The following is a 57,314-nucleotide window of genomic DNA, read 5'->3' as shown; positions in this document are numbered from 1 at the left end:
GTCGACGACGAGGCGCGCTCGTTGATCGGCGAGTCCGACGACCTCGCCGCGCCCGAGCCCAGTTTCCCGTTCGTGCCGCGCATCGCCCGGCTGCCGCGGGACCGCCCCGGCGACCGCGAGCGGACGAGCCTGCCCGCGCAGGCGTCCGAGCCCGACGAGGAGTCCCTGACGGCCACGGCATCGGGTGAACGGGACTCGCTCACCAGCCTGCTGGAGGCGGTGCCGAGCTTCCGGGGCGACCTGGTGGTGCCGGAGCGCGCGCCCGAGACCGCCCCCGAGGAGCCGGACCCCGAGCCCGAGGCGGAGGAGCCACCGGCCCCCGCGGCCTCGGCCGGGGCCGCGTACGCGGACGTCCTCATGCCGCGTTCCGTCAGCAGCCACCGGGACCGGCTCATCGGCTCGACCGACCGTCAGGCCGAGGCGGACGGCGTCCGCCCGGGCCGCCGCGCGGCGGTGCCGAGCTGGGACGAGATCGTGTTCGGGACGCGGCGGAAGAAGCAGGAGTAGCCCCTTCGGGCGGTCCGCGTCCGCGACCGGTTGACGTGACGTGAGGGGCGCCCGCCGTGCGGCGGGCGCCCCTTCGTGCGCTTCGGAGCCGGCCTACCGCGGGTCCGGACCCACCGCGACCGGCCGCCCGGGGTCGGACGACCACTCCGACCAGGAACCGACGTACAGCGCCGCCGGGATGCCCGCGACCGCCAGCGCCAGCACCTCGTGCGCGGCGGAGACACCCGAGCCGCAGTACACGCCGACCGGTGAACCCTGCGACACGCCCAGCTCCTTGAAGCGGGCGCCCAGTTCCCCGGCGGACAGGAAACGGCCGTCGGCGCCGACGTTCTCCGTCGTGGGCGCCGAGACCGCGCCGGGGATGTGCCCGCCCACCCGGTCGATCGGCTCCACCTCACCCCGGTACCGCTCCCCCGCGCGGGCGTCCAGCAGCACCCCCGAACGCGCCAGCGCCGCCGCGCCGTCGGCGTCGAGCAGCCCGGCAGCCCCCGGCACCGGCACGAAGTCCCCCTCGGCCGGCTGCGGCACCGACGTCTCCAACGGGCCCTCCCAGGACGGCAACCCGCCGTCCAGGACCCGCACGTCCGGGTGACCCGTCCAGCGCAGCAGCCACCACGCGCGGGCGGCGCCCCAGCCCAGGCCCCCGTCGTACACGACCACCGGCGCGGCGGACGACACGCCCGCCCGCCGCATCGCGGCGCCGAACACCTCCAGGTCCGGCAGCGGATGGCGGCCGTGCCCGCCCGGCGCGGACGCCAACTCCTCGTCGAGGTCGACGAAGACGGCCCCCGGAAGGTGCCCGGCCCGGTACGCGGCCCGTCCGTCGAACGGCGGCGCGCCGGCCGCCGCGGCCAGGCTGAGCTGCCAGCGCACGTCGAGCAGCACCGGCGGGTGGGGGCCCGCCAGCGCGCTCACGAGTTCGGATGCGGAGATGATGGCGTTCATGGCCACCATCCTCGCGTACGGAGTGGCCGATCCGTCCCCGTCCGGCTACTCTGCTCGGCCGGACGACCCCGATCACCGGTTGTATCGACTCGATCACACAATGCACAACCGATCGACACCCGCCGGCGAGCGCGCCGAAACGGACGAGGACCCACGTATCGGGCATCCTCCGGGAGCGAGGCCCGCGCGGGGCGTGCGCCGGCGCGGACCGCGGCCGGCCCCCGGCCGGCCCGGGGATCACCCGCGGATCGCACGCGATGCGGCCCCACCGGGTCGAGGAGAGCACGGCCACCGCGCGGCGGCCGAGGAGAGAGTGACGATGACCGACGCACGGGGGAACGCCCACCCGAACGGCGGGACGCCCGCTCGGCACACACCCGGCACACCCTGCTGGGTGAGCCTGATGGTGCACGGCCTGGACGCGACCGAGGAGTTCTACGGAGAGCTGTTCGGCTGGGAGTTCCGGCCCGGCCCCCGGCAGCTCGGCCCGTACGTGCGCGCCCTGCTCGACGGACGTGAGGTGGCCGGCATCGGCGTGCTGCCGCCGGACCGTGATCTGCCGGTCGCCTGGACGCCCTACTTCGCCTCGGACGACGCGGACCTGACGGCGGACGTGGTGCGGTCGTGCGGCGGCACCGTCGGGGTGGGCCCGCTGGACGCCGCCGACACCGGCCGGCTGGCGATCGGCTCCGACCCGAGCGGCGCCGTCTTCGGCGTCTGGCAGGCGGCCGCGAGCCCGGGCACCGCCGTCACCGGTGTGCCCGGCGCACCGGCCTGGAACGAACTGACGACCTTCGAGGCGGCCGGCGCCGCCAAGTTCTACACGACCGTGTTCGGTTACGACGAGGAGCCGGCGGCCTCCGCCGACCCCGACCGCGTCACCCTGCGCCTGGACGGCCGCCCGGTGGCCGGCGTCCACGGCGTGGGCAGGGCCCCCCTCCGGGACCGGGGCCCGCACTGGACGACGTACTTCACGGTGACCGACACCGACGACGCGGTGGGCCGGGTCCTCCGCCTGGGCGGCCGGGTCCTGGCGCCGGCCCGCGACGGGGACCACGGCCGCGTCACCCTGGTGGCGGACCCGGAGGGGGCACGGCTGGCACTGCTGCAGGGTCCGCGCTGACGCGCGGACTCCCGCCTGCAGTCGGCGGCTTCCGCGCGACCTACTTGACGACGTAGAGCGTCTTCGGCCAGCCGTAGCGCTTGGCCTTGGCGAAGAGGTCCTTGATGTCGGCCGGCTTCAGCTTGACGCAGCCGTTGGAGTAGTAGTCGCGCGTGCCGTCCCAGCGCTCGGGCTCGATGGTGCCCTGCTTGCCGTTCGGCTTCATCTCGCTGTGCACGAACAGCTCCGTGCGCTTGGTGCCCTTGCTGCACTTCTTGTCGGACAGCTTGATGACGTAGCCGTTGATGACGCCGTCGAAGTCGGTGCGGTGGAACTCGATGGTGTACTTGCCGTTCTTCGTGGTGGTCCCGGGCAGCCACCCCTTGCTGACGGCGCACTCGTTCTGGCTGCCGTTGCCGGAGCCGGCGCGGTACTTGGCGACGACCTTGTCCTTGGCGTTGGCGACGCTCTTCATCAGGTAGAGCTTGGAGTTGATCGGATCGGACGTGTTCTTCTTGAAGTACAGGTAGTAGCTGCCGCTCGCCGCACGGGCGTCCGGGGCGGTCGCGGTCGTGGTGACGGCGAGGCCGCCGACCAGGGCGGTGGTGAGGGCGAGCGGGGCGATGCGGGTGCGCAGACGGCGCGTGAGCATGGGACGACTCCTTCTGTCGTGAACGGGTCCGGTGTCGGCGCCGCGTCCGGTCCACCCCCGTGGGTCCGGAACGCGGCGACAGCACCGGAGTCTTGGCGGGCGGATCCTGTCCGGCAACGGTTTGGGGCGTCCGGGACAGGAGAGGGCCGTCCGGCCTGGTCAACGGCTCCTCCGGACCGTGCGATCAGGTTGTCCGATACACGCCGGACAGGAGTTGCCTCCCGTGTCGGGGGTGTCGAGAATGACGCCATGGTGGTCTCGGAGGGCGTGAATCCCGCGGACGCACGAACCGCACGCGAGTACGTCGCCCTGCTGCGGGAGCTCAAGGAGCGCAGTGGACTGACCTACCGTCAGTTGGAGCAACGGGCCGCCGAGCGCCACGAGGTGCTGGCGCGCAGCACCCTGGCCGACGTCCTGCGGCGGGACGCGCTGCCGCGCGCGGAGGTGGTCGCGGCGCTGGTCCGGGCGTGCGGCGCCGAGCGGGACGTGCCGGAGTGGCTGGCGGCCAGGGAACGGCTGGCGGCCGGGGACGTTCCCGGGGCCGAGGGGACGGATCAGGAACCGGAACCCCCGGTCCGGCCGCCGGAGCCGGCGGGCGCCGGCCGCGGCAGGACCGCCCTGACCGTCGCGGTCGCCTCCCTCGGCACGGTGGCACTGCTCGCCGTCGGCGCGGTCCTGCTGACGCAGGACGAAGGGAGACCCACCGACGGCGCGGCGCACGGGGATTCGGCCACGAGTCCGTCGGCCGCCCCCGGCCCGGCCGCCGGCTTCTCACGCGTCCGCCCGGCGCGCGCACCCGAGTTGTGCCTGACCGACGGGGACGTCCGCGCGGACGGTTCCGGGGAGTCCAAGCTGCTCGCGGTGCAGCGGCCCTGCACGGAGGCCGTTCCTCCGCGCGTGTCCCTCCGGCGGGCGGACGACGGCCTGTACCAGATCCTGTTCGACCACCCGGTGCACGGCCCCGGCTGCCTCACCGTCCTGGGCGACGGCGCGTTCCGGGGCACCCTCGAACCCTGGACCGACTGCCGGGCGGGCGGCGACTCCCAGTGGTTCCGCATCGAGCGGGCCGACGGCACGGACCGGTGGCGGCTGCGGTCGGCGCGGGACGGCGGGCTGTGCGTGGGCATCCGCGGGAGTGCAAAGGAGGCGGGCGCGGCGGCCGTGGCGGAACGCTGCGCGGAACGCGACGGCGACGACCAGGTGTTCCTGATCGGGCGGGAGTGAGGACCAACCGTGTGAACGGCGCCCACCGGCCGCGGCGGCCGGAGCTCCGGCACAGCACGGAGCCGGCCGAACCCGTGGGCTACATCCCCATGACCGCCACCACCGCCGCCGTCCTGCGCCCCGGGGCCGAGCCGGTCCCCGACCCGCGCTCCTCACGTCGTGTCAGGCGCCTTCGGGCGGACGCCACCGCCCCGACGTGAGATCGTCGAGGAGGCGCCGGCCGGCGACGGTGAACGGGTGGTCGGCCCCCAGGCCGCGTTCCCGCCTGGCGACGACGTCCGTCATGACGCCGGCCGCCGTCTCCACGTCGCCCTGCGCGGCCCGGGTCCGGGACAGCAGCTGCCGCGCCGAGAGCACGAGCGGGTGGTCGGGTCCGAAGCGCCGCCGGTACGCCTCGGTGACGAGCCGGACCTCCTGGTCGGCCTCGTCGAAGCGGCCCAGCAGGTACAGCGCCCAGGCGTGGTTGTGGTGGGCGCCCAGCGTCACCGTGTGGTCGGGGCCGAGGCGCCGTACGCACTCCGCGGGCAGGGAGAGCAGCTCGCCGTCCTCTTCGGCGGCCAGCTCGGGCGCGGACAGCAGGACCAGCAGGCTGGAACGGGAACGCAACGTCAGCGGGTGGGCGGGGCCCAGTGTCCTTCGCCTGCCGGCGACCGTGGAACGGAGGAGCGAGACGGCCTCGTCACGGTGTCCGAGGTTTCCGAGGACGAGCTGGAGGCCGTGGCGGGTGTCCAGCGTGTCGGGGTCGTCGGACCCGAACAACCGTTCCTGAGCCGTGTGGACGCGTCGGAGCAGCCGTTCGGCCTCGGCGTACCCGCCCAGCCGGAAGAGCGCCCGTCCGACGCGGGAACGGGCGGCCAGGACGAGACGGTGCTCCTCGCCGAGCCGCCGTTCACCGAGGTCCGCGGCGGCCCGGGCGGTCTCCCGGGCGGACAGGTAGTCCCCCGTGCGGTGCAGGGCGGTGGACAGCCTGATCACCGCGGCCAGGGCGTCGGCCGATGCCGACGGGTCGCCGGCGCGCCGCAGCAGGGCGAGTCCGTGCGGCACCAGCAGCCGAAGCCGTGGATCGTACGGACCGGCGTCGGGCACACCCGGCACGGCCGCGTCGAGCAGTCGGACCGCCGTGGCGTGGAGCGCCGGGACCATGTCCGCCGGGGTCGCCGCGACGACGCTGTCGAGCAGCACCGCATGGCTCTGCACGCACCGCTCACCGACGTCGACCAGTTCGGTCAGCGACTGGTCGAGCAGTGCCCTCAGGGCCGTCTCGCAACGGGCAGGCGGCAGGGCGCCGCCGATCTCGGCGCGGTTGAGCAGGGACAGCGGCAACGGCTCGGGCGCGAAACGCGACAGGAGCCTCAGCAGCGCGGTCGCCTCGGACAGGCCGCGGGCCTCGAACGCGTCGAGCGTCAGCTGCCACGTCAGGCCCACCAGGTGCCGGGGGTCCTCCTCGGACAGGGCGTCGGCCCCCCGGTCGATGAGCTCGACGCCTTCTCCTTCCTCCAGGCGGCGCCCGTAGGTCTCCATCGTCCAGGGGTCGAGCACTTGCCGGGAGAGGAAGCCGCCCGCCAGCGTGAGGGCGAGCGGCAGCCGGCCGAGCCGGTCCGCGATCCGGGCCGCCTCCTGCTGTGTGCCGCTGTGCGGGGCGAGGTCCCGTAACACCCGCGCGGCGTCCTCCCGCGGCAGTACGCCGATGTGCTGCAGCTCCGCCCCCGGCCACCAGCGGGCGGCCGGCCTGCGGGTGGTCACCACGACCGTGCCCCGTGGGCTGGTGCGCAGCCAGCTGCCGTCCCGGAGGATCTCGGGGTGGTCGGCGTTGTCGAGCACCAGCAGCCAGGGCTCGGCGGAGCGGTCGAGGCGCTGCCAGACCAGGTCGGCGGCGGGGCGGAGCCCGTTGCGGGCCGCCAGCAACTCGGCGTCGCCCGCCCCTCGGTCGGCGGCCACGGCGAGCATGCCCGCACGCAGGCTCGCGCGGTCGAAGGCGCTGACCCACAGTCCCACCCTGCCGTGTTCACCGGTGGCCAGCTGGAAGAACGTGTAGGCGACCGCGGTCTTGCCGCAGCCGCCCATGCCGTACAGCACGTAGACCTCGCCACCGCGCTCTTCCCGTACGCTCGCCCGCAGCCGGTCCAGCACCTCGGTGCGGTCGCGCAGCACGACCGGGGGCCGGCCGACCGCCGGGCGGCGAACCGAGTCGGGGCCCTGGGGCGCGGCCGTCCCGTCACCGGGCCCGCCGTGTCCGCCGTAGTGGTGGTGTTCGCTGATGTGCTGGTCGCCCGAGGTCTGGTAGACCCGGCCACGGTCCTCGGCGTGGCCGTCCATCCCGGCCGTCATCGCCGGGCGTGGTGCTGGTCTCGTCCGGCCTGACGGATGCGGGCGTGGCCGGACACGCCGGCGGGCCGGGGGACGCTCTCCCGAGCGCGCTCCCGGGCGTCGGTCGTCGTCGGCGTGACCGGTGTGACTCCCGCGCTCCGCGCGAGTAATGCCGTCTCCGGGTCCACAGTTCCCCCTGCCCGATACACTCGAATTTTCAGATTATACGCTAATTGGCACGCATCTGCCGTGATTCGACAAGGCGCCCTTTCATGAATGTCCATCGTCGCACCCCCGCGCCGGACGGGACAACGAGGGCACGGTCGCGGATTTCTCAGCGTGTCCACTTTTCGCGCGGTCAAGTCGTTATGTTCACTGCTAAAGTAGCGGGAATCCGATCCATCCGAGGGGGCGATGGCCATGAGCAGACCATGGGAAGCGGATCCCGCCACGACATTCAAGCGGCGCCTGGGGAAATCGCCGCAGGAACTGGGGCACACGACCGACAACCCCGACTGCCCCGACATCTGGGAGCTCGAGAACGGCGACATCGCCGTCATAGGCCGTGATCTCACGGAACCGCTCGGCGGGAAACTGCCCGCCGGGGTCTCCGTCGGAGCGGACGAGCGGATCGTGGTCGTCCCCAGGAACATGTTGATCGCAGCGAAACCGGATATCCCGAATGTTTGACTCCTTCCCGCACGGACCTTCGGAACGCGCGGAACGCATGGATCGCCCCACATACCATGCGGACTTCCGTCGCGTCTACGAGAGCGGAATTCGCCACCTGAACAAGCTCGAACGGGGGCAGAATTTCAAGGAACGCGGGTTCGCCAGCTGGGAGGCCTTCGCCGCCGGGGAATGGGACCGCGCACTCTCCCTCATCCAGGAGAAACGCGACGTCTACGCCCGGCAGTTCCGCACCGCCGCACGGCTGGGAATTCTGGAGCGCCGCCTTCGCGTCGTGGAGTTCCCGGTGACCCCGTACGTGCAGTGGGAGCTCTTCGTCCTGCGCCTGCGCGTGGAACTGGGCGACCACATCAGGGTGCTCGACGCCCGCGACATCGCGGACATCGAGCAGAGCCGTCCGGTCCCCGAAGTGGTGATCCTCGGGGACGACGCCCTGTACGAGGTGCTCTACGACGAGGACGGGAACGCGGCGGGAGCCAACCGCTTCACCGACCGGGCGCTGATCCGGGAGACCTCGGCCGGCTTCGACGCGCTGTACGAGCGGGGGGACGACTTCCACGCCTTCTTCGACCGGGAGATCGCCCCGCTCGCCCCGCCCGTGGTGGTCCACTGAGGGCCGGCCGGCTCCGTCCTCAGCCCGTCCCCAGGGCCGTACCGACTGCGCCGCCCTCCCAGCCGTCGGTGGTGCGCCAGATGACCTCGACCGTGAAGACGTCGCGGAGGGAGCCGGTGGACCACGGCTCGGCGGGCGGTTCGGAGAGGACGAGGTAGAGACGGTCGGCCTTGCCCGGCAGGGCGTGGTCCACTTCCAGGAGCCGGGCCGCCCCCGCACGGAGGTCGGCGTGGGACGTCCGGCCGGCGCCAAGGACCTCGTAGAGGTTCAGACCCGTGTCGGTGACACAACTGACGTCGACGACCGCGGAGTGCTCGGGCTGCCGGTCCGCGCGCAGGAGCGCCGCCATCAGTTCGAACCGCACGGCTTCGTGCGTCTTGCAGGTACGGTCGGCGGCGACAGCCGCTTCCAGGTGCCGGAGCAGGGCCGTGGCCGGATCGGCTGTCTGCGGGGCGGTGGTGGTCATGGTGCCGGACTCCTTCGGCGTGCTCTGCCGGGGCTGTTCGTACGGTTCGGAGGGCTCAGGGGTGTCAGTGGGGCTCCGCGGCTGAGGATCCGTGTCCTCGGCCGGGGCGGCGAGCCGCTGCCGCAGGGTCTCCCGTGCTGCGGCGAGCGCCTCCGACCAGCCGCTCTTCGCCAGCTCCGACCGGAACGCCTCGGACGTGAAGGTGTCCGACTTCAGCGCGTGGTGGGTGCTCACGCAGAGGTTCGACAACCGGTTCAGACCCGGCTTGTCGGGACGACCGAGGACACGCCACACGTCCAGCCAGTCAGGCTGGTTGAGTTTGACGCAGCGGTTGGCCATGCCTTTGAGCTCCGAGAGGCGGGAGCGGACGTCGTCCGGGATCTCGCCCGTCGTCAGTTCGTCGACGACCGCCACCGCGTCGAGGTAGCGCTCCAGCATGGTGGGCGAGATGGGCCGACGGCCGGAGTCGTCCGCCGTGACGAACGTGGCGCTTCCGGAGTGGCGCAGGACCCACGTGTCCAACTCCGTTCCGACGGCGGGCGGCGCGGCACCGTTCCGTACGGCCAGGAAGAGCGGGCGGCCCACGGTGACGTCGACGGGCTCGGCCCGGTACATGCCGCCGCTGAGGGAGACCACCCGTACGCGCAGGTCGGTTCCGACGCGCGGGACCTCCTCCCCTTCCGTCTCCGTGCCGGGGTGGGGTCCGGTCTCGGCCGGCCGGTGGTCGTCGGCGCCCGTCAGGGCCGGCGGAAGAGGAGCGGAGTGCAGGATCGTCAGGCTCTGGGTGCTCCGGGTCAGGGCGATGTAGAGCAGGCGCAGCCCGACCGGGTCACGGCCGGCGACCGCGGACGGTTCGACGACGAGGACGTGATCGAACTCCATCCCCTTGGCCTGCGAGGCGGGGAGCACGGAGACGGCTCCGCGTTCCTCGGCGGCGATGCCGTCCGCCTCGGCCAGCTTGTGCTCGATCTCGGCGGCCCACGCGGAGTCGTCGGGGACGACGACCGCCACGGAGCGCAGGCTGCGGCCGTCGGTGGTGCCGAGCAGGCGGCGGACGTGCGCCAGCGTCTCGGCGACGAGCGTGTCCGCTCCGGCCTCGACCACGCGGACGGCGTCGGGCCCGGCGTCGCGCACGGCCCGGGGATAGGGCAGCCCGGGCGCGATCGCGCGGGCCAGCGGGGCGGCGAAGTCCATGATCTCGGCCGGCACGCGGTAACTCGTGTTCAGTTCGGCCAGCATGCAGTCCCCGTGGTCGGACAGCAGCGTGCCGAGGCGGTCCCAGTCGGCGTAGGCATGGGGGCCGGTGGCCTGGGCCAGGTCGCCGAGCACGGTCATGGAACCGTTGACCGCGAGGCGGCGGCGCAGCGAACGGGCCTGCATGGGCGTCAGGTCCTGGGCTTCGTCGATGATGACGTGCCCGTAGTGGCGCGGGGTCTCGCCGGTGATGAGGTGGCGGAGCTCCTCGAGGCAGACCCGGTCGTCCAGCGTCCACGGTTCCTCGTCGGCCCTGGCCTCGCGGGGGCGGTGCAGGGCCTCCTGCTCGGCCTCGTCGAGGATGCCCTCGGCGCAGGCCCGGAGCAGTGCGGGCGAGTCGTAGAGGGTGCGGAGGGCCTCCGCCGGGCCCGGAGACGGCCAGACGCGTTCGACGAGGCGCTCGACCTGCCGGTTGCGCTCCAGGTCACGGCGGATCGTGGGGTCACCGCTGCGACGCGGGGCGACGGCGACGAGTTCACGCAGCAGGAGGTCGACGAGCAGACCGCGGAACCGGTCGCGGCGTTCGCGGTAGGAGCCGCCGCCCGGCTGCACCGCGTCCAGGGCGGCGAGGATGTCCGAGCGGGCCACGCGCAGGGTCGTGCTGCCCACGGTGACGACGAACGCGGGTTCGTCCCCTTCGTAGGAGGGCGCTGTGACGAGGTCGTCCAGGGCCGCCGGACGGTACTCGTCCTCGACGCGCCTCCGGAGCACGGCGGCCATGCGCTCGTCGGACTTCACCAGCCGGGTACGTGCGCTGTCGGTGCCGCGGATGTCGCCGTCCCACAGGCGGGACAGCTGCACGGCGTTGACGTCGCGGGTGCCGAGGGTGGGCAGGACCTGTCCGACGTAGTCGAGGAACCGCTGGTGGGGGCCGATGACCAGGATGTCCCGCGCCTTGAAGTGGTCGTTGTTCACCAGCCACGTCACACGGTGCAGGCCGACCGCCGACTTTCCGGTTCCCGGACCGCCCTGGACGACCAGGATCTCGGAGGGCGTCCCGGTGACGAGTGCCATCTGGTCGCGCCGGATGGTCTCGACGATGTCCCGCATGCGGCCGCTGCGCGAGCGCTGCAGGTCACGCAGGAGGAAGTCGTCGGGCTGCTGGGGCTTGCGGCGCTGGATGCGGGCGATGTCGCCGGGGGTGGGGGCTGGGCGTCCCGGGGTGTCCCGTCCGGTTTCCTCGCCCCGGGCGGCCGGCCGTCGGGGGGTCGACGGCTGCTCTGCCGTCTCCGGTGCGGTGCGCGGCCGGGGAACGCCACCGGTCGGAGCGGGCGCGACGGGGGCGGCCGGGGCGATGTCGTCGGCGTAGTCCTCGACGACCCGCTGGGAGCAGATGAGGCGCCGTCGCAGCACCACCTCCCCCGGCGATTCCGGTGACGCGTCGAACCACTTCTTCGCCAGGCCGTTGGTCCAGTCCACCACCACCTGGTTGTGGTCGTCGTCCCAGACGACCCGCCGCCCGATGTACCAGGTGGTGGTGCCTTCGGCCGGGTCACTGGCGTCGACGCGGCCGATGACCAGGCTCTCGCCGCTCAGTCCTCCGTAGGCCTCGGCCTGTTTCTCGGTCTCCTGCCTGTTGGCTATGCCGTCCTTCCCGGTGGCCGACGCCTTGGCGACGGACTCGCCGTTCATCCGGGCCAGCCGGGCCTCGTAGCAGTCGTAGGCGAAATCCACCTTCGTCTGCTCGAAGGCAATGACGTCCGCGTGGACGTCCGCGTGCGCGGGCACGCTCATGGTTCCCTCCCTCACGGTCCCTGGACCGCTCCGGGCGCACCGCGCCCGATCCCGTTCACAGAACTATCACGTCGTACGACATATCAGCAGGTCAGGACCTGTTGCCCTCGTTCCCGTGATATGCGTGTCCGCTCAGCGCGTCGTTGTCTCCCTGCGGAGCGGGCTCCCGAATCCCTTCTGCTGCGGGAACTCCACGGCCACTCCGGGCGCGGCGAGTTCCACGACGAGGGCCTCGACGGCTGCCCGCCAGGTGCGTACCTGGGCGTGGGTCGGGCCGAGTTCGTCGTGGTGGTACTTGCAGGCCGCGCTGAGCCGGTTCCAGAGGGCGTGGGCGCGGCGGGCCCGGGCGGGGCCGGCGTAGTGGTGCAGGCAGAGCAGCTTCGCGCGCATGCTGCGGAGGTCGCCGAGTCCCGTCTCCTCGGCAGCGAGGGCCGCGTCGACGGCTGCCTCCAGGGCGATGCGGAGGGCGTAGGCCGCGCCGCGGTCGCGGCCCGCGGGGGTCAGCGGGCCGCCGTCACCCGGGGCTTCGGTGAGCAGGTCGTCAGCGGTCGCGAGAAGTGCGACGACGGTGGGGGTGGCGGGCATCAGGCGTTCGCCTCCGGGGTGCGGATACGGGCGGCGAGGGCCTCGACCCTCCGGACGAAGGCGACCGGGTCGTGCGGGAGGAAGCCGCCGGGGTGGGCCCCCTGCTGGCACTGGTGGATGAGGGTCGTGCACTCGTGGCCGTAGAGGGTGCGGAGGCGGTCGCGGACCTCCTCGTCGGGGTGGACGGGGCCGTCGTCGAAGAGGGCGAGGGACGCGAGCGGGAGGAGCCGTTCGGTCGTGTCGATGGCGGCCTGGAGGTCTTCGACGGGGAAGCCGGTGCGGTTGCGGCGGAGCCAGGCCGCTTCGACGAGCGCCGTCGCCAGGGCTTCCCGACACAGGGACGGCAGGACGTGGCGCAGGGCCGTCTCGGAGCAGTTCTCTGTGTGGGCGAGGGCCATGGCGTTGTCGACGGCCTCCTTGACCGGGTCGGTGTCGCAGGTGACGTGCACCTTGGACTTCTCGCCGCGCTCCACCTTGAGCACGGTCACCGGCAGGCCCTGGCCGCGAAAGGCGTGCGGGAGGCGGGTGTCGTGGGTGAAGACGACGACCTGCCGGTCACGGCCGAGTTCGTCGAGCACCTGGGCCAGGCCGTCGACCTTCGCCGGGTCCATGGACTGCACGGGGTCGTCGATGACGACGAAGCCGAAGGGGCTGTCGGCCGTGGCGGCGCGGGGCAGGAACAGGGAGAGGGCGAGCGAGTGCAGTTCGCCCTGGCTCATGACGCCGAGGGCGGAGGCCTCGGTGTCGTCGACGGTGACGTCCATGACCAGCTTGCGGACGTTGGCCCGCTCGCTGCCGTGCAGGCCGACGTGGGTCAGGTCGACGCTGCTCTGCCGGCGCAGCTTCTCCCAGATCCGCTGCGTGTGGCCGGCGAAGGCGTCGACGCGCAGGTCACGGACCTCGGTCGTGAGCTTCTTGACCCAGGTGAGGGCGGCGTTGACCTCCGTCCGGCGGGGCCCTGCCGCCTCGGCCTCCCGGGAGAGGTGCGTCCACTCGGCGAGCAGGCCAACGACCGCGTGCCAGCGTTCGTCCATGGCCGCCAGTTCCTCGCGCGCCGCCCCGGCCACGATCGCGCACGCGTCCGTCAGCGTCACCGCCGCCTTCAGCGCGCGCTCGGCGAGTTCGACGGGGTCGGTGATCCGTCGGCAGTCGCCCCAGGCCTGCCACGGTTCGGCGAGCGCGGCCGGGATCTCCCGCGGCGGGAGGACCAGGTCGTGCAGGGCGCGCGTCGCGGTCCGCAGTCGGGCCTCGGCCTCGCGTACGGCCTCGGCCTCACGGAGGAGGGCGGCGATCTGCGCCTCGGCGCGCGCGGCCCACTCCCGGTCCAGGGCCTGTTCCGTGCCGCAGACCGGGCAGGCCGTGCCGTCGGCGTGGCGGTCGCTGTGGCGGAGCGCCGCCCGGAGCAGTTCGGCCCTGCTGTGGGCGTCGGCGGCCGCGGTGCCCTTCAGGTCGTCGACGTCGGCGACGGCGCTCCGCAGCGCGTCGACGGCGGCGCCGACCCGGTCGAGGACGGGGCTCTCGGCCTCGGCGGCGGCCTCCAGCCGGGCCTCTCGCAGTCGGCCCTCGTCGGCCGTGGACGCGCCGGCGATCAGGGCGTCGAGCACGGCGTGGTCGGGCCCGCCCTTCTCCTCCATCGCCACCAGGGCCTTGAGCGCCCGGTCGTCGTGTCCGACCTCCTCCAGGGCGGCGTGCAGGAGCGGCTTCCTGTCCTTCGCGGCGTTGACGACGGCGTCGAGTTCCTTCTTCGCGGCCGTCAGCCGTCGCGCGGCGGCGTTGAGGGCGTCGAGGCCGAGAATCGCGGCGATGTTGTCGTACATCTCGGACGGCTTGCCGTTGATCAGGTCGTCCAGGTCTGCGTAGGACAGGAAGGGGCGGTGGGCACGGGTCGCCTGTTCCCAGCCGGCCTGTTCCAGCGGCACGGTGCCGTGGCCCGGCCGCCTGAGCACGGCCTCGGAGTCGGTGAAGGCGTCACCGGTCCAAGTGCGGGTGAGGGTGCTCGGCGCCGGGTCGCCCTCGACGGTCAGCCTGGCCTCGACGACGGTCCGTTCACCCTGGTGCAGATTGCGCCAGCGGACGGCGTGGCTCGGGTGCCGGCCGGTGCAGTGGGCGTTGGTGCCGGTGAACAGGGTCTCGATCGCCTCGGCGATGCTCGACTTGCCGGAGCCGTTGCGGCCGACGACGAGGGTGACTCCGGGCTTGGGCTTCAGCTTGAGCCGGGTCTCCGAGCCGACGCCACGGAAGCCGGTGACGGTGACCTTGCCCAGGTAGAGGGGGCCCGCGGAGGTGCGTGCGCCGTCTTCGGCGTTCCTGGAGTCGCCGAGTGCCTCGCGGATGAGGACCTTCGCCGGTTCGGTGAGCTTCCGGTCGCCGGCCAGCCGGGCCTCCACCAGCTCGGGCAGCGGCAGTGCGTTGTCGGGGGTCCGGTCCGTCGCGTCGTCCATGGGGTGTCTCCCGTGATTCCCGTACTGACGTGGAAGGGGCGAGCACCGACAGGCGCCGGGGCGGTGGAGCCGTTGGGGGCACCTGTCGACGAACGGAACCGTAAGCACGGAAGGGAGCGGTGTGATGTCTCCTTCCTGATAACGGCGGTTATCAGGTCGGTTGACGACAACGAAGTGATCATTCGAGGCGGGGAGAGTGCCGGTTCACCCGCCTCGATGATCAGTTGGTTCGCTCCCTCGCCTCACCGATCCGTCTGTCCAATTCGGCGTCCAACGCGGCCTGCTCGCGCACACCGGGGTCATAGCCGTTCCACTCCCGCAGAGCGGCGCGTACCTGCTCGTACTCCGCCCAGACGGTCTTGCCCGGGCCGTCCGGGCGCGGGTGCCAGTCCCAGCGGGCCGCGAGCTGCGACACGAGGAGCAGTCCACGGCCGGTCTCCTCGACGCTGGCGGTGTTCTCCGGGAGGGCGGGGCGGCAGGGGTGGCGTTCGGTGCGGGTGTCGGTGACCTCGACGCGTACGGCGCGGCCGTCGGGAGTGGCGTGGAGGCGGAGGTGGAAGTCCCGGCCGGGGACGTGGCCGTGGCTCACGGCGTTCGCGGTGAGTTCGGCGACGATCAGCACGATCGCGTCGTGCGGGTCGGTGCCGTACGGGATGCCCCACGCGTCCAGGCGGACGGCCGCGAGGCGGCGGGCGAGACGGGCGCCGCGCGGGGTGGAGGTGAAGCGCATCTCGAAGGCGGGGCCCGGTGGCGAGGACGCCTTCAAGGGGGTGCAGGGGGTGGTGGGTTGGGTGGTGTCGGTGGGATTGATGGGTTTCGTCGTCACGACTCTCACGGTCCCGTCGGTCGCGTAGCGTGACCAGTGGTGACGCAGCGACAGGGGGCGGCTGTACCCGTGTTGTACGCGCGTGTCGGCGCTGTGCGCCGTGACGGCGCCCCTTGCGGGGGCGTTGAGCGAGAGAAGGCGGTGGTGGACATGGCGGAGCGCACGGGTGCGGAGGCCGGGGCCGAGGTGGTTTCCGGGGAGCGTGAGCACGGCGACGGCGGCGGTGCGGGAGCGGCGGTCGTGAGTCTCGGGGACGGGTGGGAGAACGACGGCGGGGCCGGGCGGCGGCCGGAGGACGAGGCCGGGCGGGGTGTCGTGGTCGCGTTCGGGCAGACCATGAAGACGCTGCGGGTGCGGGAGGGGCTGGAGCGCGAGGAGTTCGGCCGGCGGCTCGGGTACTCGGCGTCCACCATCGCGTCGTTCGAGCAGGGGCGGAGGATTCCGACGCCCCGGACGATCGAGCGGGCGGATGAGGTGCTGGGGGCGGGCGGGTTGCTGTGCCTGTGGAAGGAGCAGGTGGAGCGGGCCCAGTATCCGGGGTTCTTTCAGGGGATGGCGGTGCTGGAGAAGGAGGCCGTTGAGCTGGTCTCATACGACACCCTCGTGGTCAAGGGCCTGCTTCAGACTGAGGAGTACATGAGAGCGCTGCTGGGAATGCGGCGACCGGTCCTGGACCCGGAGACCATCGAGCAGCGAGTGGCGGCACGACTGGTTCGGCAGGAAATTTTCGACCGCTGGCCTGCGCCGTTGCTGAGCTTTGTGATGGACGAGTCGGTACTGCGGCGTCCGTACGGCGGAAGAGAGGTGCTGCGCGGGCAGTTGGAGCACCTGCTCCTGATGGGCCAGAAGCCGAACGTCGTCATCCAGATCATGCCCCTCTCCTGCGAGGAAAGTGCGGGTGTGGACGGGCCGTTCACGATCGTCACACGCAAGGACGGCAAGAAGTTCGTATACGCCGAGGCCCAGGGAACCAGCGCTCTGCAGACGGACCCGGAACAGACGACTCTCACCGCCGCCCGCTATGGGATCATCCGATCACAGGCTCTCACCGCGCGAGAGTCACTGACGTTCATCGAAGGGGTGCTGGGATCGCTATGAACAACGCTGAGTCCTCGACCGCCGCGTCCGGCCTCGCCTGGTTCAAGAGCAGCTACAGCGGAGCCGAGGGCGGCGATTGCGTAGAGGTCGCGGCTGCTACGGCAGTTGTGCACGTCCGTGACTCGAAGGCTGACGCCGGTCCCGTACTCACTGTCTCCCGTGAGGCATGGGCGGGCCTCATCGGGTTGACCTCGTCGGAACGGCGCGTCTGAGGCTGGGCCGCAGCTGACGCATCCGGGGGCACGATGCCCAGGATGCGTCAGCTGAGGGCTCTCTACTTGGAGGCAGTGTCGTCCCCGTCGGACCGCTCGACGTAGTCCGTAGCGGAGGGCTCGCGCTCCAGCACAACCTCGAAGTCCTCGACCCGCGGGGCGGGTTTCGTCATGTCCAGCCCGGCGAGGTGGTTCTTCAGCTTCTTCGCCATGGGGCGGAAGGTCGCGAACGTGAGACCGCCGGAAACGACGGCGCCGACGACGGGGACCGCCTTGGAGACCGTCCTTGCGAAGGTCTGCTTCGTCATCTCCTTACCGAGGTGACCGGCGATCTTCTTCACGAGGGGGTAGATGATCCCCTTCGTGAGTGCCTTCTTGGGAAGGCTCTTGGCGACGTGCTTCGACATCTCCTCCGCGACCTTCCCGATCGCAGTGGTCGCCGTGTGGGCGCCGAACATCACGCCGACGAAGAGTGTGAGCACTCCCTCGGTCGCGTCGTCCATGTCGTCGCCGGAGAACAGGTCGGGCCAACTGTAGAGGTAGGCGAGCTTCTGCGAGATGCGCAGCATGTGACCCATGTACTGCGCCAGGTCGGCGGGGACGGTGGCGGGAAGGAAGAGCAGGCCGGGCAGGCCGGCTGCCGCGGAAGCGGCGCTGACCTTGGCGGTCTCGTACTTGATGGAGTCGTTGGCCGCCTTCTCCAGAATGTCGAGGGGGATACCCGCCGCCGCCGGGGTCTCTTCGATCGCTTGCTTGATCTGCTCTTCGGAGCAGTGGCGGGACAGCGCCTTTCGAAGGTACGTCTCCCTGTTGATACGCACACCCGGAAGTTTCGCGGCAGCGACCAGCACCGTGGAGAAATGCGACCCCGGGTCTTCCATCTCTTTACCCGCCATGAAATAAACCTGACCTTCCGGGAGGAACTACCTCCCTGTATGTCTCCAGAATTCCGGTGAGTCGGTGAGGACAGCTCAGCTGTCGATCTCTCCCTTGGTGGACCACTCGTTGGCAAAGTGCTCCATCTGACGGAGGACCAGGTCGATGGCCTCCTTCTGCTGGTCCGGCGGGTACTTGTTGCGGGCCAGGAGGCGCTTGATGGTGCTGCGCAGACGGGCGCGGACGGACTCGCGGGCGATCCAGTCGGGCTTGAGCTGGCGGCGGACCTCGGCGACGAGTTCACGGGCGATGCCCGCCAGGACCTCGTCGCCCATGAGCGAGCGGGCCGTTCCGTGGTCGGCTACGGCGTCGTAGAAGGCGAGTTCGCGCCAGTCCAGGGGCGGAGCGAACTTCTCCCCCCGGCTCGCGTCGGCCATGACGTCCTTGGCCATCTCGACGAGCTTGGCGATGAGTTCGGCGCTGGTGTACTGCTGGCGCATGTAGCGCACCATCAGGTCCTGGAGGCGCTCGGAGAACGTGGTCTGCCGGACGATGTTGTGCCGGGTGACCTCGCGCATCTTCCGCTCGACGAGCCGCCGCAGCGCCTCGGCCGCCAGGTGCGGGGTGGCGCTCTGCTGGAGCTGGGCGACGAGCGCGTCGGTGAGGTGGGTGAGGTCGGCGGTCTCCAGCCCGGCCTCGGCGAAGAGGTCCGTCACTCCGCCCGTCTCCACGACGGACGACGTGAGCTGGGAGAGGTACAGCTCGACGTCGCGGGCCACCGGGAGGCCGCGTGCCTCGCGTTCCATGGCATCCAGCTTGGCCATGTAGGCGCGGACCTCGACGAAGAACTGGATGTGCCGCTTCCAGGCCGGCGTGTCCGCGAACCGCTCCCCCACCTCCTTCGAGCTGCCCGCCAGCGCCCAGAAGCGCTCCAGCCGGTAGGCGTGGTCGCGGAAGCGGCGGCCCAGGGTCTGGCGCGGGTCGTCGAGCAGGTCGGGGTTGTTGCCCTTGGTGCGGGGGTCGCGCAGGTGGTTGGCGGTCTTCAGGGCCGCGTCGACGAAGGCGCGGGGGCCGGGGCGGTCGAGCAGGGGTTCCCACGCGAAGCCGCGCAGAATGCCGGTGAGGATGTCGTACTCGTTGCGCAGCTCGTCCAGTGCGCGCTCGACGTCCTGGCCGAGGGTGCGGTCGCGCTGGTCGGCCTCGGTGTACTCGGCGATGGCCCGCTGGAGGTTCTCCGTCAGCGGGGCGTAGCCGACGAGGAGGCCGTCCTCCTTGCCGCGGAAGCGGCGGTTGACGCGGGCCAGGGCCTGCATCAGGTTGGCGCCCTTGAGCGGCCGGTCCAGGTACATGGTGTGGATCGGCGGGGCGTCGAAGCCGGTCAGCAGCATGTTGTTGACGATGAGCAGCTCCAGCTCGTCGTCGGGGTCCTTGGCCCGGTTGATGACGGCCTTGCGGCGGCTGTCGGTCAGCGCGTGGTCGAGCAGGGCGTCCGAGTCCTTGCGGGAGTTCGAGGAGAAGACGATCTTCATCGTGCCCTTCTCGAACTCGTCGCTGTGCCACTCGGGGCGCAGCTCGCGCAGAGCGTCGTAGACGCGGACACAGATCTCGCGGGTCGCGCACACCACCATCGCCTTGCCGGGCGCCCCGCCCAACTCGGAGGCGCCGACGAACGGCTTCATCCGCTCGCGGCGGGCCTCCCAGTGCTCCACCAGGTCGGCCGCGAGATCGCGTATCCGGGCCGGCGCACCGTACATGGCGTTCATCGTCGCCACGGCCTGTTCGACGCGACGGCGCTCGGTGTCGTCGAGGCCGTCGGTGATGCGGTCGGCCTCCTCGTCGATAGTCGTCGGGTCGACGTCGCGGTCCAGGACGAGCTGGATCACACGGCTCTCGTGGTAGACCTTCACGGTCGCGCCGTCGTCGGCGGCCCGCTTGAGGTCGTAGACGTCGATGTAGTCGCCGAACACCTCGCGGGTGTTGCGGTCGGCCTCCGAGATCGGGGTGCCGGTGAAGGCGAGCAGCGTGGCGTGCGGGAGCGCGTCGCGCAGGTGGCGGGCGAGGCCGTTGAGGTCGTCGTAGTGGCTGCGGTGGGCCTCGTCGACGATCACGACGATGTTCCGGCGGTCGGAGAGCATCGGGTGGTCGGTGCCCGACTCCCGTTCCTCCTTGGTCTTGCCGAACTTCTGGAGCGTGGTGAAGAGGATCCCTCCCGTCCTCTTCGCCGCGAGCTCCTCCCGCAGTTCGGCACGGGTGACGACCTGCTTCGGCGTCTCCGGGAGGATCTCGCTCTCCTGGAACGTCGAGTAGAGCTGGTCGTCGAGGTCCGTACGGTCTGTGATGACCACGACGGTGGGGTTCAGCAGGGCCGGGTCCCTCATCACCATGGTCGTGGTGAGGACCATCTCCTCCGACTTGCCGGACCCCTGGGTGTGCCAGACGACGCCGGCCTTGCCGTCGCTCGCCGATGCGGTGCGAACGGCGTCGGCGGCGCGGGTGACCGCGTGGTACTGGTGCGGCTTCGCGATCCGCTTCATCCGCTTCGACGGGACGAAGTTGATGAAGGACTGGATCAGTTCGAGGAAGCGGGACTGGGTGAACAGGCCGTGCAGTGCCAGGTTCTGCCCCGACTCCGAGAAGCCGTCGGCGGTCAGCGGGTCGACGCGGGCGCCGAACTCGTCCGTGTTCCACGGGGCGAAGTGCTCGTACGGAGTGAACGGGGTGCCGTACTTCGCGGTGATGCCGTCGGAGAGCAGGACGACCGCGTTGTAGCGGAAGGCGGTCGGGAACTCCTGGACGTACCGTGCCACCTGGGCGTGGGCCGTCTGGAGCGTCGCGTCCTCGTCGCCGGCGCGCTTCAGCTCGATGGCGGCGAGGGGTAGGCCGTTGACGTACAGGATGACGTCGAAGCGGCGGTTCCTGTCGCCGTCGATCACCGTGACCTGGTTCAGGGCGCGGTAGGTGTTCGCGTCCGGGTCGTCCAGGTCGAGGAGGCGGATGGTGGGGTTGTGCTCGGCGCCGTGGGAGTCGGTGTAGGTGACCGAGCGTATGCCGGTGGTGAGGTGGCGGTGGGCGGCCCGGTTCTCCTCGTAGGTGTCCTGGGAGCCGGGGGTGGCGGCGGTCACCACGGCTTCGCGGACGGCGTCCGGGGGGAGGTCCGGGTTCAGGCGCTCGATCGCCTCCTGGAGGTCCGGGTAGAGGATCAGGTCGTCCCAGGACTTCCGGTGATCGGAACCGGGCGCGAACGCGTTACCGGAGGCCGGCAGCCAGGCCAGCTCGGCCAGCTCGTCGAGGGCGAGCAACTCCCAGTCGGCCTCGGTGGGGCGGCGGTGGGTTCTGCCGTCGGGCTCGTTTCCGTCATGAGGCGTCGTCATGTGGCGTCCTCGACAATCTTCTCGGCGTCCTTGACTCGGAGACGGCCAGACATGAGTTGAGGGAGGAGGGTGTCGCGGAGGGTGGCGAGGTCCAAACACTCGCGTTCCGCGAGCAAGGCTCTGTCCCAGAGAGGGCCAATCCGACTGTCCAACAAGACCATCTCCTCACTCTCAGGAATGCTGACAGGTTCCTCCAAGTGCTTGCGTTGAATGTGCCCCATTGTGGTCGCCTTACTTGCAGCGATGGCGCGAAACTCCTCGATTTTCCTATGCACCAGCTGATTTACGAGCCAACACGGAACGCCATTTTTGGGAACACACTTGAAAATATGCTGATTGACGATCGCCTCAGAGCGAAACCAACGAGCCACGGTCAAAGAACCGGACCAAGCGAAGAGAACATCACCCGGTCGCGCCAGATACTTCTCCGGCACCTCGATATCGTTGTATACAGTGGAGTTTCCCGGGCCGCTATTGATCTCCGCGATCCGAATCACCATGCGTCCAGTACCGGTGGCATCCTTAGTGAACGCACGGCCGTTAATAAATTCTGCCACGTCTGTCAGAGCACGCTCAGTAAATCGCTCAGGGCGCTCCAGCACTGCATGCCGAAAAATATCGCCAGACAGTTCGTCAGCTACGGCCACAATGCGCTCATTGATTGCGATTTTATCATCCAGCGCCCCAAGAACCGACGCGACCGCCCGCTGTTCAGAAAGCTCGAGGAAAGGGACTTCGACCTGGCGCAACTGAGTCAAGTTGAAGCCCGGGACCGAGCTACCGATCGACGCACCTTGAACTTGCGCCACACAATCAGGGGAAGAAAGAGCGTAATATAGGAACAGTGAATCAACCTTTTCCGAATCAGGCGTCATCTTCATTTGCTTATTGGAGACAATGTAACGGTCGAAGCGGGAACGCTCATCAATGAGCCCGACCTGACCGATTGTCCCCCAACAGGTGAAAACAAGGTCTCCACGACGCGCGACACTGCGTGGAAACTCCGCAGCCTTCTCCTCGTCAACGAACACAATCTCGCCGTCCATGAGTCGGACGCCGACACTCAGGCTGAGATTGCTTCCCCGGATCACGGGAACGCCGCTTTCTCGGAAAAAACGTGAGCCGATGGATGATCCGAACGGTCCGGTGGCGAGCGAGTTCTTACCGGGCTTGGCGAGAAATTCCAGCTTCACACGGTTCTCGTCAGACATAGATCTTCCCCAGCTGCTCGCGGACCAGATTTTCCAGCTTTGTCGACTTTTCGAATAGCTCGTACAACTCCTTCGTCAGCTCATTGATCCGCTTGGTAACAGATTCCGCATCCTCCTCTTCCACCTTCACAGCCCCCACGTACCGACCTGGTGTCAGTACATATCCGTGCTCCCGAACCTTCTCCAAGTTGGCCGAGTAGCAGAAACCCGACACGTTCGCATAAGTCAGCCCGGTCCTGCGCGCCGACGCCGTTCCACGCCACGCGTGATAAGTGTCCGCAATCTCCCCTAGATCGGACTCCGAGAAAATACGTTCCGTCCGGTCAACCATTTTTCCCATTGCGCGGGCGTCGATGAACAAGATTTCGCCCCGTCGGTCATCCAATCGCCGTGCGCCCTGCGGTGACTTGTCCCTGGACAGGAACCACAAACACGCCGAAATCTGCGTTGTCCGAAACAGCTGCGGGGGCAGTGCCACCATGCACGCCACCAAATCGGCCTCGATCAGGGCCTGCCTGATCTCCCCCTCCCCACTGGACTGGGAGCTCATCGACCCGTTGGCCAGGACGATGCCGGCAGTGCCCCTCTCCCCCAGCTTGGAAATCATGTGCTGGAGCCACGCATAGTTCGCGTTGTTCTTCGGCGGGACCCCGTACTTCCAGCGCGGGTCGGTCTCGTCCCTCGCCCAGTCCTTGATGTTGAAGGGCGGGTTGGCCATCACGAAGTCGGCCTTGAGGTCCGCGTGCTTATCGTCGGCGAAGGTGTCGCCCCAGCGGGCGGCGAGGTTGCCGTCGATGCCGTGGATGGCGAGGTTCATCTTGGCCAGTCGCCAAGTGCGCTCGTTGAGCTCCTGGCCGTAGACGGAGATGTCGGCCTTGTGGCCGCGCCCCCGGTGCGCCTCGATGAACTTGGCAGCCTGGACGAACATGCCGCCCGAGCCGCACGCCGGGTCGTACACCCGCCCCTCGTACGGCTCCAGGATCTCCACGATCAGCCGGACGACGGAGCTCGGCGTGTAGAACTCGCCGCCCCGCTTGCCCTCCGCCCGTGCGAAGTTGCCGAGAAAGTACTCGTACACCTCACCCAGCAGATCCTGCGCCGGCTTGTCCCCGCTGCCGCCGAAGCGGGCGTCGCTGATCAGGTCGACGAGTTCACCGAGGCGCTTCTGGTCGACGCGGTCCTGGTTGAAGATCTTGGGGAGGACACCCGTCAGGGAGGCATTCTCCCGCATGATCGCGTCCATCGCCTCGTCCAGGAGCTTGCCGACGCCCTGGGCCTTCGCATGCGTGGCGATCCAGGACCAGCGGGCGGTCTCCGGGACCCAGAAGACGTGCGCGCCCGTGTACTCGTCACGGTCCTCCAGGAAGTCGCCGATCTGCTCCTCGGAGATGCCGTCCTCGGCGAGTTCCTTGGCCAGCTCGGTGCGGCGCTCCTCGAAGGCGTCCGAGACGTACTTCAGGAAGATCAGGCCGAGGACGAACTCCTTGTACTGGGCCGCGTCGATGGAGCCGCGCAGCTTGTCGGCCGCCTTCCAGAGGATGTCCTGGATCTCCTTGGCGGTGGAGGCGCTGAACAGCTCCGCCTGGTCGGCGGGCTTGCCTTTACTTGCAGCCATCGGGTGGGCCGTCTCCTTCAGTGGACGTCGGTGTGCGGAAGTGGCTGGATGGTGAGCGTGCCGTCGGTCATGCCGGCCGCCATCACGCGGGTCAGGTCGTCGAGCGCGGCCGTCTGCTCGCGCAGCAGGGCCGCACGGCTCTCGACCTCGGCGAGGACGGCCTCGTACAAGTCGGCCTCGGCGCTGCCCAGGTCGGGGACGACCAAGTCCTCGATACGGCGGGACGCGCGCACGGCGCCGCTGGTGCGGGTGTGCTCCCCCGCCGCCGCCCGCAGCAGCGCGGCCAGCACCCGGGGTCGCACCGGCGGATCGGCGTCCGGGTGGATGCGCAGGATGCGGGCCGGGGCCGCGACCAGCGAGACGCCCTCCACGTCGACGTACACGCCGAACTGCGGGTGGGCGGTGACCACAAGATCCCCGGGCTCGGTGAACTGGGCGTGCTCGTAGGCCGTGAGCAGGATGCCCCGGTCGATGTGACGGTCGCCGATGCGGGCGGTGCCGAGGATCTCCTCGGGGGTGAGGACCGTGTAGTGGCCCTCGGAGGTGAGGTGTTCGGGGGCGAAGCGGTGGCCGGGGCGGCGGCGCAGGCGGCGGGCGCGCAGGAGGTGGCCGACGGACGTACGGCGGACCGGCTGGTTCTCCGGGCGCAGTTCCGCCCGGGCGTGCAGCCGGAGTTCGCCGGCCCGCGCACGTTCGTGGAGCTCACCCAGGCGACGCTCCAGGTCCGCGATGACCGCCGGGCGTTCCACCACCGTCCGCAGGTGCCGGGACGCGGGCGTGCGGTGCTGCGGAGTGAACGCGGCACCGGGACTGCCGTCCAGGTCGGTGCCGTGGACGACGGCGGCATGGCGCGGTTCGTGACGCCGGTCGAGGGTCCATCCCAAGGCACGCCAGATGGCGATGTCCTCGGCGAGCGCGTCGAGGACGGGCTCGGTCAGCGGCCTGGCGGAGTAGTCCGCGAGGAGAACGAGACCCGTGCGCTGCTCCTCGGGGACGCGGGCGAGGATCCAGACCGCCGTGCGGTAGCCGGGGCGGTAGGCGTAGGCGCCGTCGGGGAGGCTGATCGCCGCCTTGAGTAAACCGGGCTTCAGGAAGGAGCGGCGCAGGCGGTCGGCGTCGCCGTGCCGGGCGAGGGGGCCGGTGAGGACGTCGGCGGGTCCGAGGACGACGGCGGTGGCTCCGGTGTCGAGGTAGTCGGTGAGGGCGGCGACCTGGTCCAGGACCGCCTTCGGGTCGCGGGTCTCGGCGGCCTCGTAGGGGAGGGCGCAGACGAGGAGGTGCGGGTAGCCCCACTCGTCGGCGGTCAGTTCCTCGCCCTCGACGACGTCGAGCCGGAACTCGTATACCCCGCGCACCAGCATCCGCCGCCGGACCAGGCGCACGCGGGCCGGGTCGGGGTCGGCGGCGAGGTAGACGTGGCCGGAGTCCTCGGCGGCGCGGTCGTGGAGGGCGGCCGGGAGGTCGCCGGAGCAGGCGTGCGGGACGGCGATCACCGCACCCTCGTCGAGGGTGTCGACCCCGGAGAGGGCGGCGAGGGCGCGGACCACGGCCGGGGTGGGCCCGTCGGCGGCCGGGGTGTGGGAGCCGAGGCGGTGGCGGGCCTGGAGGATCCAGTCGAAGGCCTCGGCGGGGTTGTAGGCGGCGTCGATCAGTTCGTCGGCGAGGTGGGCGAGGGCCGGTCCGGTGCGGTCGGGGTCGGGCAGGGCCCGCAGCTCGGAGAGGAGGAAGCGGTCGTCGGGGTCGAGGTCGGCGGCCCGCTCCAGGAGCATGTGCCAGGGGCGGCCGTCGGCGACGGGGGCATCGAGCTGCTGGTGCAGGCAGACCAGGGAGGTCAGCGCGCCGAGCAGGGCGGACGCGGACAGGGCCGGGGTGCGCCAGGCGGCCAGGGTGTGCAGGGCGAGCTCGGCGCGGAGCCGACGGGGGTCGGTGTTGCCTCGGCCGGTGGAGGCGAGCCAGTCGACGACCGCGCGGGCGTCGAACAGGGGACGACCGTCCTCGTGGGCGACAGGTGCGGGGAAGTCGGGGTGGCGGCGGGCCCAGGTGGTGGGGACCGGGCGCTTGACCTGGGCGAGGGCGGCGATCTCGGCATACGTGATCCGCCAGGCCGGGGTTTCGGGCAGGATGGCGGAGGGCGTCCGCGCGGTCGTGTGCGTCGTCATCGGACGTGTCCCCCCCTCTCCCCCGGGTCACCGAGGCCGGCTTCCCCGCCTCGCGGTCCACCCCTCTTCGGTGAGGCGGACGTCAGCAATCTATAGCGAGGCCGGAATCACGGAGGGAAACTCACCTGATAATACGGGTTATCAGTGATCTCCTCACCGCATCAATGGAACGGCGGGCACCTTGTGACCAGCAAGCGCCACGACGCCGAACCGGAGGACCACCGCGATGAGCCACCCGCCCTCGACCCCGCCCAGCACCCCCGGCCCCTCCGGTTCCGGGAACGCGCCGAGCTGGGGCGCCGTACCGCCGATGCCGGTCCCGCCGGCCGGCGCCGGGCAGCCTCCGGCGGGCATGCCGGCGGAGCCGAAGCCGTCGCGCCGCAAGGCCTGGCTCACCCACGGCGCGACCGCGCTCGTCGCCCTCGTGATCGGCGCGGGCATCGGCGGCGACGGGGAGTCCGGCGACAAGGACGACTCCGCCTCTCCCGCCCCGGCCGTCACCGTCACCGAGACCGCGGCCGCGGTCACCGAGGCCGGCGAGCCGGAGCCGGCCGCCACGGTCACCGAGAAGGTCACGGTCACGCCGAAGCCGGCCAAGAAGCCCGGAGCGGCCACCACGGTCGAGGGCGACGGCCAGTACCTCGTCGGCGAGGACATGCAGGCCGGCACGTACAGGACCGCCGGGCCCGACAAGGGCGGCATCATCGAGAACTGCTACTGGGCGCGCGCCAAGAACGCCTCCGGGGAGTTCGACGCGATCATCGCCAACGCGAACCTCCAGGGTCAGGGTCGGGTGACGGTCGACAAGGGCGAGTACTTCGAGACCAACGGCTGCCAGGAGTGGACCAAGGTCGGCTGACCGGCCGCCGCACACGCCGCCGCGCTCGTGGGGGGGACGCGGCGGACCCGGGGCGGGCGGCCCGCCGAAAACGGACCGCCTGCCCTTCCCCTCCCCCTTTCCGCCACCCGTCCGACGTGAACAGGAGGGTCCGCCGATGGGCCGCCGTTCCCCGCTCGCCCACGCACCCCGCCCCACCCTCAAGGGCCGTCCGCAGGTCCACTTCGACGGCGTGGTCAAGGCCGTCTCCCGGACGCCGATCGTCCTCGCCACGGACGCCTCCGTCGCCGGCGACAAGGTCGGCACCGGCTACCTCGCCACCACCGGCGAGACCGGACTGCGCGCCCACGCCTACCCGCAGCACCTCACCGCACCCCGCGTCCGCGTCGTCGTCACCGAACTCCGGGCCGTGTACTGGGGACTGCGGCGGATCTTCGCGGCGCATCCCGGCCGGCCCGTCGAGGTGCGCGTCGACAACCTCGACGCCCTGGACCTCCTGCACGAGTGGCAGGGCGGCGGCTACCGGATGCCGGACGGGTACGAGACCCGGCTGCGTTCGCAGGGCCGCCGGCCCAGCCTCGCCAAGCTGCAGATGTACGCCGAGTACACGCCCGGCCTCACCTTCGTCCACGAGAAGGCCCACGTCGGCAACCCGCTCAACGAGGCCGCCGACTCCCTGGCCAAGCTCGGCCTGCGCTCCGTGCGCGGCAGGGTGCCGGCGATCGAGATACCCCGGCTGGTCCTGCTCTGGGCGAGCGGGGCGCTGGCCGAGTACCGGCACGGCCGGGGCTGAGCCCCGTGTCCGCTCGCCACGCCCTCCTCCCGCCACACCTCCGCGCCCTCGTGCCGAAAGGAAGTTCCGCGATGTCCTCCCCCGAGCAGCAGCCCACCCCTCCCCCGGCCCCGGCCGAGGTCTCCGAAACGAGCCGGGGAACGGCCGAGGAGCCGGCCCTCGCGCCCGCCGGGCCGCTCCCCGCACTGCCCGACCACCCGCCGACCGCGTCCGCCTCCCGCTGGTCGCGGCTGTCGCGCGGCACCGTCCTCGCGATCGGCGCCGGCCTCGGGGCCGCCGTGGTGGGAGCCTGCTGGGCGGGGGTGTCGCTGGCCGACGGCTCGGAAGAGACGTTCAGCACCGACGGGACGCTCACCGTCACCGGGATCGGCGCGGGTCTCGACTCCGGCGACCCGTGTACCGGAACGGACGGCTACTCCGACATCGACTTCGGCGCCCAGGTCAGCGTCACCGACGCCGCCGGGACCCTCGTCGCCAAGGGCGGTCTGGGCCTCGGCCGGAAGACGGAGCTGGGCTGCGAGTTCCCCTTCACGGTCGACGACATCACGCCGGGCTCGAAGTTCTACACGGTCGAGGTCTCCCACCGCGGCGGCCTCACCCAGACCGAGGACGAACTGCGCGCGGGCGCCCTCGCGTTCACCCTCGGCGACTGACCATGCCGTCAGGCGGGGACCCGTACCGTCTCCACCCAGTGCGGGGGCTGGGGCGGGTCCTCGCCGATCAGGGCCGCGATCAGGCGGCAGGACGGGGTTTCGGCGGGCCAGGGGGTGTGGCCGTCGGTGAGGACGACGACGATGGACGGGCGGTCGCGGGCCGCGAGGGCGGCGTCGATGCCGACGCGCATGTCGGTGCCGCCCCCGCCGCCGAGGGTGATCTGCTCGGTGGCCGTCACCCGGGACACGGCGTGCACGTCGGCGTCGCAGGCGAGGACGGTGACGCGGTTGCCGCGCACGCCGACCTCGCGCAGGACGCCCGTGACCTCGCCCAGGGCGGCGGCGAGTTCCTCGTCGCCCATCGAGCCCGAGGTGTCGACGACGACGGCCACCCGGGGCAGCGGGCGGCGCAGGCTGGGCAGGACGACGCCGCGCAGCGCCGGGGTGCGGCGCGAAGGGCGGCGGTAGGTGTAGTCGACGGCCCCGCCGGCCCACGCGGCGGCCTCCCGGACCGCGCCGGACAGCGCCTGCCGCCAGTCCACCGTGGGTTCCAGGACCTGCTCGGCCCAGCGCTGCCAGCCCGCGGGCAGGGTGCCGCGGGAACGGTGGTGGGCGCGCATCGCCTCGGCGGTGTGCCGGCGCAGCGCCTGGGCCTCGACGTCGCCGAGGGCGGCGGGGCCGGCGGATCCGGGGAGTTCCCAGGGCGCGGGACGGCCGTGGGCGCCCGATCCGCAGTCGTGCTCGCGTACGTGAGGGGGCAGTCCGGGCAGGTACGCCTCGAACAGCTGCCCGTCGGGCAGGCCGAAGAGGCGGGGCTCGACGCGTCCGGCGGGCAGGCGCAGGCCGTCGGCGAGGAGGTCGTCGTTGATCTCGCAGTCCTGGGCGACGTTGACGCGGTACCGGTCGCGCTGCTCGGCGGCGGGGAGCCGGCCGGCCCGGCCGTGGTGGTCGCGCAGCAGGTGCGCCGCCTCGTGGATCCACACGCCGGCGAGTTCCTCCACCGGGGTCGCGTCGACGAAGGCGGGCGACACGTAGCAGCGCCAGTGCCGGTCCACGCCCATGGTCGGCACCTCGTGGCTCGCCACGACGGTGAGGGCGTACAGGGCCGACGCCAGGTAGGGGCGGTCGTGGGCCGCGCGGTAGCGGGCGGCGAGCAGTTTGGTCCTGTCCAGGCGGCTGCCGGGTTCCGTCATGCCCGTGGGCCTCAGCGGCCGCCGGGCAGGGCCCCGGACAGCCGCAGCAGGTCCAGGAACCCGTCGATGCCGGGGGGTACGGGCCAGTCGAGCCGGCGCATCGACGCGAGGTCGGTGGCGGCCCGGGCGGCCACGTCCGGCACACCCGCGTCCACGGCCTTGGCCAGGACCGCCCAGCCGGCCTCCCAGCGGGGCCGGGTGAGGTCGCTCTGGACGGCGGCGACGATCGCGATGAGGAAGGCCAGCTGGCGGTCGCCGCGCTCGGGCAGGGCGAACGCGTCGGGGTCGGCCAGGACCCGCTCGGGGTCGGGCAGGTCGAGGTGCTCCAGGTACGACAGCAGTTCGATGCCCGCGCCGTCCCCGACGGCGCCGGTGAGCGCGGCGGCCGTCGCCTCGCGGCCGGCGCCGGTCGCGTACGCCGTGGCGAGCAGCCGCAGCGCCATCTCCCAGGTGCGCGGGGACGGCCAGGAGCGGCCCCGGCTCTCGGCGTCGGCGGGGATGTGGTGGACCAGGCCGGGGCGGGCCGTGAGGAACCCGGAGACGGCGCCGCGGGCCCGCGCGACGGCGCCGGGCGCCTTGGCCGGATCGACCGCGGGGACGGCCGCCTCCGGCCAGGTGCCGGCCATGCCGCGGGCGACCGTGGCCGGGTCGTGGGTCCAGTCGAGGTGGACGAAGCGGTTGGCGAGCGGCGGGCTGAGGTGCCAGCCGTCGGCGGCGCTGGAGGGCGGGTTGGCGGCGGCGACGATGCGCACCGCGTCGGGCAGGACGAGGCTGCCGACCCGGCGTTCGAGGACGACCCGCAGCAGCGCCGCCTGCACGGCCGGGGGCGCGGAGGACAGTTCGTCGAAGAAGAGCAGGCCCTGTCCGGCGCGGGTGAGCCGGACCGCCCAGTCGGGCGGGGCCATCGGCACACCGGTGGTGGCCGGGTCGTCCCCGACGATCGGCAGCCCCGCGAAGTCCGACGGCTCGTGCACGCTGGCGATGACCGTCTCCAGCGGGAGGCCGAGTCCGGCGGCGAGCTGCTCCAGGCCGGCCGACTTGCCGATGCCCGGCTCGCCCCACAGCAGGACCGGCTGGTTGGCCGTCACGGCCAGCGCGAGCGCCTCCAGTTGCGGGCTGGCGGCGGGTTCGGTGCGCCGGGCGCGCAGTCTGGCGACGAGGTCGTCCGCGGCGGCCAGCGGGCCTGGGCCGGTGTTCACAGGGGCACGTCCTCGCCGTCGTACTCGTCCTCGCCGTCGTACTCGTCCTCGCGGTATCTCTCGTACTGGTCCATCCAGTCCTCCCACCAGTCGCCGCCGGCGTCCGGATGTTCCTCCCGCACCCGCCGCCGCAGGAAGATCAGATCGGACCGCTTGTACCGGCGGACGAGGTGGGCCAGCGACAGCTCCGACTGGTCGGCCACGTCGGTCCGGGCGCCGGCGGCGAGGAACGCCTCCACGAGGGCCCGGGAACCGCCGTCGTTGACCGCCGTGAAAAGCGGTGTGCGCTCCCGCCGGTCCCTGGCCTCCAGGTCGAGCCCCGCCGCGAGCAGCCGGGGCAGCAGCGGTTCGTGGTCGAGGAGGTGCAGGACGTGGAGCAGCGAGCGTCCGAAGGCGTCGCGGACCCGGGGGTCCACGCCCGCGTCCAGGAGCTGGAGCACGCCGTGGGTGTCGCCGTGCTGGGCGCGCAGGAACAGGTCCCGGCGCTGGGCGCGCAGCGCCTTCGGCAGCCGGCCGTCGCCCGACGCCCAGGTCTGCTCGACGGCGAAGCACCCGGCGACCGCGCCGCCGAAGGCGCGCAGGGCCCGCTCGCGCCGCTGCTCCTCGTCGCTGTGCGGCATGCGGAGCAGACCGCCGGGGCGGAAGCCCACCTCGTGCCATGCGCCCCGGCAGCGCACCCGGACGGGTTCGGGGAGACCGGGGCCCGGCGGGCCGCCGGTCCCGTCGGCGGCCCGGAGGCCGGGGAACAGCGCCTCGCGGACCAGTGGGTGCAGGTGTTCCGGCTCGACCCCGCCGACGCGCAGCAGGTCGAGGTCGGGGAGCCTGCGCCAGAGTGCCTCGGCCAGGAAGGGCAGGTCCTTGGACTCCTCGCGGCCGGCGGCCCTCACCCCGAGACCGGCGCCCGTCGGCTCCAGCAGGACGCGGGTGCGCCAGTCGCCGACGACGAGGAAGCGGTCGCCGACGCCCTCGCCCGTCAGCCGGCGGACCTCCCGCTCCAGGCGGGTGTGGTCGAACGCGAGCCTGCCGAGGAGCGCCGCCGGATCGGCCCGGTACCAGCCGGGACCGGTCGGGGGTGTCAGGTCGAGTTCGATCCCGGAGGCGGCGAAGGCCGCCTCGACCTCGCCCTTCTGGTGCAGCAGGGTGACCCACTCGGCCCGGGCCGCCGCGTCGGCGGGGCCGGGATCGGCGGTGGGCAGTTCGTCCGTACGGCGCGGTCGGCCGTCGGCGTGGAAGAAGGGGGGCCGTTCGGCGCCGCCGCCGCACCGCTCGCGCAGTTCGGCGGTGTGCCGCGCGTCCCACAGGTGCCGGGCGTAGCGCCAGTCCTCGGTCCGGCTCCCGAAGACGCCGGCGGTCCTCTCGTCCGCGACGGTGCGGAACCGCAGGGTGATCCGCTGCGGGCCCTCTCGCATCGCGGGCGTGGTGAGGTGCAGGTACGGCGTGGAACGGGGGCCTTCGCCCGCCCGCACCGGCCGGTAGCGGGCGAGGACGACGGTCCGGTCGGTGTCGAGGGTGGTCCATCCGCCCAGCACCCGGGGCAGGTGCCAGCGCACCAGATCCGGGACCAGGTGGCGCAGGTCGTCCTCCAGCGCCGCGGCGACGTCGTCGCCGCAGTGCTCGGCGACCTCCGGCAGGTCGATGTCGACGTCCACCAGGGCCGCCGCGCACGCTCCCCGCCAGTCGCCGGCCGTACGGCGCTCGGTCGCGCGCTCGATCATCCGCCGGGGCACCGCGTAGCGGCGGACGCGTCGCCGGCTCGCCGCCTCCTCCGGGGAGAAGCAGGGCGGTTCGGGGCGGCTGTTCACCGGTAGACACTTCCTATCGCGCGCAGGTCGGGATGGGCCCCGGCCCCGGGCCGCAGGCGCTGGGTGAAGGAGCGCTTCACCTTCCGGGGCAGTCCCGGCCCCAGACCGACGTACTCCAGCGGTGAGTCGTCCGGCACCGCCGCCAGCAGGGACTTCGCGCCCCGTCCGGTGAGCCCGGTGTGGCACAGCTCCAGTCGGCGCAGCGGGCTGCCCGGGAGCGCGGCGGCCAGCGCGCGGGCGCCTTCGTCGCCGGTGGCGTTGGCGGGGGCGCCGAGGCTCCGCTCCGACATGGGCCGTCCCAGGTCGAGCGCCTCGATGGCGCCCAGGGCGTCGGCGAGGGCGCGCGCTCCGGCGGGGCCGATGCCGTTGCCGCCCAGGCCCAGGCGCACCGGCCGTCCGGAGTCGGCGGCGGCCGCCGCGAGGACGGCGGCGCCCTCGTCGCCCAGGTGGTTGGCGGGCAGGTAGAGCTCGCGCACGCCCGCCTCCCGGATCAGCGCCGCCAGCAGGCCGGCGGCGTCGGCGGTCAGGCCGTTCCCCCCGAGGAAGAGGCGTTCCACCGGGCGCGGGCGGCCGGTGAGGGCGTCGAGCAGCGCGCGCAGACTCCCGGTGGTGACACCGGTGTTGACCAGGTCGAGGGTGCGCAGCGTGGTGTTGCGGCGGAGCATCGCGGCGAGGGCCGCGGCGCCGTCGTCGCCCACCGGGTTGCGCTTGAGCCACAGGGCGCGGACGGTGTCGTCCGTGGAGAGCGCGCCGGCGAGCGCGGCGGCGCCCTCCGGGCCGATGCGGTTGCAGCCGAGGTAGAGGGTGTGCAGGCCGTGGCCGTCGGCGAGCGCGCGGGCGACCGTCGACGCCCCTTCGTCGCCGATGGCGTTGGTGCCGAGCAGGACGTGCCGGGCGTGCGGCGAGCCGGCCGCGACGGGCATCAGCCGGGCGGCGCCGGCCGCTCCGAGCCCCTGCTTGCACAGGTCGACACGGCCGTCCGCGCGCAGGGTGCCGAGCGGGAACGCCTCGTCGGCCCCGACCGCCCGGTCCGACCGCAGCCTGGCCAGCAGCGGGTCCAGGCCGGCCGGATCGCCGACCGGGATGTCCGGGTGCTCGATCGCCGGGCAGCGCACGGGTGTCGGCTGCGTCATCACCACTCCACCGGTCCATCGCCGGCGCCCGGCCCGCCGGGGGCGGCACCGCCCTCCGCCCGCCCAGGACGGACCGGCGCCAATCGACGTTCCTCCACGACAAGGGCGGCAAGGCCGGTCGGATTCGAACCGACGTCCTCCAGCTTGATGCTAGGGCGCGACGACCTCTGCGCTACAGCCTTGCCGTGGAAGATCATAGCGGGATCCGCCGCATTGTCGATCATTTGTTTGACTGGAGCCCTCTGTACGTCACCCCCGCACAGGTGACCCCTGCTGCCTCGGGCGGCGGCGCCGGCCTCGTCCACGGGCGAAGGGCGGCCTCTCGGCCCTCGAGGACGACGCGACTCGACGGAGACCAGGTCTGGATCGACCATGTGATCCACGATGCCGTCGGGCCCCACGATGTCGTTGGGCCCTCCACCTGGTGGTCACCGGCCGGCGCCGAGAACCCGCCGGCGGGAAGGCGCGCCCGCCGGCCCCGGCCCAGGTCGCGGCTCCCGCCCTGAACCGCCGGTGCGCGTGCCCCATGGCGTGCCGGACATCGGTCCGCCGACGCCCCAGGAGGTCGGCGAGCCGGCGGACGCGGTCGAGCGCGGCCGGCCTCACGTCGTCGAGCGAGTCCGTTCCTGTGGGATCCGGCCGCCAACGCGTCGTCCCGCATGGCGGGATGACCGCAGGGTGACCGACCATGCGACCGGTCCGAGGGACCCCGGGCCCCGCGACGCGGGCCGGGCGGACGCCGGAGCCGTCATGCGGTTCACAGACCGTGTTCGTCCATCAGGCGCATCAGGTTCCGCTTGCGTTTCTGTGCGGTGCGCAAGGCGGTGACGTGAGCGGCGAATTCACCTTCCGTGCCCAGGCTGCGGTGGCAGTCGCGGATGCTCAGCAACAGGCCGACGAGCCGCTCGTAGACCCTGTTGCCGGTCTCCCTGGTCAGTGGCTCCGCCAGGCGCAGGTAGACGCCGAGCGCGTCGGCGGGACGGGTGGCCCGCGCCCGGTCGGCGAGCGTGAGCCACTGCCGGTCGTGGGCGCCGGTTCGGGCAGCGGCCTGCCAGGCGGCGTCGACGTCCTTGCCGTCGAGCAGGGCGTCGATCAGGACGGGACCGTCGTACCGGCTCTGTCCCGGCCGCTCCGCGTCGGCGCGCAACAGGGCGAGGGCTCCCTCGCGCTCGGCCGGCCAGCTGTCCGCGGCCCGCGCGGCGGCGCGCAGCTGCTGGTACGCGAGCAGTGAGCGGCGGGCGCCGAAGTGGTCGCGGCGCACGGCGACGGCGTCGGCGATCCGGCCCGCCCGCGCATAGCGGTCGCAGAGGTGGTCGACGAGAGCGGTGTCCACGGCGGAGAGGTCCCGGACGTCCCGGACACCGCGTTCCGCCCAGTCCAGGGCCTCGTCGAAACGCCGGGCGGCCTCCAGCTCGCGGGCGATGACCAGATGGGTGTGGCCGCTCGGTGCGAGGTCGGCCGCGTGCACGGCGATCACCGCGTCGACGTCTCCCCCGGCCTTGGCCAGACGCTCCATCAGGTACTTCTCCGCCCAGCCGCGGCGGTTGCGCCGCCACGCCTCGACGGCCAGCTTCCGCAGGACGGCCATGCCCTCTTCGCCGAGGACATCGTCGTAGTCGAGCGGATCGATGTCGGTCAGGCCGTCGTCGACGTCGCCGAGCACATGGCCGGCCAGCCAGCGTGCGAGCTCCTGGGGGTCGGGGCGTGCCGCGCGGCACGCGTCGAGGTGGGCGTCGGCGAGATCCGCGCCGATCCGCCCGAGCCGGCCGTCGGAGTCGTCGACGCTCTCCACCGCCTCGGCCAGCAATCGCATCGCCTCCCGCGCCAGGGTGATCGCGTCGGCGGCCCGGCCCGAGCCGGTCAGCGCGCCGATCGCGGACACCGCCTGCCGGGCCTGGTCGGCGTAGGCGCGGGCGTCGGCGTACTCGACGTAGCCGTACTGCGCGAAGGGGCCGATGTCGAGCAGGTCGCGGATACGGGACCGGACCGCGGTGAGGTCCCCGCGGGCGCTCGCGGCCCGCAGTTCCAGGCGGCGCCGCAGCTGCCGGTCCTCGTCGATCTGTTCTCGCAGCAGGGCGAGCAACTCGCCCTTGGAGAGGGCGGACAGCCACCCGTCGAGGTCCTGTGCGCGCTCCCGGGCCGTCTTCCGCTGCCGCGACAGGCTCTCCGGCCGGGCGAGCACGGTCAGGCCGAGGGCGACCAGGTGCTTGCAGAAGTTGCCCTCCAGACCGTACGGGCAGTCGCACGCGCCGGACAGTCCGCCGGGCCCGTCCAGGGTCAGCTCCGCCTCGTACCGCTCCGTCCCATGGACACGCGCGGTGACCAGGCCGTCACCCACCTCGACCCCGGACACCGCGTCGAGATACCCGAGGGCGCGTTCGAAGGAACGGGCGCCGGCCAGTGTCTTGAGATTCGCCTCGGTGAGGCCGCGCATGATCCTCTTCCGCCTTGCCGTGACTGTGCAGTCGATCGCTCCTCAGCCTAGAGGGGCCGAGGCTGCGAGTCGGCCCCTCTAGGCTGAGTTCGGCCCTCGACCCGCCCAGTGCCGGCGGGTGTCCGGTCGGCCACGCGTCCCTCCCCCGGTCTCGTGGGATTCACGGCTCTCGGCCACCGCCTTGAGGCTCCGGCTCTCACCGCCCCAGGCCCCGGACCCGCGGCCGGTACGTCCGCCGCCCCCGGTCGCTCGGCCACGCCGGCGCACGACGAGAGCCCACACCCGCGGTTCCCTTGCCGTCCCTCGCACCCGGCGGTGCCCCGCGGCCGCGCGGTCAGCCCGACGTGACCGGCAGTACGTCGGGCGACAGGGCCGCCGCGTGGGCCGTCGCGGCCGTCATGCGGCGGCGGTGGTGGCGGCGGCACAGGACCTCGTAGCCGACCTCGTCCGCGGAGCCGGTGACGTCGCCGACGACCACCTGGGCACCCTCGACGACCATGACCCCGCCGACCGTGCGGGCGTTGTGCGTGGCGCGGGCGCCGCACCAGCACAGGGCCTCGACCTGGAGCACCTCGACCCGGTCGGCCAGCTCCACCAGCCGCTGGGAGCCGGGGAACAGCTTGGAGCGGAAGTCCGTCGTGATGCCGAAGGCGTAGACGTCGAGCTCCAGGTCGTCCACCACGCGCGCGAGCTGGTCGATCTGCTCCGGCGCCAGGAACTGCGCCTCGTCCGCGATCACGTAGTCCGCGCGCCGGCCCTGGGAGAGGTGGTCGACGAGGTGCGCGTACAGGTCCGCGCCGTCGCCGACCTCCACCGCGTCCGTGACCAGGCCGAGACGGGAGGAGAGCTTGCCCTCGCCGGCCCGGTCGTTGCGGGTGAAGATCATGCCGACCAGACCGCGTGCCGAACGGTTGTGCTCGATCTGGAGAGCCAGCGTCGACTTCCCGCAGTCCATCGTTCCGGAGAAGAACACCAGCTCGGGCATGGGAGGTCGGGCACCTTTCGGCAGGGGTTGCGGGCGGATCGTCAGGAGTTCAGGAGCGTACTTCGAGCAGGGGGACCAGCTGCTCGGCAGGGGTCATCGAACCGTGGTTGCCGACCATCGCCGACTCCCTGGGCTCCCGCTCGGAGGCGATCAGCAGGACGTCGTCCCGCGCGGCGGCGATCACGTCGCCGATCCGGTGGTACACGCGTGCGTCGACCGTCGGCCCGAACCAGCCCGCCTCGATCGCCTCGTCGCGCGAGGCCACCCAGAACTGCTCGCCGAGCACCTCGCGCCAGCAGGTCAGCACGTCGTCCGCGGCGCCCGGTACGGCGTAGACGTGCCGGGCGCGGCCCTCGCCGCCGAGCAGGGCGACGCCCGCCTTCAGCTCCCAGTCCTCGTCGAAGTCGATGCGGTGGTCCTCGTCGAAGGGGATGTCGATCATGCCGTGGTCGGCGGTGACGTAGAGCGCGCTGCGCGGGGGCAGTTGTTCGGCCAGGCGCTGGACCAGGCGGTCGACGTACATGAGCTGGCCGCGCCAGGTGTCGGAGTCGAGACCGTAGCGGTGGCCGGCGCCGTCGACCTCGGCGTAGTACGTGTAGACCAGGGCGCGGTCGGCGGCGGCGAGCTGCTCGGCCGCGGTGTCCACGCGCTCCTCCCCGGAGAGCCGCCCGAGGAAGGTCCCGCCGCTGAGCGCGACCTTGGTCAGCGGGGTGTTGGCGAAGGTCGGCGAGGAGACCTGGGCCGCGTGCACGCCCGCCCGGTGGGCCAGCTCGAAGACGGTGGGGTACGGCTGCCAGGGGCCGGGCGGGGCCCAGGGCTGCCAGCGCAGCTGGTTCATCAGCTCGCCGGTGTCCGGGTTGCGCACGGTGTAGCCGGGCAGGCCGTGTGCGCCCGGCGGCAGGCCGGTGCCGACGGAGGCCAGGGAGGTGGCGGTCGTGGCCGGGTAGCCGGCGGTGATCGGACGGCCGGTGCCGCCGCGCGAGGCGGCGAGCAGGGACGTCATGAAGGGGGCTTCCTCGGGGTGCGCCCTCAGCTGCTCCCAGCCCAGCCCGTCGATCAGGAACACGCAGTTCCGGTCGGCGGGGGCCAGCTCGGGGATCGCGGCGCTCGTGCCGGGGACGCCCATGCCGGCGGCGAGCGTGGGCAGCAGGTCGGCGAGCGAGCCGGTGCCGTACTCGGGCAGGGGCGCGGAGTCGAGGGCGAGGGGGCGCGGGGGCGCGTCGTCCCGGGCGGTGGGGTGCGCGGGGAGCGTGGGGGGCGCCGGCCGGGCGGTGGACGCGGACCGCGGGGCGCGGGCGGGCGGCGCGGGGCGGGAAGCCGGCGGGCGGGGCACGGGCCGCGCACCGGACGCGGGCTGGGCGCCCGGTGCGGGTCGCGCGCCGGGGGTGGGCTGTGTCATCAGCGCGTCTGGTCCGCGGTCGCCTCGGACAGGGCCTGCGCGAAGGTGAGCGCCTGGCGCACCGTCTCCGGTCCGTCGCCGGCCTCGCTGACGCGCAGGCTCAGGTCGTCGGCCGTGGAGCTGCCCGTGTAGCCGTGGTCGGCCTCGCAGTTGGGGTCGCCGCAGGCGGCCGGCTCCAGGTCGATGCGGGAGACGGCGCCCCAGCCGATGGTGAGCACGATCTCACGGGGCAGCGTGCCCGGCTTGTACGACTCCGGGTTGGCGACCACCCGGCTGACCACGATCGACGAGATCCGGCCGAGCTTGACCGACTCCGTGGACGTGGTGGCGTACGGCGTCGGGGAGGTGCCGTCCTCGGCCTGCTCGTCGGTGTGGCTGACGATGAAGCGGTTGCCGGTGAGGACGAGCACGGTGACGTGCCGCCGCACCTCGTTCTGGTCGAACGTCGTCTCCTGGTGGACCAGGTACGACCGGATGGGCTCGCCGCCCACGGCGGCCTCCACCGCCTCGGCCACGAGGGCCGGGTAGTAGCCGCTGCGCTCGATCGCCGCACGCAGCCCCTGGGTCGTCGTACTGGTCTTGGCCATGACGCCCATCCTACGGGGGACCGCTGACTGCGAGGCACCGCTCGGCGCACTCCCCCCACGGCGCCGGTCAGTACGCGGGGAGGGTCCGCGGGCCGAGGTCGTCGCGGGCGGGCGGCGGGGCGAGGCGCACGGAGGCGTCGAGGACGCTCACGCCGTGCGGGGCGACGACCACCGGTTCCAGGGTGACCGCGACGACCTCCGGATGGTCGTGGACCAGCCGCGACACCCTCAGCATCAGCTCCTCCAGCGCGGGGGTGTCGACCGGCGCCGAACCGCGCCAGCCGAACAGGAGCGGGGCGGTGCGGATCGAGCGCACCAGCGAGGTCGCGTCCCGGTCGGTGACCGGGATCAGCCGGTGCGCCATGTCCCCGAGCAGCTGCGAGGGGGGCCCGGCGAGCCCGAAGGACAGGACGGCTCCGGCTGCTGGGTCGATGACCGCGCGCACGACGGTGTCGACACCGCGCGGGGCCATCCGCTGCACCACGGGGCGCAGCTCCACCGGGGCGCCGAACAGCTCCGTCAACTCGGCGTACGCCCGGCGCAGTTGTTCCTCGTCGGCCAGGTCCAGGCGGACGCCGCCCAGGTCGGCGCGGTGCCTCAGGTGGGGGGCGGTCGCCTTGAGGGCCACGGGGTAGCCGAGGGTGCGCGCGGCCTCGGCGGCGGTGTCGGGGTCCGGGGCGGGGAGGGCGCGGTGGACGTGGACGCCGTAGGCGCCGAGCAGGTCGCAGGTCTCGGCCGCGCCGAGGGTGAGGCCCTGTCCGCGCGCGAGCAGCCCGCCGATGAGCGCCGCCGCGCCCCGCTCGTCGATGTCCTCGTGCTCGGGCACCTTCCCGGGCTCGGCGGCGTCCCGCCGCCACTGCGCGTACGCGACGGCGTGGGCGAGCGCCCGGACCGCCCGCTCGGAAGCGGGGTAGGCGGGGATGAGGTGGGCGTCCTCGAGGGGTGCGGCGGGGGCCGGCCGGCCGCCGTCGACGGCCGCGCGGGCGTGGTCCGGCGCACCCGCGCGGGTCGGCGCACCGCCGCCGGCGGGCGGCCAGGCGGCCGGGGGCGGCGTGGCGCCGGGCGGCCGGGACGCCGCGGACGTCACCGTCTGCGGCACGGCGCCGGTCGTCGGCGGGGGCGCCGTGCTCGTCGCGGCCGACAGGGCCTCCGCGAGGCCGCCGAGTTCCACGTGGACCACCAGGACGGGCTTGGACGGGGTCGCGGCGGCGGCCGAGCTCAGGGCCCGCGCCAGGTCCGCGTCGCCGACCGGGCCCTCCCCCACCGCCGGGATCGCCGTCACGACGACCGCGTCGCTCGTGTCGTCGGCCAGCGCGTGGGAGAGCGCCGCGTGGAAGTCCGCCGCCGAGGCGGCGGTGCTGAGGTCCAGCGGGCGGTGCGGGCGCAGCCCCTCGGCGAGGCAGGCGTCGTAGGTGAGCAGGCCCAGGGACTCGGAGTTGCCGAGGATCGCCACCCGGGGGCCGGCCGGCAGGGGCTGGCGGGCGAGCAGCAGGCCCGTGTCGACCAGTTCGGTGATGGTGTCCACGCGGATCACCCCGGCCTGCCGCAGCAGCGCGGACACCGTCGCGTGGGGCAGCCGGGTCGCCCGTACGGCGTGCCCCCGGGGTCCGGCTCCGTGGCGGGCGCCCTGGACCACGACCAGCGGCTTGGCCGCCGCGGTCCGGCGGGCGAGGCGGGTGAACTTGCGCGGGTTGCCGATGGACTCCAGGTACATCAGGACGACGTCGGTGTCGGGGTCCTCGTACCAGTACTGCAGGAGGTCGTTGCCGGAGACGTCGGCCCGGTTGCCGGACGACACGAAGGTGGACACGCCGGTGACGCCGGTGACGCCGCCGCCGCGCCGGTGCAGGCGGGACAGCAGGGCGACGCCGATGGCGCCGGACTGGGCGAACAGCCCGATGCGGCCCGGGCGCGGCATCCGGGGGGCGAGCGAGGCGTTCAGCCGTACGTCCGGGGAGGTGTTGATGACGCCGAAGGCGTTCGGGCCGATGATCCGCATCCCGTACGAGCGCGCCTGCCGTACGAGGGCGCGCTGGCGTTCGCGGCCGTCGGGGCCGGACTCGGCGTAGCCGGCGGAGACGACGACGAGCCCCTGCACGCCGTGCTCGCCGCACTCGGTGACGACGTCGGGGACGTGCTCGGCGGGCACCGCGACGACCGCGAGGTCGACGGGCCCGTCGATGTCCCGCACCGAGCGGAACGCGGCCACCGAGCCGAGCTCCTTCTCCCCCTCCCCCAGCGCCTTGTTCACGGCGTACAGCCGACCGGTGAACCCGGTGTCCCGGAGGTTGTCGAGGACGCTGCGGCCCACTCCGCCGGGTGTGCGGCCGGCGCCGACGACGGCCACCGAACCGGGGGCGAGCAGCCGCTGCACCGAGCGCGCCTCGGCGCGCTGTTCGCGCGCGTACTGCACGGCCATGGAGCGGTCGGTGGGCTCGAGGTCGAACTCCAGGCGGACGACCCCGTCCTCGAAGCTGCGCTTCTGGGTGTACCCGGCGTCGGTGAACACCTTGATCATCTTGTTGTTGGCGGGCAGCACCTCGGCCGCGAACCGGCGGATGCCGCGCTCCCGCGCGACGGCGCCGATGTGTTCGAGGAGGGCGGAGGCGACGCCCCGGCCCTGGTGGGCGTCCTGCACGAGGAAGGCGACCTCGGCCTCGTCGGCCGGCGCCGAGGCGGGCGTGCCGTCGGGGGCGATCCGGTCGTAGCGTACGGTGGCGATGAACTCGCCGCCGACGGTGGCCGCGAGTCCCACCCGGTCCACGAAGTCGTGGTGCGTGAAGCGGTGGACGTCCTTGGCGGACAGGCGAGGGTAGGGCGCGAAGAAGCGGTAGTACTTCGACTCGTCCGACACCTGCTCGTAGAAGCTGACCAGGCGCTCGGCGTCATCGACGGTGATGGGGCGGATGCGCGCGGTGCCGCCGTCGCGCAGCACCACGTCGGCTTCCCAGTGGGCGGGGTACTCGTGCCGGTCCGACGAGGTCTGCATGGGCCCCAGAGTACGGCTCGCGCACGACGACGGCGCGAGGCAGTCTGTGGTGGACGACAGCCGGACCGAGGCCGCGGTCCGGCCGCCACCGGGAGCGGACGCCGCTCCGGGCACGCTTCACGATGTGGGAAACTGGTCTAGACAACTCTGAAGAGTGAAGGGCAGCAACACATGGCTGAGCGCCGCGTCAACGTCGGCTGGGCCGAGGGTCTCCACGCCCGCCCCGCCTCCATCTTCGTCCGAGCCGCCACGGCCGCAGGCGTCCCGGTGACGATCGCCAAGGCCGGGGGCGACCCGGTCAACGCGGCCTCCATGCTGGCCGTTCTGAGCCTGGGCGCCCAGGGCGGCGAGGAGATCGTCCTCGCGTCCGACGCCGAGGGCGCCGACGCCGCCCTGGACCGTCTGGCGAAGCTGGTCTCCGAGGGTCTCGAGGAGCTCCCCGAGACCGTCTGAGCGCGCACGGCTGCGGGAATATTCTTTTCACCGGAGACCCGCCCGCGGCATCGAAAGGCCCGCCCGGACCGCCGGGCGGGCCTTTCACTTTCCCTTTTCCGGGCAGCACGAATAACCCCTCCGGAATTGATCCCTCTTTGTATACGGCATCCTTGTTAATGCCGGAGACCCGTCATGTTTACGGCATGTTGCGCGTTCCTCACACGGTCCGCGCGGCCGGCGCCGGAGGCGAAACGCAGGCGGTGCCCGGCGCTCGCGCGCTCGGTGTGCAGCGCCGTGAGGGACCGCGCGCGGTCGCCGTCGCCGCGCGCCACGGCGTCCGTGATCGCCCCGTGCTCCGCCCAGTACCCGACCGGGTCGGACGGCCCCTCGGCGGCGTACATCCAGGCGATCTTGTGCCGCAGCTGGGTCAGCGTCGAGGTCAGCGCCGGGCTGCCGGTGGCCTGGGCGAGCGTCTCGTGGAACCAGCCGCTCAGGGAGCGCAGGTCGTCGCTGTGGCCCTGACGGGCGCGTTCCTGCCCCAGCCGGACCAGGCCGCGCAGCACCTTCAGATGGGCCTCGGTGCGGCGCTGGGCCGCGCGGGAGGCGCCGAGCGGCTCGAGGAGCATGCGCATCTCCAGCAGGTCGGCGGCCTCCTGCTCGGTGGGTTCCGCGACGCACGCGCCCGCGTGCCGCCGGGTCACCACGAACCCCTCGGCCTCCAGCGTGCGCAGCGCCTCCCGGACGGGGACGCGGGAGACGCCGTAACGCCGGGCGAGGACCTCCTCGGTGAGCCGGCCGCCGCGCTCGTGGACACCCGCGACGATGTCGTCCCGGATCGCCGTGCACACCGAGTGCGCGGGAATACGCATGACCGACCTCCGCTTAATCCCCGTGAAACGCCGACGATTGACGTGTGTGCCGTGACTCTATTGCAATCAGCGGGAATTCACGACGGCGGGCCGGAATCCATGCGTATTTTTTGGACGAGCGCCGAGCGGAAACACCGATGCCCCGGCTCGGGGAGCCGGGGCATCGGGAAGCGGGCGGGTCAGAGGTCGACGCCGTGCGCGCGGAGGTAGGCGACGGGATCGAGGTCGGAGCCGTACTCGGCGGTCGTACGGGCCTCGAAGTGCAGATGCGCGCCCGTGACGTTGCCGGTGGCGCCGGAGAGGCCGATCCGCTGCCCGGCGGCGACCTGCTGGCCCACCGAGACGCCGATGGACGACAGGTGACCGTACTGGGTGTACGTGCCGTCGTGCATCTTGATGACGACCTGGTTGCCGTACGAGCCGCCCCAGCCGGCCTCGACGACGGTGCCGATGCCGACCGACTGGACGGGGGTGCCGCTCGCGGCGTGGAAGTCGACACCGGTGTGGCTGCCGGAGGACCACAGTGAGCTGCCGGCCTGGTAACTGGTCGAGACGTACGAGCCGGGGATCGGGGAGACGAAGGTGTTGAGGCGCTCGCGCTCGGCCTGCCGCGCGGCGCGCTCCTTCTCCGCGCGGGCCTTAGCGGCCTCCTCGGCGGCCTTCTCGCGCGCGGCCTCCTCGGCGGCCTTCCGCGCGGCGGCCTCGGCCGCCTCCCGGGCCGCCTCGTGCTGGGCGGCCGCCTGGGCGTCGATCCGGTCGGCGACCGTGTCGCCCAGGGTGACGACGGGCGTGAGGCCGGTCTGTGCGGCAGCGGGCTCGGCGGCGAGCGCGGGAGCCGCGAGGGAGCCGACGACGCCGGTGGTGGTGAGCGCCGCGACGCCCGCCGCGCGGGCGGAGCCGCGCTGCATCCTGCTGGGACGACGGTGCTTGCCCGGGGCGCGGGTGAACGCCATGTACAGGCTGGTCCTTTCCTTCCCTCTCGCCTACCGGGTTAGCTGACGGGTTCGGAGCAGGAAGGTCTCCTACGGGCACCCTCGCGACACGCGCGGGCGTCCGATTCACCCCAGGGACTCAGGAGGGTCCCCGGCTCCCCTGGCTCGCGCCGTACGGGGACTCGGCGATGGCTGTCCGGTGCCGCGGGTGCGGCGCACTGCCCGACGAACAGCCCGCACGAAGCTAAGCGGGACGCCTGCCCATCCTCAAACGGATCCGGGTTTTTGTAGCGCATCCCACAGGGCAGACAGGCGACTTCCGCCCTGATTCGGGCATAAGAGGGCCCTGGTGACTCTCCTGTCACCAGGGCCCGTGCGCAGGTGCGCCGTCGCGGCTCGCTACTCGGCGGTCACGACGGTGACTTCGCCGATCCCGAGGGCCTCCACCGGCGCCTTGATCTGCGCCGCGTCGCCGACGAGGACCGTCACCAGGCGGTCCACCGGGAAGGCGTTCACGACGGCCGCGGTGGCCTCCACGGTGCCGGTCGCGGCCAACTGCCGGTACAGGTCGGCCTGGTAGTGGTCGGGCAGGTGCTGCTCGACCTGGTCGGCCAGGGTGCTCGCGACGGCCGCGGCGGTCTCGTACTTGAGCGGCGCCACACCCACGAGGTTCTGCACGGCGACATCGCGTTCGTCGTCGCTGAGCCCCTCCGCGGCGAGCGTGCGCAGCACCGTCCACAGGTCCTCGAGGGCGGGACCGGTGTTCGGGGTGTCGACGGAGCCGCTGATCGCCAGCATCGCCGCGCCGGTGCCGTCCGGGGCGGACCGGAGGACCTGCCCGAACGACCGTACGCCGTAGGTGTATCCCTTCTCCTCGCGCAGCACGCGGTCCAGGCGGGACGTGAGGGTGCCGCCCAGGCAGTACGTGCCGAGCACCTGCGCGGGCCACACGCGGTCGTGCCGGTCGGGCCCGATGCGGCCGATCAGCAGCTGCGTCTGGACGGCGCCGGGGCGGTCCACGATCACGACGCGGCCGGCGTCGTCCGCGACCACCGGCGGAACGGGCCGCGGCCGGGCCGGGGAGCCGGTCCAGGCGCCCAGGGTGCCGCCGAGGAGCGCGTCCAGGTCGATGCCGGTGAGGTCGCCGACGACCACGACGGTGGCCGTGGCGGGGCGGACGTGCTTCTCGTAGAAGGCGCGTACGGCCGCGGAGTCGATGCCGGTGACCGTCTCCTCGGTGCCCTGGCGGGGACGCGACATGCGCGAACTCGCCGGGAACAGCTCCTTGGAGAGCTCCTTGGCGGCGCGGCGGGAGGGGTTGGCCAGCTCGTGCGGGATCTCGTCGAGGCGGTTGCGGACCAGCCGCTCGACCTCGCTGTCGGCGAACGCGGGCGCCCTGAGCGCGTCGGCGAGCAGCCCGAGGCCCTTGGTGAGCCGGGAGGCCGGCACCTCCAGGCTGAGGCGGACGCCGGGGTGGTCGGCGTGCGCGTCCAGGGTGGCGCCGCAGCGCTCCAGCTCGGCGGCGAACTCCTCGGCGGAGTGCTTGTCGGTGCCCTCGGAGAAGGCCCGCGCCATGATCGTGGCGACACCGTCGAGACCGGTCGGCTCGGCCTCCAGGGGCGCGTCGAGGAGCACCTCGACGGCGACGACCTGCTGGCCGGGACGGTGACAGCGCAGCACGGTCAGACCGTTGTCGAGCGTGCCCCGCTCGGGGGCCGGGAAGGCCCAGGGCTTGGCGTCGCCCGCCTGCGGCCGCGGGTGGAAGTCCATCGTGGCGAGCTCGGTCACTTCGCCGTCTCCTCGTTCTCGTCGGCGCCGGCGGCTGCGGCGGCTTCCTCGGTGTCCTCGGCCTCCTGGGCGACCGGCTCGTAGACGAGCACCGCGCGGTTGTCGGGGCGCAGCCGGGCCTTGGCGACCTCCTGCACCTCCTCCGCCGTCACCTCCAGGACGCGCTGTACGGCGGTCAGGGCGAGCTGCGGGTCGCCGAACAGGACCGCGTACCGGCACAGTTCGTCGGCGCGGCCGGCGACCGTGCCGAGCCGGTCGAGCCACTCGCGCTCCAGCTGGGCCTGCGCGCGCTCCATCTCCTCCGCCGTGGGACCCTCCTCGGCGAACCGGGCGAGCTCCTCGTCGATGGCGGCCTCGATGACCGGCACCTCCACGTCGCCGGACGTCTTCACGTCCAGCCAGCCCAGGGAGGGCGCCCCGGCCAGCCGCAGCAGGCCGAAGCCGGCGGCCACGGCCGTGCGGTCGCGCCGTACCAGGCGGTTGTAGAGCCGCGAGGACTCGCCGCCGCCGAGGACGGTGAGCGCCAGGTCGGCGGCGTCGCACACGCGCGTGCCGTCCTCCGGCAGCCGGTAGGCGGCCATCAGCGCACGCGCGGGGACCTCCTCCTCCACGATCTCGCGCAGCTGCCCGCCCATGACCTCGGGCAGGGCGCCGTCGCGCGGGGCGGGCTTGCCGTCGTGGCCCGGGATGGAGCCGAAGTACTTCTCGATCCAGGCGAGCGTCCGCTCCGGGTCGATGTCGCCGACGACGGAGAGCACGGCGTTGTTCGGCGCGTAGTACGTGCGGAAGAACTGGCGCGCGTCCTCCAGGGTGGCCGCGTCCAGGTCCGCCATCGAGCCGATGGGCGTGTGGTGGTACGGGTGGCCCTCCGGGTAGGCGAGGGCGGTCAGCTTTTCGAAGGCCGTGCCGTAGGGGACGTTGTCGTAGCGCTGGCGGCGCTCGTTCTTGACGACGTCCCGCTGGTTCTCCATGGACTCGTCGTCCAGGGCGGTCAGCAGGGAGCCCATGCGGTCGGCCTCCAGCCAGAGGGCGAGCTCCAGCTGGTGGGCGGGCATGGTCTCGAAGTAGTTGGTGCGCTCGAAGCTGGTGGTGCCGTTGAGGGAGCCGCCGGCGCCCTGGACCAGCTCGAAGTGGCCGTTGCCCTTGACCTGGGCGGAGCCCTGGAACATCAGGTGCTCGAAGAGGTGAGCCAGGCCGGTGCGTCCCTTGACCTCGTGACGCGAACCCACGTCGTACCAGAGGCACACCGCGGCGACCGGGGTCAGGTGATCCTCGGAGAGCACCACGCGCAGGCCGTTGGCCAGGCGGTGCTCGGTCGCTGTCAGGCCGCCGGAGCCTGCCTGGGCTGTGGCCGTGTGACCCATGGGCATGTACGTCCCTTCGATCGCGGAGGCGGTCGTCGAACCCGCCGTTTCTGCCGGTCCTGCCACTGTATGCAAGCGCGCGGAGCCCCGACGAAGTTCCCGCCGGGGCGGGCTACGCCGAGAGCGAGAATGCCGGACCGCCGCCCCCGCGGGCAGTCGTGCCTCCCCCAGCGCCTCAAGGGCCTGGGGAGTATCCCCAGGGCGATGGGGGCCCCGCTCGTGGAGGCACCCCGCAAGCGCCGGGCCGCGCGACGCACCCCCGGCCGGCCCCGCACCGGGCCCCGGCCGCCCGCCTCACGTGGGCGCCGGGGCACCCCTCCGGGGGCGCCTCGCAAGCGCGGGTGAGCGGAACCCGCCCCCGGCCCGGTGCGTCCCGATCACCGGGGAACCCCGCGCGCAGGCGCACCGCACACGCCGCGTACCGTGCCCTCCCCGGAGACACCCACGACCGGGCCCTGGTCCCGCCTGTCAGTGCGACGGTCCACAATGGTCCGCATCAGATCCCGTCCCCACGCTTCAGCAAGGAGCCGGCAGCGATGGCCCGCCGCAGCACGAAGACCCCGCCGCCCGACGACTCGTACGAGGAGAAGATCCTCGACATCGACGTCGTCGACGAGATGCAGGGCTCCTTCCTCGAGTACGCGTACTCGGTCATCTACTCCCGCGCCCTGCCGGACGCGCGCGACGGCCTCAAACCGGTGCACCGCCGCATCGTCTACCAGATGAACGAGATGGGCCTGCGGCCCGAGCGCGGCTACGTGAAGTGCGCCCGCGTCGTCGGCGAGGTCATGGGCAAGCTGCACCCCCACGGCGACTCGTCGATCTACGACGCCCTGGTCCGCATGGCCCAGCCGTTCTCGATGCGCGTCCCCCTGGTCGACGGCCACGGCAACTTCGGCTCACTGGGCAACGACGACCCGCCCGCCGCCATGCGGTACACCGAGTGCCGGATGGCCGAGGCCACCAGCCTGATGACCGAGTCCATCGACGAGGACACGGTCGACTTCGCGCCCAACTACGACGGGCAGGAACAGGAACCGGTGGCGCTGCCCGCCGCCTTCCCGAACCTCCTGGTGAACGGCGCGTCGGGCATCGCCGTCGGCATGGCCACCAACATGCCGCCGCACAACCTGCGCGAGGTCGTCGCGGCCGCGCGGCACCTGATCAGGCACCCGAACGCCGACCTCGACGCGCTGATGAAGCACGTCCCCGGCCCCGACCTGCCCACCGGCGGCCGGATCGTCGGCCTGTCCGGCGTCCGGGACGCCTACGAGAAGGGCCGCGGCACGTTCAAGATCCGCGCGACGGTCACCGTGGAGGACGTGACGGCCCGCCGCAAGGGCCTCGTCGTCACGGAGCTGCCCTTCACGGTCGGTCCGGAGAAGGTGGTCGGCAAGATCAAGGACCTGGTCGGGTCGAAGAAGCTCCAGGGCATCGCCGACGTCAAGGACCTCACCGACCGCGAGCACGGGCTGCGTCTGGTCATCGAGATCAAGAACGGCTTCGTGCCGGAGGCGGTCCTGGAGCAGCTGTACAAGCTGACGCCGATGGAGGAGTCCTTCGGCATCAACAACGTGGCGCTGGTGGACGGCCAGCCGCTCACCCTGGGCCTCAAGGAGCTCCTGGAGGTCTACCTCGACCACCGCTTCAACGTCGTACGCCGGCGTTCGGAGTTCCGCCGCGGCAAGCGGCGCGACCGCCTCCACCTGGTCGAGGGCCTGCTCACGGCGCTGGTGGACATCGACGAGGTCATCCGCCTCATCCGCTCCAGCGAGAACTCCGCGCAGGCCAAGCAGCGCCTGATGGAGCGGTTCTCCCTCAGCGACATCCAGACCCAGTACATCCTGGACACGCCGCTGCGCCGCCTCACCAAGTACGACCGGATCGAGCTGGAGGCCGAACAGGACCGGCTGAACGCGGAGATCGAGGAGCTGACCCGGATCCTGGACTCGGACGCGGAGCTGCGCAAGCTGGTCTCCACCGAACTGGCCGCGGTCGCCAAGAAGTTCGGCAACGACCGCCGTACGTTGCTGCTGGAGTCGGCCGACACCCCGGCCGCCGTCCCGCTGCAGGTGGCGGACGACCCGTGCCGGGTGCTGCTGTCCTCCACGGGCCTGCTCGCCCGTACGGCGGACAACGAGCCGCTCGCCAGTGGCGCCAAGCGGGTCAAGCACGACGTGATCGTCTCGGCGGTGCCGGCGACGGCCCGCGGCGAGATCGGCGTCGTCACCTCCTTGGGCCGTCTGCTCCGGCTGAACGTCGTCGACCTGCCGCAGCTCCCGGCGGCGATGCCGGTGCCGAACCTCGCGGGCGGAGCGCCCCTGGCCGAGTTCGTGTCCCTGGAGGACGACGAGCAGGTGGTGTGCCTGACCACGCTGGACGAGTCGTCGCCGGGCCTGGCGCTCGGCACGGAACAGGGTGTCGTCAAGCGCGTGGTGCCCGACTACCCCTCCAACAAGGAGGAGCTGGAGGTCATCACGCTCAAGGAGGGCGACCGGATCGTCGGCGCGGTCGAGCTGCGCACGGGCGAGGAGGACCTGGTCTTCATCAGCGACGACGCGCAGCTGCTGCGCTACCCTGCCGCGCAGGTCCGGCCACAGGGCCGCCCCGCGGGCGGTATGGCGGGCATCAAGCTCACCGAGGGGGCGAAGGTCATCTTCTTCACGGCGGTCGATCCGGCCGCGGACGCGGTGGTGTTCACGGTCGCGGGCTCGCGGGGCACGCTGGACGACTCGGTCCAGACGACGGCCAAGCTGACCCCGTTCGACCAGTACCCGCGCAAGGGCCGGGCCACCGGCGGCGTGCGCTGCCAGCGGTTCCTGAAGGGCGAGGACTGCCTGGCCCTGGCCTGGGCGGGCCCGCTCCCGGCCAAGGCGGCGCAGAAGAACGGCACCGCGGTGGACCTCCCGGAGCCCGACCCGCGCCGTGACGGCTCGGGCGTGTCCCTGCCGAAGACGGTGTCGGTGGTGGCGGGACCGGTCTAGGCGGCCGGATCCTCCGCCGCCCCCTGCACATAGCGGAGTACGCCCCACATGCCGTGGTCGTCGGTGTGTGGGGCGCCGTCGTTCCCGCACGCCTCCAGCTCCCCGCGGAGGGCGGCGGGGTCGATGCCCGACCCGATGAGCACGAGCTGCGTGAGCCGCTCCTCACCGGCGGACCAGGGCTCGGGGTAGAACCGCAGGAACCGCCCCACGGCGTGCACGGCGTACCGGTTGCCGAGGTCGTACGGCCCGAAGTCGACGTATCCCTTGATCCGGTAGAGCCCTTCGGGCCGGCTGTCCAGGAACCGGATCAGCCGCCGCGGGTCCAGCGGGCGCCCGGACGCGAAGGAGACGCTGTCGTACGCGGCGTGCAGGTGCCCGGCGTGGTCGTCGTGACGCAGATCGTCGAACGACAACTGCCCGACGCGCTCCTCGCTCGGCCTGCAGTCGAAGAGGAACTCGGGGTCGACACGGCCGTACGTGGCGGGCACCACGGCCGCACGGTCGACGAGGGACCGGACCAGGGCCAGTACGCGCGCGGCGTCCGTGACCCGGTCCACCTTGTTGACGACCACGAGGTCCGCGAGGCCGAGGTGCCGGTCGATCTCCGGGTGCCGGGTCCGGGTGTCGTCGAACTCGGCGGCGTCCACGACCTCGACGAGCCCGCCGTACACGATTCCCGGATGCTCGCTGGCGAGCACCATCCGCACGAGCTCCTGCGGTTCGGCGAGACCGCTGGCCTCGATGACGATGACGTCGATCCCGGCGGAGGGACGAGCGAGCCGCTCGAGGTACACGTCGAGTTCGCCGCCGTCCACGGCACAGCACAGACAGCCGTTGCCCAGCGACACGGTCGCGTCCCCGAGCGCCCCGGCGACGGCCATCGCGTCGATCTCGATGGCCCCGAAGTCGTTCACGACCGCGCCGATGCGGCTGCCGCCGCTGCGGTGGAGAAGGTGGTTGAGCAGGGTGGTCTTCCCCGAGCCGAGAAATCCGGCCAGTACGACCACCGGAATCTGCCGCCCGCTGCTCCGCTCCGACACGCGATCCCTCTCCCACCTCCGCGCACACCGGCTCACTCACGGCGTGCGCCCCGACGAATGACTGGCGTACCAGGATACGAGCGGCGGGAACCACGCCGGAGTGAACGATCGTCAGCGACGTCCGCGGGGCAGACGTCGGGCAAGGCGCCGGTTCGTGCGATCCTCGCTTCCCTCCGTGCGCCGCCTGGCCGCCTTCCCGCCGATCAGAGCCGCTCGGCACCCTGGAAGGCGGCAAGCGCCGCCCACCGCTCGCCGGTTCCCTGCCGTCGACCCGCAACCCGACGACCGGCGGACGTCGGCCTGATCGGGGTATGTGACATGGCCACACAGTATTTCGGGCTGCGGGGACGCGGGCTCGCCCCACGAGCGGGTCTCGCCTTCCTTCGAGCTCGGCAACGGCGACGTCGCCGTCATCGGCACGGAGGCCCCAGCGGAACTCGACGGCGAACTGCCGCCGGACGTCGGCCGCGCCGAGTACGAACGCATCGTCGTCGTCTCCCGGGAGACGCTGCCGCGCGCCGAGGCCGACATCCCCGACGCCTGAGCCGAAGACCGCATCCGGGCGGCGAGCCCACCCTCGGCTCCGCCACGATCCGCCCTCCGCGCACCATCCGCGATACAGGGCCGCCCCGTCCGAGCAGGCACACCGCTTCCTGCTCACCACAGCCTCGCGAGGCCCGGCACGGAATCAGTGCCGGGCCTCCGGTGCACACGCGGGCGGGCCTCTCTCCGGCCGACGGACGAGCGGGTCGACACGTCACTCGTGAGCAAGTCAGGTTAGGCTCGCCTTTGTGAGTAGCACGTGCTCGAACCTCTCCCGCGAGCTCGACGAGCCGGTCGCGGGAACCGCGGCCACCGCGCGGACCTGGCTGCTGCTGGAGCAGCCCGGCCCCTGGGGTGCCAAGGCGCTCACCGCCAGCCACCTCGACCCCGCGCTGGGCCGCGCCCTGGAGGCCGCCGCCCGGGGCAGCGGGGTGCGGATCGCGCTCGTCCGGCGGCCCGGGCGGCACGCGGACCGCCGGACGCCCGCCACGCGCCGGGTGTACGTCGCCCACACCGTTCCCGGAAACGTGTGGCTGCACGCCGCCACCACCTCGGACCCCGAGCGCCTGCTCGACCTCGACTTCACCGCGCTCGGCAGCGGCGAGCCGGAGTCCTTCGCGACCGTGCTCGGCGGCCGGCCCCACGAGGGCGGCCCCCTCGCCCTCGTCTGCACCAACGGCAAGCGCGACCGCTGCTGCGCCCTCCTCGGACGGCCCCTGGCGGCCGAACTCGCCGCCTCCGGGGTCGAGGGCGTCTGGGAGGTCACTCACCTGGGCGGCCACCGCTTCTCCCCCACGATCCTCTGTCTGCCGTACGGCTACGCGTACGGGCGGGCCGAGGCGCACACCGTCAAGGAGGTGCTGCACGGCGTGGAGAAGGACCGGATCGTCGTCGAGGGGTGCCGAGGGTGCTCCGCCTGGGAGCGGCCCGGCCAGGCGGCCGAGCTGGCCGTCCGTCGCGCGGCGGGCGAGTACGCCGCGCAGGCCCTGCGCGTCATACGGACGGACGGCGCGGCGCCCCGCTGGGAAGTGACCGTCGCCCACACGGACGGACGCCGGTGGCTGGTGGAGGTCGCCCAGGGCGCGTCCCTGCCGTCCCGTCCGGAGAGCTGCGGGTCGGCGCTCGGCTCGCCCGCGCGGATGGACGTCGTGGGCGTCCGCGAGGTGACCCTGGCGGCGCTGGCGGGCTGACCGCCCCTCCCGCTTCCACGGACTCGGGAGATCCCCGCCACACCCCTGCGGCGTCCCGCACCCGCCCACGTACCGTCAGGGGCATGAGCTCCACTCCCCCCGCACGCCGCCTGCGCCTCGGCCTGCCGCGACGGGTGTTCTCGCAGGTCCTGCTGATGCAGCTGGCGATCGCCGCGGGAGTCGCGGTGCTGGCCACCGGACTGTTCCTCGCGCCGCTCGGCGACCAGCTGGACGACCAGGCGATGCGCCGCGCGCTCGCGATCGCGCAGACCACCGCGCAGCAGCCGCAGATGGCGCAAAACCTGCGCGGGACGGCGCCGTCCCCGGACGGACCGGTGCAGCGGGAGGCCGAACGGATCCGGAAGGCCACCGGCGCCGAGTACGTCGTGGTGCTGGACCGGCGGGGCGTGCGCTGGTCGCACACCGACCCGGAGCGGATCGGCGGGCTGGTGTCGACCGACCCCGGTGAGGCACTGGCCGGACACGACGTCATGGAGATCGACGAGGGCACCCTGGGGCGCTCCGCGCGGGGCAAGGTGCCGCTGCGGGACGACGACGGCGGGATCGTCGGGGCGGTCTCGGTCGGCATCGCCTACGACAGCGTCCGGGCCCGGCTGATCCATGCCATCCCGGGACTGTTCGCGTACGCCGGCGGCGCCCTGGCCGTGGGCGCGCTCGCGGCCTGGCTGATCTCCCGGCGGGTGCAGCGGCAGACCCGCGACCTGGCCTTCTCCGACATCGCGGCGCTGCTCGCGGAGCGTGAGGCGATGCTGCACGGCATCCGGGAGGGCGTGGTCGCCCTGGACCGCACCGGCCGTATCCGCCTGCTGAACGACGAGGCGCAGCGCCTGCTGGGAATCGGCGAGGAGGCCGTCGGCCACTCCCCCGATCTGGCGCTCGGCACAGGACGCACCGCCGATGTGCTGGCCGGACGGGCGACCGGCACCGATCTGCTCACCGTGCGCGGCCGGCGGGTCCTGGTCGCCAACCGGATGCCGACGGACGACGGCGGCGCCGTGGCCACCCTGCGCGACCGCACGGAGCTGGACCGGCTCGGCCGGGAGCTGGACTCCACGCGCGGGCTCATCGACGCCCTGCGCGCCCAGGACCACGAGCACGCCAACCGCATGCACACCCTGCTGGGACTGCTGGAGCTCGAGATGTACGACGACGCGGTGGAGTTCGTCGGCGAGGTCGTCGGCGACCACCGGGCCACGTCGGAACAGGTCACCGAGAAGATCCGGGACCCGCTGCTCGCCGCGCTGCTGGTGGGCAAGGCGACGGTCGCGGCCGAGCGCGGGGTGGCGCTGTGGGTGACGGACGGGACCCGGCTGCCGGACCGGCTGATCGACCCCCGGGGGCTCGTCACCGTGGTCGGCAATCTGGTGGACAACGCCCTGGACGCCGTCGCCGGTACGCCGCACGCGCGCGTGGAGGTCGAACTGCGCGCGGAGGGGCGCACGGCGGTGCTCGTGGTGCGCGACACCGGTCCCGGAATTCCGCCGGAACACCACGAGTTGATCTTCACCGAGGGCTGGTCCACCAAGGAGCCGCCGGCCCACCGCGAGCGGGGCATCGGGCTGCCGCTGGTGCGCCGGCTCGCCGAGCGGCAGGGGGGCGGCGCGACCGTGGGCGAGGCTCCCGGCGGGGGCGCGGAGTTCACCGTCGTGCTGCCCGAGGCCCTGGCCGAGCCGGGCGCGGAACCCGCGCTCACCGGGGCCTTCGCCCCGGGAACCGACGAGGAGGAGTCGCGATGATCGAGGTCCTGGTCGTGGACGACGACGTCCGGGTCGCGCGGGTCAACGCCGCGTACGTCGAGAAGGTGCCCGGTTTCCATGTCGCCGGTCGGGCGCACAGCGCGGCCGAGGCGCTCGACCGGCTGAAGGCGCTGCCCCGGCTGGATCTCGTCCTCCTGGACCACTACCTGCCCGACGAGACGGGGCTCGCGGTGGTGCGGGAGATGCGCCGGCGCGGGCACCAGGCCGACGTGATCATGGTGACGGCGGCCCGTGACGTGTCCACGGTGCAGGCGGCGATGCGCCAGGGCGCCCTGCAGTACCTGGTCAAGCCGTTCGCCTTCGCGGGGCTGCGCGCCAAGCTGGAGGCCTACGCGGAGCTGCGCCGCACCCTCGACGGCGGCGGCGAGGCGGAGCAGGCGGAGGTGGACCGCATCTTCGGCGCGCTGTCGGCGTCGTCCGAGCCCCAGCTGCCCAAGGGGCACTCCCCCACCACCGCGGAACTCGTACGGCAGTCCCTGATGAACGCCGACGGCCCGCTGTCGGCCCAGGAGGTCGCCGAACGCACAGGGGTGAGCCGCCAGACCGCCCAGCGCTATCTGAAGCTCCTGGAGCGCACCGGACGGGTCACGCTGACCCTGAAGTACGGCGACGCGGGCCGCCCGGAGCACCGTTATGCGTGGGCGACCCGCGCCTGAGGACACGGCCCGCGGGGGCGGGGGAAAGGACCGTGCCCTCCTCCCTTACGGATGGCGGCGCCGTCCGTCTCCGCCGGGCGCCCTACACCGCCCCCGCGCCGGTCAGCGAACGCACCTCGGTCTCCGCGTGCCTGGCCTCGTCGGGAACCTCGGGTGAGGTGAGCGTGCCGAGCCAGCCCGCGAGGAAGCCCAGCGGGATGGAGACCAGACCGGGGTTCTGCAGCGGGAAGAGCTGGAAGTCGGCGCCCGGGAAGAGGGACGCGGGGCTGCCCGACACCACGGGGGACAGCAGCACCAGCACCACGGCCGGGATCAGGCCTCCGTACACGGCCCACACGGCGCCGCGGGTGGTGAAGCCGCGCCAGAACAGCGAGTACAGCAGCACGGGCAGGTTCGCGGACGCGGCCACGGCGAAGGCGAGGCCCACCAGGAACGCGACGTTGAGGTCGCGGGCCAGCAGACCGAGGCCGATCGCGAGCAGACCGACGCCGACCGCGGCGACCCGGGCCACCGCCACCTCGCTGCGCGGCTTCCCGCGCCGGCGCCGCAGGGAGGCGTACAGGTCGTGCGCGACGGACGCCGAGGAGGCGAGCGTGATCCCGGCGACCACGGCGAGGATCGTGGCGAAGGCGACCGCGGCGACGATCGCGAACAGGACCGTCCCACCCGTGGAGCCGGCGCCGCCGCCCAGGTCGAGCGCCAGCAGCGGCACCGCCGTGTTCCCGGACGCGTTCGAGGCGCGCACGGCGTCCGGTCCGACGAGGGCGGCGGCGCCGAAGCCGAGCACGATCGTCATCAGATAGAAGCCGCCGATGAGGCCGATCGCCCAGACGACCGACCGCCGTGCCGCCCGCGCGGTGGGGACGGTGTAGAAGCGGGACAGGATGTGCGGCAGTCCCGCCGTGCCGAGCACCAGCGCGAGCCCCAGACTGATGAAGTCGAACCGCGCGGTCCAGTCCGCGCCGTAGGCGAGGCCGGGCGCCAGGAACGCCTCACCGTGACCACTGCGTTCGGCGGCGGTGAGGAGCAGCCGGTTGAAGTCGCCGTGGAACCGCAGCAGGACGAGGACGGTCAGCGCGACGGTGCCGCCGAGCAGCAGGACCGCCTTGACGATCTGGATCCAGGTGGTGGCCCGCATCCCGCCCAACGACACGTAGATCACCATGAGGACGCCGACGCCGACGACGGTCCAGGCCCGGGCCGCCTCGCCCGTGCCGCCGAGCAGCAGCGCGACCAGGCTGCCCGCGCCCACCATCTGCGCCACCAGATACAGAACGGACACGGTGACCGACGAGGTTCCCGCCGCGATCCGCACCGGCCGCTCCCGCATGCGCGCGGCGACCACGTCGGCGAGCGTGAAGCGCCCGCAGTTGCGCACCAGTTCCGCGACCAGGAACAGGACCACCAGCCAGGCCACCAGGAAGCCCACCGAGTAGAGCATCCCGTCGTAGCCGACGAGCGCGATGAGTCCGGAGATGCCGAGGAAGGACGCGGCCGACATGTAGTCGCCCGCGAGGGCGAACCCGTTCTCCATCGGGGAGAAGAGCCGGCCGCCCGCGTAGAACTCCTCCGCGGAGCCCTGCCGGTGGCGGCTCACCCAGGTCGTGATGGCCAGGGTCACCGCGACGAACGCGCCGAACAGCAGCAGCGCCGGCACCTGGTGGTCGCCCGTCATGCCGCGCCGCCTCTCCCGCGCGCCCGTTCCTGGGCGTCCCAGCGCAGTTCCAGCGCCGCCCGGTCCCGGCGCAGCCGCGCGTGGCGGACATAGGCCCAGGTGAGCAGGAAGGTGGTCAGGAACTGGCCGAGCCCGGCGAGCATGCCCAGGTTCACGGCGCCCGCGAC

Annotated in this window: 44 protein-coding genes and 1 riboswitch (2 of these 45 cut by a window edge); of the genes, 16 read left to right on the top strand and 28 right to left on the bottom strand. The window is 72.6% G+C overall.

Features of this window, described 5'->3' with window-relative positions; all coding sequences use genetic code 11:
• On the top strand, nt 1-507 hold the final stretch of the coding sequence (gene sepH / locus ADK41_RS06590) for a septation protein SepH (RefSeq protein WP_030826299.1). 531 nt of this gene lie to the left of the window's left edge; the window shows 507 of its 1,038 coding nt (coding positions 532-1,038); its start codon lies beyond the left edge, outside the window; its stop codon occupies nt 505-507.
• A 93-nt stretch (nt 508-600) separates the two neighbouring features.
• On the opposite strand, the gene ADK41_RS06585 is transcribed toward sepH, so the two are convergent.
• Nucleotides 601-1,452, bottom strand: a complete 852-nt coding sequence (locus ADK41_RS06585) for a sulfurtransferase (protein WP_030826297.1) — start codon at nt 1,450-1,452, stop codon at nt 601-603.
• Nucleotides 1,453-1,771: 319 nt separating this feature from the next.
• Here ADK41_RS06585 and ADK41_RS06580 point away from each other — a divergent pair, with 319 nt between their 5' ends.
• Nucleotides 1,772-2,575, top strand: a complete 804-nt coding sequence (locus tag ADK41_RS06580; protein WP_030826295.1) for a VOC family protein — start codon at nt 1,772-1,774, stop codon at nt 2,573-2,575.
• 40 nt (nt 2,576-2,615) lie between these two features.
• Here ADK41_RS06580 and ADK41_RS06575 read toward each other — a convergent pair whose 3' ends face one another.
• Nucleotides 2,616-3,206, bottom strand: coding sequence for a L,D-transpeptidase family protein (locus ADK41_RS06575; RefSeq protein WP_030826293.1), 591 nt, complete (start codon nt 3,204-3,206; stop codon nt 2,616-2,618).
• Between the two features lie 249 nt (nt 3,207-3,455).
• Between ADK41_RS06575 and ADK41_RS06570 the strand changes: the two genes are divergently transcribed.
• On the top strand, nt 3,456-4,430 hold the full coding sequence (locus ADK41_RS06570) for an XRE family transcriptional regulator (protein ID WP_030826290.1): 975 nt from the start codon (nt 3,456-3,458) through the stop codon (nt 4,428-4,430).
• A gap of 162 nt (nt 4,431-4,592) precedes the next feature.
• On the opposite strand, the gene ADK41_RS06560 is transcribed toward ADK41_RS06570, so the two are convergent.
• Entirely contained in the window at nt 4,593-6,758 is a 2,166-nt protein-coding gene (locus tag ADK41_RS06560) for a tetratricopeptide repeat protein (RefSeq protein ID WP_030826284.1), read from the bottom strand.
• A gap of 399 nt (nt 6,759-7,157) precedes the next feature.
• On the opposite strand from ADK41_RS06560, the gene ADK41_RS06555 reads away from it, so the two are divergent.
• Nucleotides 7,158-7,427 (top strand): hypothetical protein, encoded by a 270-nt coding sequence (locus ADK41_RS06555; RefSeq protein WP_030826280.1) that lies wholly within the window; start codon nt 7,158-7,160, stop codon nt 7,425-7,427.
• Nucleotides 7,420-8,040, top strand: coding sequence for a DUF6879 family protein (locus ADK41_RS06550; RefSeq protein WP_030826275.1), 621 nt, complete (start codon nt 7,420-7,422; stop codon nt 8,038-8,040). Before ADK41_RS06555 ends, ADK41_RS06550 begins: the two co-directional genes overlap by 8 nt.
• 19 nt (nt 8,041-8,059) lie before the next feature.
• On the opposite strand, the gene ADK41_RS06545 is transcribed toward ADK41_RS06550, so the two are convergent.
• From ADK41_RS06545 to ADK41_RS06530, 4 genes are all read right to left on the bottom strand, one after another.
• Entirely contained in the window at nt 8,060-11,494 is a 3,435-nt protein-coding gene (locus tag ADK41_RS06545; protein WP_030826272.1) for a HelD family protein, read from the bottom strand.
• A 132-nt stretch (nt 11,495-11,626) separates the two neighbouring features.
• Nucleotides 11,627-12,079, bottom strand: a complete 453-nt coding sequence (locus tag ADK41_RS06540; RefSeq protein ID WP_063756526.1) for a hypothetical protein — start codon at nt 12,077-12,079, stop codon at nt 11,627-11,629.
• Nucleotides 12,079-14,520, bottom strand: coding sequence for an ATP-binding protein (locus ADK41_RS06535; protein ID WP_030826267.1), 2,442 nt, complete (start codon nt 14,518-14,520; stop codon nt 12,079-12,081). Before ADK41_RS06535 ends, ADK41_RS06540 begins: the two co-directional genes overlap by 1 nt.
• Nucleotides 14,521-14,740: 220 nt before the next feature.
• Nucleotides 14,741-15,346, bottom strand: coding sequence for an ATP-binding protein (locus ADK41_RS06530; protein WP_380954654.1), 606 nt, complete (start codon nt 15,344-15,346; stop codon nt 14,741-14,743).
• 150 nt (nt 15,347-15,496) lie between these two features.
• Here ADK41_RS06530 and ADK41_RS06525 point away from each other — a divergent pair, with 150 nt between their 5' ends.
• Both ADK41_RS06525 and ADK41_RS38825 read left to right on the top strand, forming a co-directional pair.
• The gene (locus ADK41_RS06525) at nt 15,497-16,444 is read left to right on the top strand and encodes a helix-turn-helix domain-containing protein (RefSeq protein ID WP_030826261.1); all 948 of its coding nucleotides are present in this window, start codon (nt 15,497-15,499) and stop codon (nt 16,442-16,444) included.
• Nucleotides 16,441-16,656 carry a DUF397 domain-containing protein gene (locus ADK41_RS38825; RefSeq protein ID WP_078661934.1) on the top strand — a complete coding sequence of 72 codons (216 nt, stop codon included), beginning with the start codon at nt 16,441-16,443 and terminating at the stop codon, nt 16,654-16,656. The genes ADK41_RS06525 and ADK41_RS38825 overlap by 4 nt, the downstream gene beginning before the upstream one ends.
• Nucleotides 16,657-16,718: 62 nt before the next feature.
• Here the strand turns inward: ADK41_RS38825 and ADK41_RS06520 are convergent, their stop codons facing one another.
• The 5 genes from ADK41_RS06520 to ADK41_RS06500 all read right to left on the bottom strand — a co-directional run bounded on the left by ADK41_RS06520 (nt 16,719) and on the right by ADK41_RS06500 (nt 25,888).
• Nucleotides 16,719-17,537: an EcsC family protein gene (locus ADK41_RS06520; protein WP_030826258.1), complete on the bottom strand. Its 819-nt coding sequence runs from the start codon at nt 17,535-17,537 to the stop codon at nt 16,719-16,721.
• A gap of 90 nt (nt 17,538-17,627) precedes the next feature.
• Entirely contained in the window at nt 17,628-20,903 is a 3,276-nt protein-coding gene (locus ADK41_RS06515) for a type I restriction endonuclease subunit R (RefSeq protein WP_030826255.1), read from the bottom strand.
• Complete coding sequence (locus tag ADK41_RS41575; RefSeq protein WP_078661933.1) at nt 20,900-22,114, bottom strand: restriction endonuclease subunit S; 1,215 nt, start codon at nt 22,112-22,114, stop codon at nt 20,900-20,902. The genes ADK41_RS06515 and ADK41_RS41575 overlap by 4 nt, the downstream gene beginning before the upstream one ends.
• Complete coding sequence (locus ADK41_RS06505; protein ID WP_030826252.1) at nt 22,107-23,729, bottom strand: type I restriction-modification system subunit M; 1,623 nt, start codon at nt 23,727-23,729, stop codon at nt 22,107-22,109. Before ADK41_RS06505 ends, ADK41_RS41575 begins: the two co-directional genes overlap by 8 nt.
• 17 nt (nt 23,730-23,746) lie before the next feature.
• A complete protein-coding gene (locus ADK41_RS06500) occupies nt 23,747-25,888 on the bottom strand; it encodes a hypothetical protein (protein WP_030826250.1) in 2,142 nt (713 codons plus the stop codon).
• Between the two features lie 226 nt (nt 25,889-26,114).
• Here ADK41_RS06500 and ADK41_RS06495 point away from each other — a divergent pair, with 226 nt between their 5' ends.
• From ADK41_RS06495 to ADK41_RS38815, 3 genes are all read left to right on the top strand, one after another.
• A complete protein-coding gene (locus ADK41_RS06495) occupies nt 26,115-26,747 on the top strand; it encodes a hypothetical protein (RefSeq protein ID WP_030826247.1) in 633 nt (210 codons plus the stop codon).
• A gap of 136 nt (nt 26,748-26,883) precedes the next feature.
• Complete coding sequence (locus tag ADK41_RS06490) at nt 26,884-27,519, top strand: hypothetical protein (RefSeq protein WP_030826244.1); 636 nt, start codon at nt 26,884-26,886, stop codon at nt 27,517-27,519.
• A gap of 71 nt (nt 27,520-27,590) precedes the next feature.
• Nucleotides 27,591-28,172 carry a hypothetical protein gene (locus tag ADK41_RS38815; RefSeq protein ID WP_051843150.1) on the top strand — a complete coding sequence of 194 codons (582 nt, stop codon included), beginning with the start codon at nt 27,591-27,593 and terminating at the stop codon, nt 28,170-28,172.
• Between the two features lie 8 nt (nt 28,173-28,180).
• Here the strand turns inward: ADK41_RS38815 and ADK41_RS06480 are convergent, their stop codons facing one another.
• The 9 genes from ADK41_RS06480 to ADK41_RS06435 form a co-directional block, all read right to left on the bottom strand.
• A complete protein-coding gene (locus ADK41_RS06480) occupies nt 28,181-29,365 on the bottom strand; it encodes a vWA domain-containing protein (RefSeq protein ID WP_030826240.1) in 1,185 nt (394 codons plus the stop codon).
• 11 nt (nt 29,366-29,376) lie between these two features.
• Nucleotides 29,377-30,564 carry an AAA family ATPase gene (locus ADK41_RS06475; RefSeq protein WP_030826238.1) on the bottom strand — a complete coding sequence of 396 codons (1,188 nt, stop codon included), beginning with the start codon at nt 30,562-30,564 and terminating at the stop codon, nt 29,377-29,379.
• Nucleotides 30,561-32,366 (bottom strand): ankyrin repeat domain-containing protein, encoded by a 1,806-nt coding sequence (locus ADK41_RS06470; protein WP_051843149.1) that lies wholly within the window; start codon nt 32,364-32,366, stop codon nt 30,561-30,563. Before ADK41_RS06470 ends, ADK41_RS06475 begins: the two co-directional genes overlap by 4 nt.
• Nucleotides 32,363-33,499 (bottom strand): hypothetical protein, encoded by a 1,137-nt coding sequence (locus tag ADK41_RS06465; protein WP_030826231.1) that lies wholly within the window; start codon nt 33,497-33,499, stop codon nt 32,363-32,365. Before ADK41_RS06465 ends, ADK41_RS06470 begins: the two co-directional genes overlap by 4 nt.
• A gap of 757 nt (nt 33,500-34,256) precedes the next feature.
• On the bottom strand, nt 34,257-35,933 hold the full coding sequence (locus tag ADK41_RS06455) for an SWIM zinc finger family protein (RefSeq protein WP_030826228.1): 1,677 nt from the start codon (nt 35,931-35,933) through the stop codon (nt 34,257-34,259).
• A 334-nt stretch (nt 35,934-36,267) separates the two neighbouring features.
• Nucleotides 36,268-36,918, bottom strand: a complete 651-nt coding sequence (locus tag ADK41_RS06450; RefSeq protein ID WP_030826225.1) for a thymidine kinase — start codon at nt 36,916-36,918, stop codon at nt 36,268-36,270.
• Between the two features lie 49 nt (nt 36,919-36,967).
• Nucleotides 36,968-38,317, bottom strand: coding sequence for an alkaline phosphatase family protein (locus tag ADK41_RS06445; protein ID WP_234318751.1), 1,350 nt, complete (start codon nt 38,315-38,317; stop codon nt 36,968-36,970).
• Nucleotides 38,317-38,904: a DUF5998 family protein gene (locus tag ADK41_RS06440; protein ID WP_030826216.1), complete on the bottom strand. Its 588-nt coding sequence runs from the start codon at nt 38,902-38,904 to the stop codon at nt 38,317-38,319. Before ADK41_RS06440 ends, ADK41_RS06445 begins: the two co-directional genes overlap by 1 nt.
• Nucleotides 38,905-38,971: 67 nt before the next feature.
• Entirely contained in the window at nt 38,972-41,893 is a 2,922-nt protein-coding gene (locus tag ADK41_RS06435; RefSeq protein WP_030826213.1) for a GNAT family N-acetyltransferase, read from the bottom strand.
• Nucleotides 41,894-42,064: 171 nt separating this feature from the next.
• On the opposite strand from ADK41_RS06435, the gene ADK41_RS06430 reads away from it, so the two are divergent.
• On the top strand, nt 42,065-42,346 hold the full coding sequence (locus ADK41_RS06430) for an HPr family phosphocarrier protein (RefSeq protein WP_030826211.1): 282 nt from the start codon (nt 42,065-42,067) through the stop codon (nt 42,344-42,346).
• Between the two features lie 155 nt (nt 42,347-42,501).
• On the opposite strand, the gene ADK41_RS06425 is transcribed toward ADK41_RS06430, so the two are convergent.
• The 4 genes from ADK41_RS06425 to ADK41_RS06410 form a co-directional block, all read right to left on the bottom strand.
• Entirely contained in the window at nt 42,502-43,197 is a 696-nt protein-coding gene (locus tag ADK41_RS06425; RefSeq protein WP_030826207.1) for a GntR family transcriptional regulator, read from the bottom strand.
• Nucleotides 43,198-43,376: 179 nt separating this feature from the next.
• On the bottom strand, nt 43,377-44,150 hold the full coding sequence (locus ADK41_RS06420; RefSeq protein ID WP_030826203.1) for a M23 family metallopeptidase: 774 nt from the start codon (nt 44,148-44,150) through the stop codon (nt 43,377-43,379).
• 12 nt (nt 44,151-44,162) lie between these two features.
• Nucleotides 44,163-44,327, bottom strand: a riboswitch (cyclic di-AMP (ydaO/yuaA leader).
• A 201-nt stretch (nt 44,328-44,528) separates the two neighbouring features.
• Complete coding sequence (locus ADK41_RS06415; protein ID WP_030826199.1) at nt 44,529-45,917, bottom strand: M16 family metallopeptidase; 1,389 nt, start codon at nt 45,915-45,917, stop codon at nt 44,529-44,531.
• Nucleotides 45,914-47,287 carry a M16 family metallopeptidase gene (locus tag ADK41_RS06410; protein WP_030826195.1) on the bottom strand — a complete coding sequence of 458 codons (1,374 nt, stop codon included), beginning with the start codon at nt 47,285-47,287 and terminating at the stop codon, nt 45,914-45,916. The genes ADK41_RS06415 and ADK41_RS06410 overlap by 4 nt, the downstream gene beginning before the upstream one ends.
• Nucleotides 47,288-47,817: 530 nt before the next feature.
• On the opposite strand from ADK41_RS06410, the gene ADK41_RS06405 reads away from it, so the two are divergent.
• Nucleotides 47,818-50,265 (top strand): DNA gyrase/topoisomerase IV subunit A, encoded by a 2,448-nt coding sequence (locus tag ADK41_RS06405; protein ID WP_030826192.1) that lies wholly within the window; start codon nt 47,818-47,820, stop codon nt 50,263-50,265.
• Here the strand turns inward: ADK41_RS06405 and ADK41_RS06400 are convergent.
• Nucleotides 50,262-51,305 carry a CobW family GTP-binding protein gene (locus ADK41_RS06400; RefSeq protein ID WP_030826188.1) on the bottom strand — a complete coding sequence of 348 codons (1,044 nt, stop codon included), beginning with the start codon at nt 51,303-51,305 and terminating at the stop codon, nt 50,262-50,264. The two genes, ADK41_RS06405 and ADK41_RS06400, sit on opposite strands and share 4 nt — an antisense overlap.
• Nucleotides 51,306-51,618: 313 nt before the next feature.
• Between ADK41_RS06400 and ADK41_RS06395 the strand changes: the two genes are divergently transcribed.
• The 4 genes from ADK41_RS06395 (at nt 51,619) to ADK41_RS06380 (ending at nt 55,472) form a co-directional block, all read left to right on the top strand.
• Complete coding sequence (locus ADK41_RS06395) at nt 51,619-51,849, top strand: hypothetical protein (RefSeq protein ID WP_037804165.1); 231 nt, start codon at nt 51,619-51,621, stop codon at nt 51,847-51,849.
• A 247-nt stretch (nt 51,850-52,096) separates the two neighbouring features.
• Entirely contained in the window at nt 52,097-53,038 is a 942-nt protein-coding gene (locus ADK41_RS06390) for a sucrase ferredoxin (protein ID WP_030826184.1), read from the top strand.
• Nucleotides 53,039-53,121: 83 nt separating this feature from the next.
• Nucleotides 53,122-54,795 (top strand): sensor histidine kinase, encoded by a 1,674-nt coding sequence (locus ADK41_RS06385; protein WP_030826182.1) that lies wholly within the window; start codon nt 53,122-53,124, stop codon nt 54,793-54,795.
• Nucleotides 54,792-55,472 (top strand): response regulator, encoded by a 681-nt coding sequence (locus ADK41_RS06380; RefSeq protein WP_030826179.1) that lies wholly within the window; start codon nt 54,792-54,794, stop codon nt 55,470-55,472. The genes ADK41_RS06385 and ADK41_RS06380 overlap by 4 nt, the downstream gene beginning before the upstream one ends.
• 82 nt (nt 55,473-55,554) lie before the next feature.
• On the opposite strand, the gene ADK41_RS06375 is transcribed toward ADK41_RS06380, so the two are convergent.
• Together ADK41_RS06375 and ADK41_RS06370 are read right to left on the bottom strand one after the other, a co-directional pair.
• Nucleotides 55,555-57,147 carry a solute symporter family protein gene (locus tag ADK41_RS06375; RefSeq protein ID WP_030826176.1) on the bottom strand — a complete coding sequence of 531 codons (1,593 nt, stop codon included), beginning with the start codon at nt 57,145-57,147 and terminating at the stop codon, nt 55,555-55,557.
• Nucleotides 57,144-57,314, bottom strand: partial view of a DUF485 domain-containing protein gene (locus ADK41_RS06370; RefSeq protein ID WP_030826173.1) — the 3' end only. The gene runs 285 nt beyond the window's last position; 171 of the gene's 456 nt are visible here — the last part of the coding sequence; its start codon lies beyond the right edge, outside the window; it ends in the stop codon at nt 57,144-57,146. The genes ADK41_RS06375 and ADK41_RS06370 overlap by 4 nt, the downstream gene beginning before the upstream one ends.

The organism is Streptomyces caelestis, from assembly GCF_001279005.1.
Taxonomy (GTDB): Bacteria; Actinomycetota; Actinomycetes; order Streptomycetales; family Streptomycetaceae; genus Streptomyces; species Streptomyces heliomycini.
This window is presented reverse-complemented; position numbering and strand designations above follow the sequence as displayed.

What these genes read in the sequence shown, in the direction of transcription:
- ADK41_RS06585 (WP_030826297.1), bottom strand. Translation starts at nt 1,452, where the DNA reads ATGAACGCCATCATCTCCGCATCCGAACTCGTGAGCGCGCTGGCGGGC.
- ADK41_RS06580 (WP_030826295.1), top strand. Translation starts at nt 1,772, where the DNA reads ATGACCGACGCACGGGGGAACGCCCACCCGAACGGCGGGACGCCCGCT.
- ADK41_RS06575 (WP_030826293.1), bottom strand. Translation starts at nt 3,206, where the DNA reads ATGCTCACGCGCCGTCTGCGCACCCGCATCGCCCCGCTCGCCCTCACC.
- ADK41_RS06570 (WP_030826290.1), top strand. Translation starts at nt 3,456, where the DNA reads ATGGTGGTCTCGGAGGGCGTGAATCCCGCGGACGCACGAACCGCACGC.
- ADK41_RS06560 (WP_030826284.1), bottom strand. Translation starts at nt 6,758, where the DNA reads ATGACGGCCGGGATGGACGGCCACGCCGAGGACCGTGGCCGGGTCTAC.
- ADK41_RS06555 (WP_030826280.1), top strand. Translation starts at nt 7,158, where the DNA reads ATGAGCAGACCATGGGAAGCGGATCCCGCCACGACATTCAAGCGGCGC.
- ADK41_RS06550 (WP_030826275.1), top strand. Translation starts at nt 7,420, where the DNA reads ATGTTTGACTCCTTCCCGCACGGACCTTCGGAACGCGCGGAACGCATG.
- ADK41_RS06545 (WP_030826272.1), bottom strand. Translation starts at nt 11,494, where the DNA reads ATGAGCGTGCCCGCGCACGCGGACGTCCACGCGGACGTCATTGCCTTC.
- ADK41_RS06540 (WP_063756526.1), bottom strand. Translation starts at nt 12,079, where the DNA reads ATGCCCGCCACCCCCACCGTCGTCGCACTTCTCGCGACCGCTGACGAC.
- ADK41_RS06535 (WP_030826267.1), bottom strand. Translation starts at nt 14,520, where the DNA reads ATGGACGACGCGACGGACCGGACCCCCGACAACGCACTGCCGCTGCCC.
- ADK41_RS06525 (WP_030826261.1), top strand. Translation starts at nt 15,497, where the DNA reads ATGGCGGAGCGCACGGGTGCGGAGGCCGGGGCCGAGGTGGTTTCCGGG.
- ADK41_RS38825 (WP_078661934.1), top strand. Translation starts at nt 16,441, where the DNA reads ATGAACAACGCTGAGTCCTCGACCGCCGCGTCCGGCCTCGCCTGGTTC.
- ADK41_RS06520 (WP_030826258.1), bottom strand. Translation starts at nt 17,537, where the DNA reads ATGGAAGACCCGGGGTCGCATTTCTCCACGGTGCTGGTCGCTGCCGCG.
- ADK41_RS06515 (WP_030826255.1), bottom strand. Translation starts at nt 20,903, where the DNA reads ATGACGACGCCTCATGACGGAAACGAGCCCGACGGCAGAACCCACCGC.
- ADK41_RS41575 (WP_078661933.1), bottom strand. Translation starts at nt 22,114, where the DNA reads ATGTCTGACGAGAACCGTGTGAAGCTGGAATTTCTCGCCAAGCCCGGT.
- ADK41_RS06505 (WP_030826252.1), bottom strand. Translation starts at nt 23,729, where the DNA reads ATGGCTGCAAGTAAAGGCAAGCCCGCCGACCAGGCGGAGCTGTTCAGC.
- ADK41_RS06500 (WP_030826250.1), bottom strand. Translation starts at nt 25,888, where the DNA reads ATGACGACGCACACGACCGCGCGGACGCCCTCCGCCATCCTGCCCGAA.
- ADK41_RS06495 (WP_030826247.1), top strand. Translation starts at nt 26,115, where the DNA reads ATGAGCCACCCGCCCTCGACCCCGCCCAGCACCCCCGGCCCCTCCGGT.
- ADK41_RS06490 (WP_030826244.1), top strand. Translation starts at nt 26,884, where the DNA reads ATGGGCCGCCGTTCCCCGCTCGCCCACGCACCCCGCCCCACCCTCAAG.
- ADK41_RS38815 (WP_051843150.1), top strand. Translation starts at nt 27,591, where the DNA reads ATGTCCTCCCCCGAGCAGCAGCCCACCCCTCCCCCGGCCCCGGCCGAG.
- ADK41_RS06480 (WP_030826240.1), bottom strand. Translation starts at nt 29,365, where the DNA reads ATGACGGAACCCGGCAGCCGCCTGGACAGGACCAAACTGCTCGCCGCC.
- ADK41_RS06465 (WP_030826231.1), bottom strand. Translation starts at nt 33,499, where the DNA reads ATGACGCAGCCGACACCCGTGCGCTGCCCGGCGATCGAGCACCCGGAC.
- ADK41_RS06455 (WP_030826228.1), bottom strand. Translation starts at nt 35,933, where the DNA reads ATGCGCGGCCTCACCGAGGCGAATCTCAAGACACTGGCCGGCGCCCGT.
- ADK41_RS06450 (WP_030826225.1), bottom strand. Translation starts at nt 36,918, where the DNA reads ATGCCCGAGCTGGTGTTCTTCTCCGGAACGATGGACTGCGGGAAGTCG.
- ADK41_RS06445 (WP_234318751.1), bottom strand. Translation starts at nt 38,317, where the DNA reads ATGACACAGCCCACCCCCGGCGCGCGACCCGCACCGGGCGCCCAGCCC.
- ADK41_RS06440 (WP_030826216.1), bottom strand. Translation starts at nt 38,904, where the DNA reads ATGGCCAAGACCAGTACGACGACCCAGGGGCTGCGTGCGGCGATCGAG.
- ADK41_RS06435 (WP_030826213.1), bottom strand. Translation starts at nt 41,893, where the DNA reads ATGCAGACCTCGTCGGACCGGCACGAGTACCCCGCCCACTGGGAAGCC.
- ADK41_RS06430 (WP_030826211.1), top strand. Translation starts at nt 42,065, where the DNA reads ATGGCTGAGCGCCGCGTCAACGTCGGCTGGGCCGAGGGTCTCCACGCC.
- ADK41_RS06425 (WP_030826207.1), bottom strand. Translation starts at nt 43,197, where the DNA reads ATGCGTATTCCCGCGCACTCGGTGTGCACGGCGATCCGGGACGACATC.
- ADK41_RS06420 (WP_030826203.1), bottom strand. Translation starts at nt 44,150, where the DNA reads ATGGCGTTCACCCGCGCCCCGGGCAAGCACCGTCGTCCCAGCAGGATG.
- ADK41_RS06410 (WP_030826195.1), bottom strand. Translation starts at nt 47,287, where the DNA reads ATGCCCATGGGTCACACGGCCACAGCCCAGGCAGGCTCCGGCGGCCTG.
- ADK41_RS06405 (WP_030826192.1), top strand. Translation starts at nt 47,818, where the DNA reads ATGGCCCGCCGCAGCACGAAGACCCCGCCGCCCGACGACTCGTACGAG.
- ADK41_RS06385 (WP_030826182.1), top strand. Translation starts at nt 53,122, where the DNA reads ATGAGCTCCACTCCCCCCGCACGCCGCCTGCGCCTCGGCCTGCCGCGA.
- ADK41_RS06380 (WP_030826179.1), top strand. Translation starts at nt 54,792, where the DNA reads ATGATCGAGGTCCTGGTCGTGGACGACGACGTCCGGGTCGCGCGGGTC.
- ADK41_RS06375 (WP_030826176.1), bottom strand. Translation starts at nt 57,147, where the DNA reads ATGACGGGCGACCACCAGGTGCCGGCGCTGCTGCTGTTCGGCGCGTTC.